The sequence below is a fragment of the Frigoribacterium sp. NBH87 genome (assembly GCF_014217665.1).
Taxonomy (GTDB): domain Bacteria; phylum Actinomycetota; class Actinomycetes; order Actinomycetales; family Microbacteriaceae; genus Frigoribacterium; species Frigoribacterium endophyticum.
Window position 1 is genome coordinate 2045178 of the sequence record NZ_CP043650.1, and the last position, 55755, is coordinate 2100932.

Consider the following 55755-nt stretch of genomic DNA (forward strand, 5'->3'; position numbering starts at 1 on the left):
CATCACGCGCCACTGGGCGGCGACGTCCTCGCCCGCGTGCTCGGCGGGCAGCTCGCCCCAGAACGCGAAGCCGCCGGCCTCGAGCAGCGCCTCGCGCCGGTACAGCGCGCAGCCGCCGACCCAGGCGACCCGGTAGGCGGCCCAGTCGCCCGGCTCGAGGTGGAGGGTCGCGGCCTCGTGGGCGAGGTTCGCGGCGTTGTGCAGCGACCAGCGCTCGAAGCCGGGGGCGCCGCGGCGGATCCGCTCGGGCTGCACGCCGCCCTCCCAGAGCTCGAAGGCGACCCGCTCGTGCGGGCGCACGTCGCCGAGGTACGAGAGCCCCTGCACGGCTGAGCCGACGAACCCGCAGCCGAGCCGCTCGAGGGCGTCGTGCATCCGCGCCAGCGTGCCGGGCTCGAGCCAGACGTCGTCGTCGAGGAAGAGCACGGCCGGCGCCGACGCCCGCTCGAGCAGCGACTGCCTGTGCTCGGCGAGCCCGCGCCGCGGGTGGTGCACGTGGGTCGAGACGGCGCGGCCCTGCGCCCGCAGCACGCGGACCATCGCCTGGGCGGCGGGGGCCGTCCAGTCGGGGTCGCCGGTCGACTGGTCGCTGATCACGACCGAGAACGGGGGGTCGTCCTGCGCCGCGAGCCCGGCGAGCGTCACCGCGAGCTCGGCCGGCCGGTCGGCCGTGGGCACGAGCACGTCGACGGCGGGGGGCGCGGGAGTCGCGGTGCCCTCGCCGAGGACGGCCGACGCCGCCCACGCCCCCGACCAGAGCCGGCTGCCGCTCACGGCGTCGCCCCGCGGATGCGGTCGACGATGCCCGTCGTCGAGTGGTCGGAGACGTAGTCGAGGATGCGGACCTCGCCGCCGCCCTCGACCACCGCCGCGGTCTCCTCGAGCATCTGCGGCGTGTAGTCGCCGCCCTTCGCGTAGAGGTCGGGCCGGAGGCGCCGGATCAGCGGCACCGCCGTGTCGGTGCCGAACGACGTCACGTAGTCGACGCAGCTCAGCGCCGAGAGCACCCCGGCGCGGTCGGCCAGGTCGTTGATCGGCCGCCCCGGGCCCTTCAGCCGTCGGGTCGAGGCGTCGTCGTTGAGGGCGACCACGAGCACGTCGCCGAGCTGCTTCGCCTGGGTGAGGTAGGTCGTGTGGCCGCGGTGCAGCACGTCGAAGCAGCCGTTCGTGAGCACGACGGTGCGCCCGGCCGCGCGCTCGTCGTCGAGGCGGCGGAGGAGCTCGTCGACCCCGAGCACCAGGTCGCCGGTGCGGTCGAGGTGCACGACGAGGTCGTCGGTCGAGCAGACCGAGGTGCCGAAGCGCTGCACCACGATGTCGGCGGCGGCCTGCGCGAGGTCGACGCTCGTGGTCAGCGGCAGGCCGGCCGCGCGGCCCACGGTGAGCGCCGCGACGAAGGAGTCGCCGGCGCCGGAGGCCTGCCGCTCGCTCGCCCGCCGAGCCCAGGTGCGGTGCCGGACCCGCGCCTCCGCCCGGCCTGCGGGGGCGTCGACGCCCGCGCCCCCGCCCGCGCTCGCGCCCGCGTCGCCCGGTTCGCGCACCAGCGTCATCGTGCCGTCGTGGTCGAGCGTGACGACGACGACCTGCGACCCGGTCGCCGCGAGCACCCGGTCGGCGGCGTCGGCGACCCGCTCGACGCGCACGTCGGTCGGCAGCGCGTCGCCGACCGCGAGGCCGACGAGCGCGGCGACCTCGCCGGCGTTCGGCGTGACGAGGTCCGGTCGGAGGCGCGCCCACGGAGCGAGGTCGTGCGCGTCGACCACCACCAGCGGCGGTCGGTCGGCGGCGGGCCGCGCGACGAGCGCGTCGAGCACCGGGCCGGTCAGCGCGCCCGTGCCGTAGTCGCAGACGAGCTCGGCGTCGGCCCCGGTCGCCTGGGCCGTCGCGGCCTCGGCGAGCTGCGCCAGGGCCGTGGGAGGGGCGGGCACGGCTCCGAGGTCGTCGAGCCGGATGAGCACCTGGTCGTCGACCATCACCCGGTTCTTCGCGACGGTGACGAGGCCGCGCACCCGCACCACGCTCGAGGTGTCGACCCCGTGCCCCGCGAGCAGCTCGGTGAGCCGTCGACCGGCCTCGTCGTCGCCGACCAGCCCGGCGAGGCGCACGCGGGCACCGAGCGCGGCGAGGTTGACGGCCGTGTTGGCCGCGCCGCCCGGCACGTAGCGGCGGGTCGCGACCTCGACGACGGGGGCGGGGGCCTCGCGCGTCATGCGCTCGGTCGTGCCCTGCCACCAGCCGTCCAGCACGAGGTCGCCGACGACGCTGACGACGGGCGCCGCCTCGCGGAGGGCCCGAGCGACCTCCGGGCTGAGGCCGCGCACCGCGGAGAGGTCGGGGCGTGCCACGTCAGTCGCCCTCCGCGGGCTGGGCGGGGTGGACGCGGGGCTGCTCGTCGGGCGAGCCGGTGCCCTCGTCGCCGGTGCCCTCGCTCTGCGTGCCCTCGCTCTGCGTGCCCTCGTCGGGGTCGCCGCCCTCGGCCGGGTCCTGGGGGTGGGGCGTGCGCCCGGTGGAGGCGGTGGTCGCCGCGTCGGAGTCGGCGTCGGCCGACGGGGAGGGGGCGGAGGCGCGGGGCGCGGCGGGCGGGGCGGCGGCGGTGTCGACGGGGTCGGTGGCGGGCGCGTCGGCGCCGCTCGGGACCTCCGCGCCGGCCTCGGCGTCGACCGGCGCGACCGCGGCGGGGCTCGCCTCGGGCGACGGACGGCTCGCCGAGGCAGCGGTGTCGGCGGAGCCTGCGGTGCGGGCGGTGCCGGCGGTCTCGTCCGCGCCTCCTGCGCTCGCCGTCGGGGTCGACGGGCGCTCGCCCGCGAGCACGGGCGTGCCGTAGTGCACGACCTTCGTGAGCGTCATCTCGTCGAGCAGCTCGGGGCCGTAGCCGAAGCCGGCGCCGCTCTCGCCGCGCGGCTGCGCCGACCCGCCGGGAGCCCCGCCGAAGACCGCGTTGATCTTCACCGTGCCGACCGGCAGCTCGGCCATGGCCCGGTTCGCGTGGCCGATCGAGCCCGTCAGCACCGTCGCCGCGAGCCCGTAGCGCCCGGCGCAGGCCAGGCGGAGGCCCTCGTCGAAGTCGTCGACGACCTGCACGGGGGCGACGGGGCCGAAGGTCTCCTCCTGCACGACGGTCATGTGCGGCGTGCAGCCGACGAGCACCGTCGCCGGGTACCAGGAGCCCGGCCCGCTCGGCACGGCCCCGCCGACGAGCGCCCGTGCCCCGCTCGCCAGCGCGTCGTCGACCTGGCGCTGGACCTCGTCACGGAGGCGCCCGTCGACGAGCGGGCCGAGCTCGCCCCGGTCGTTGCGTCGCGTGGCCTCGGCGACCAGCGCCTCGACGAAGGCGTCGGCGACGTCGCGGTGCACGTAGATGCGCTCGACGCTCGTGCAGATCTGCCCCGCGTTCGCGAAGGCGCCGATCGCGGCCTGCTCGGCGGCCCACGCGGGGTCGACGTCGGCGTCGACGATGAGGGCGTCGTCGCCGCCGTTCTCGAGCACGACGTGCGCGCCGGTCAGCGCGGCGACGCGGGCGATGCGGCGGCCGGTGGCGGTGGAGCCGACGTGCGCGACGACGTCGACGTCGGGCTGCTCGGTGAGCGCGGCCCCGACGGCGGCGCCGCCCGAGACGGTGACCAGCACGTCGGGCGGCAGCACGGCGGAGACGATCTCGCCGAGCAGCTGGCCGACGTGGGGCGAGCGCTCGCTCGGCTTGTGGACGACGGCGTTGCCCGTCACCAGGGCGGCGCCGATCAGGCCGCAGGCGACGGCGACCGGGTCGTTCCAGGGGGTGACGGCGGCGACCACGCCGCGCGGCTGGTCGATCGTGAAGTCGGCGGCCTCGCGGGCGCCGACGAAGCTGAGGCCCCGGTGCAGCGGACCGAGCTCGGCGTACTGGCGCAGCGTGTCGGCGCCCGCGAGCACCCCGCCGCGGGAGTCGTCGAACGGCTTGCCCGTCTCGCGCTGGTTGAGCGCGGCGAGCTCGTCGGCGCGCTCGCGCAGGGCGGCGGCGGCGTCGTGCAGCAGCTCGCCTCGGGCGGCGGCGGGGGTGCGCATCCACGCGCCCTGCGCGGCGCGGGCCCGACGGACCGCGTCGACCACGGCCTCGCGGTCGGCCTCGGCGACGTCGCCGACGAGCGTGCCGTCGCGCGGGTCGAGCACGGTGAGGGTGCCGGGGGCGTGGGCGGTGCCGGCGGCGTCACGGGGGTCCGCGGGCGCGGTCGCCGTCGGCTCCGGGGTGCGGGAGCCGGGGATGCTCGGGGCGAAGGTGGTCATGCGGGCCGTCCTCTCGTGTCGGTCGCCCCTGCCCTACCCCGGCCCGGGCGACCTCACACGTGCGCCCCGCGACCCCGCACCGAGGTGACTCGTCCCGGGCCCTCGGCGGGCGGGAGGGCCCAGATCGGGGCACCTCGTGGGCGCGCCTCCCGCGCGCGACGCTCCCCGCGCCTCCCGCGCCCCCCACACCGGTCAGTTGCCGATTTGGGGGCTTCCCGGAGCGCTACAGCCCCTCAAAGTGGCAACTGACCTGCCGGGTCGCGACGAGGTGACTCGTTGCGGGCCCGCGGGGCGCGGGAGGGCCCAGGGGGAGGCACCTCGATGCGCGGCGCTGCGGCGCTCGCGTCAGGCGGCGCGGCGCCCGGCGGGCTGGCAGCGGGGGCACCACCACGCGCGGCGGGGCCGCTCCGACGTGCTGCCCGGGTCGTCGCGCGCGAGCACCGTCGTGCCGCACCGCAGGCACGGCCGCCCGGCCCGCCCGACCACCCAGTGGCTCTCGCCCCGCCGTGTGCTGCCGGTCGTCACCTGGTAGCCCGCGGCCCCCGACGCCGAGGCCCGCAGCAGCCGCGCCGCCAGCGCCAGCAGCGGCGGCAGGTCGACGTCGCCCACGGGCGTCGCCGGGTGCACCCCGCGCAGGAACCCCACTTCGTTCACCCACAGGTTGCCGAGCCCGGCCACGGTCCGCTGGTCGAGCAGCGCGGCCCGGACCGGGCGGCCGGGGTCGGCGAGGAGTCGCGTGGCGGCCTCCGTAGCGCTCCAGTCGTCGCGCAGCGGGTCCGGACCGAGGTGCCCCACCACCGTGCGCTCGTCGCGCGTCGGCAGCAGCTCCACCACGGGCAGGTCGACGCCCCAGAGCGTGTGGCCGTCGCCGAGCTGGAGGCGCACCCGGACCTGGGGCTGGACGCGACGGGGCACGACACGGCCGGGCCGCGTCACCGTCCACGAGCCCTGCATGCGGAGGTGCGTGTGGAGCGTGGTCGCGTCGTCGAAGCGGGTCAGCAGGTGCTTGCCGTGGGTGACGTGCTCGACCACGCGCCGCCCGTCGAGTCGGGTGCCGGCCGCGGCGCCCGAGCGCAGCTCGCCGCGCTCGACGAGCGCGCCGTCGGCCACGGCTCGGAGCCGCGCCGCCAGCCGGTGGACGCTGTCGCCTTCGGGCACTCCTGGAACCTAGCCCGCGCCTCCGACACTCCCTCCGGGTGCATCGAGGTGACGCGTCCCGGGCCGTCGCGGCGCCCGAGGGCCCAGGAAGCGTCGCCTCGAGGCGAGCGGCGCGGCGCGCGGCGCGACGCGCGCCCGCGCCCGCGCCACATCACGCCGGGAAGCGCAGCGTCAGCCGGTGCGACCCGTCGTCGTGCGTCTCGCTCGTGACGGTGCCGCCGAGCAGCTCGGCGCGCTCGCCGAGACCGGTCAGCCCGTGGTGGGCGCTCGGCAGGTCGAGCAGCGGCAGCGTCGCCGCCCCCGCGTCGACGTGCAGCACGACCTGGCCCGCGTCGACGAGGCCGGTCACCGCGACCGCCGCGCCCGTGGAGTGCTTGCGGGCGTTCGTGAGCCCCTCCTGCACGGTGCGGTAGACGGCGCGCTGCTGCGACGGCGAGAGCGTGGCCGGCAGGTCGAGCCGGCAGGTCACCTCGATGCCGCTGTCGGCGACGAGCCGGTCGACGTCGGCGAGCGTCGGCTGCGGGGCGAGCTCGCGGCGGTGGCCGCCGGCGGCGCGCAGCACCTCGACCATCGAGCGCAGCTCGTCGAGGGTGGTGACGCTGAGGCCGCGGATGGTCCGCGCGACGTCGCGCGCCTGCTCGTCGGGCGACGCCATCTGCAGGGCCCCGGCCTGCACCGCGATCAGGCTCACCTGGTGCGACACGACGTCGTGCATCTCGCGGGCGAGCACCGCCCGCTCGCGCGCGAGCGCGACCTGGGCGGCCTGCCGACGCTCGAGCCCCTGCGCCTCGCGCAGCTCGACCAGCTGCGCCGCGAGCAGGCGCCGTGCGCGCAGGAACGCCCCGAGCAGCGCCGGCACCGCCGTGTAGAGCGCGGCGTAGACGACGGTCTCGGTGAGGAAGGTGAGGTAGTCCCAGGCGTCCATCGACACGAGGTACACGAGGGCGGCCGCGGCGACGCCGATCGTCGTCTCCCACCGCCGGGTGCGCTGCACGCCCAGGGTGAAGAGGGCGACCATCACGGGCAGGAAGGTGCCGCCCCACCAGAAGCCGGGCAGCGCCAGCACCAGGCTGACCCACGGCCAGCGTCGGCGCACGAGCAGGCCCGCGCAGGCGAGCACGCCGAGCGCGATCGTCCACGGGTCCGAGCCGTAGAGCACGAAGCCCGAGCCCGCCGCCGCGACCAGGCAGATCAGCACGTCGAGCGCCACCCGCTGCCAGCGACGCCGCAGGTGCAGGCCCGGCCCCGGCGGCTCCTCCGCGCCTCCTGCGCTCCGCCTCTCCGCGCCTCCCGGGCTCCGCTCGCCCGCGCCTCCCGGGGTCCGCTCCTCCGCTCCTCCCGCGCTCCGCTCCGCCGCGGGCGACGTCACGGCCGCGGCACCAGCCCCGCGCGGTCGGCGACGATGGCCGCCTCGACGCGCGAGCCGACGCCGAGGGCGGCGACGACCGAGCTGACCGTGTCCTTGACGGTGCCGAGGGTGAGCCCGCACTCCGTGCCGATCTCGGTGTTCGAGAGGCCGCGGGCCAGGGCGCGCAGCACGACGGTCTCGCGCTCGCTGAGCCGGGCGACGACCGCGACCTGCGCCTCGTCCTCGGCCGAGCGGAACAGGCGCTCGCGCCGCAGCCCCGGCGCCAGCACGACCCCGCCCGCGGCGAGGGTGAGCACGTGCCGGGCCAGCTGCTCGGGGTCGGTGTCCTTGAGCAGGAACCCCGAGGCGCCCCGGTGCAGCGCCTCCAGCACCTGGTCGTCGGTGTCGAAGGTCGTCAGCATCGCCACGACCGGGGGCGCGGCGTCGGCCATCAGCTCGGAGAGGATCGTCAGCCCGTCGGGCTCGGGCATGCGGATGTCGAGCAGCACGACGTCGGGGGCGAGCTCGCGCACGGTCTCGACGGCGACGGGGCTGGCGACGGCCGCGAGCACCGTGATGCCGGGCGAGGCGCCGAGCACGAGGGCGATGCCCGAGCGCACCAGCCCCTCGTCGTCGACGACCACGACGGAGACGGGGGTGTCGCTCATCGGTGCGGGCCTCTCGGTCGGGTGCGCGGGCGCCGGGGCCCGCGCTGCGAGGCTAGCGCCGCCGAGGCCGCCCCCGGGGAGTCGCGGGCCGACCTCCCGGGCAGCTCCCGGCCGGTCACGAGCCGCCGTGGCTCGCCGCGGGCGTCGCCGTCGCTGCCGGGGTCGTGCTCGGGTCGGCCGGTGACAGCGCGCTCGCCGAGAGGCCCCAGCGCGGGTACAGGTCGCCGATGCCCACCGCGAAGCCCCGGGTCGCGGTCGTCCAGTCGTGCCCCGTGCCCGGCGAGACCCAGCGGGTGACGTGCATGCCCGCGGCCTCGGCGGCGGACGAGTTCGCCGCCATGGCCGCCCCGAAGGTCGGGTCGCCGCCCCCCACGGCGAAGAACGCGGCCGTGTCGGCGTAGGGTGCGTGCGCCGCCATGATCGCCTGCGGCTGGGCGGCGTCGTACGCCGCGCGGTCGCCCGCGAAGCCGTCGGCGACCGTCTGCTCGACCGAGCCGAGCGACGGCCCGACCTCGCCCGAGACGTCCACGATCGAGCCGAACAGGTCGGGCCGCGCCGACCCGAACTGGATCGAGCAGGTGCCGCCCTGCGAGAAGCCGCCGATCGCCCACGCGCGGGGGCCGGTGGCGACGCGGTAGTGCGAGGTCACGTAGTCGACCACGTCGGTCGTGACGTAGGTCGCGCTGTTGCCGAGGGCCCCGTCGACGCACATCGGGTTGTGGTCGTCGGCGCTCAGCTGGTCGGGCACCACCGCGATCGGCGCGAGCCCGTGGTCGGCCGCGGCGTACGCCTCCAGGGTCGTGACGAGGCCGCCCGCGGTGACCACCGCCTCCGGCGAGGCGGGCTGGCCCGACATCATCACCACGACGGGCAGGGGCGGCGGGTCGGCGACGAGCGCCGCCGGGGGCAGCCAGACGACGGCGTCGCGGGCGGGGAAGCCGGAGACCGTGCCGGGGATGTGGACGGTGCCGTAGCGCCCGTGGGCCGGCATGTCGGCGGGCGGGGTCCACGACGCGTACAGCTGCGGGTCGAGGGCGCCGGAGCCCGCCGCACCGTCGGCGCCCACCGAGGAGGGCAGCGCCGCGATCGTGCTCTCGCCGAGGGCCTCGGCGAGGGTCGGGTACGCGCCCGCGTCGCGGTTGATCGCGAGGGCCCCCGCCGTGACGAACACGACGACGCCGAGGCCGGCCACGACCCGCTTCGCCGCCGAGGTGCGGACGAGGGCCACGACGGCCACCGCGACGGCCGCGAGCACGCCCGAGAACCAGGTGCGGTCGACCCAGGTCGGGGGCACCCCGGCGACGTCGAGGAGGTCGCCGAGCACCCACGAGGCGAGGGCGCCGAGCGCGGCGCCGACGACGGCCGCGAGCAGGACGCGCCGCCACCAGCGGCGGGGGGACGGGTCGGCCGCGGTGTCCGCTGCCCGACGCCCCCGTCGCGGCGGCCACGCCACGAGCACCGCCAGCACGAGCGCGACGCCGTAGACCACGGCGAGCAGCGGGGTCGACGTGAGGGGCAGGGTCAGGAGGTCCTCCTTCATCGGGCACCGCGCATCCGACGGTCCGCCGCCGTGCCGCGGGCGGCCCGCAGCGCGGCCACCACCTGTCGGGCCCGGAGGGTCGGCACGTAGGCCGTCGCCAGGGCACGGCCGACCGGCGCGAGGTCGGCCGTGCTCGGGCAGGCGAGCCAGAGGGTCTCGTGGGCGGGGTCGAACTTGGCCTTGAAGCGCCGCAGCGACGTGAAGCCGTACGAGGGCTCGAGCACCCGGCCGGTCGTGGCGAGCAGCCGTGCGACGAGCCGGTCGACCAGGGTCGTCGGCACCGTGCCGTCGGCGCTCGCCAGCGGGGTGCCCGAGAGGCTGAGCGTCTCGAGCCCCTCGGCGCGGAAGGTCTGCGCGGCGGTCGCGATGAGGAACTCCACGACGCCTGGCATCGGGTCGTGCCCGCGGCGCATCACGTCGAGGGTGCGCCCGACGAGCCGCCCGTCACGCCACGAGGGCAGCCAGCTCGTCACCCCGTGCACGGCCCCGTCGGCGTCGACCGCGACGAGCAGCCGCACCTCCGGGTCGTCGAGCTCGCGGAGGCCGCCGAGGGTGAACCCCATCTCGGGCAGCGCCTTCGCGGCCACCCAGTCGTCGCTGAGCGCGTCGACCTGGCGGCGCAGCTCCTCGTCGAGGCCGCGGTAGGTGCTCCACACCGCGCGGACGCCGTCCCGGGCGGCGCGGTTGGTGGCGGTGCGGAGGTCCTGCCGCTTCTTGCCCGACGTGGTGAACGTCGCCAGCTCGACCACCGACTCCTCGGCGACCGGGGTGACGCTCCAGCCGAGCTCGGCGAAGACGTCGAGGTGGCGACCGTGCACGCTGTAGAACGCCGGCACGAGGCCACGCGTCGAGCAGTGGCGGGCGAAGCCGCGGATGGTCTCGGCGGCGTCGTCGGGGGCGCTGATCGGGTCGGAGACCGTGAGGGCCACGCCGTGCGCGACCCGGTAGGCGACGGCGCCGCGGCCGTCGTCGGTGAACCAGTGGCCGTTGCCGGCCCAGGTCGCCATGAAGCCGAGCGAGCCCGCGTCGGAGCGGCGCAGCTGCGCGAGCACCCGGTCGCGGCCGGCGACGCGGAGGTCGGCGGCGGTGCGACGGTCGAAGGCGCGACGGCGGCGCAGCAGCACGATCGTCGCCGTGGCCGGGGCGACCCAGATCAGGAGGAGCAGCACCTGCCACTCGACCTCGCCCGAGCTGAGGCCCGACCAGGTGAACCAGTCGTCGGCGAGCGGGATCACGGTGAAGTACCAGGCCAGCAGGCCCGTCATCAGCACGAGGGCGCCGACGGCGACGACGAGCCCGAGGCGCCGGCCGCGCAGCAGGAGGCCGACGGCGAGGGCGAGCACGCCGACCGCGACGACCGTCACCTCGGGGCCCGCCAGCTCGGAGATCGGCGACAGCACGCCGACCGCGTCGCGGGCGACGGCGGCGATGGTCCAGCCGAGGGCGACGGTGCCGAGGGCGGTGGCGGCGACGGTGCGGGCGCGACGGCTCGGCTCATCGTGCCAGGGGGCGTGCGCCGAGAGCGGCACGAGGGCGCGGCCGAGCGGCAGGCCGGCGAGCAGGGCGAGGGCCCGGGCGAGGTCGATCCCGTGCCCGCCGAAGAGCAGCCCCGCGAGGGCGACGGCGAGCACCGCGGCGCGCAGGCCCTGGCGGCGGGCCGGGGCGAGCCCGCGGCTGACGGCGACGAGCACGACGATGAGCGTGACGGACGGGCCCCAGACCCGGTCGCCGTCGGCGATCTGCGAGAACTCCTCGCCGACGGCGGAGCCGACCAGGAGCACGAGGGAGGCGGCGGCCGCGGCCCCGAGGGAGCCCACGACCGCGACGGTGCCGGTCCGCACCGCGCCGACCCGCGCCTCCGCCCAGGCCACCGTCACGAGCGCGACGGCTGCGGCGAGGGCGGGGCCGACGACGTGGCGGAGGTCGCCGTCGGCGTGCGCGACGGTGATCCAGGCGACCGCGGCGAGGAGGGCGACGAGGGTGAGGGGACGGGCGCGGAGGACGGCGGCGGTGGTGCGGGCGGCCGCGGTGGTGCGTGCGGCGGCGGTGGCGGTGCGCGCGGACGTGGTGGCGGTGCGTCCGGCCGCGGTGGCTGTGGTGCCGCGCGTGCCCTGAGTGCCGGGGCTGCCGGGGCTGCCCGGTCGGGCGCTCGTGTTGGTGCTCTGGTTGGCGCTGGTGTCCGCCGGGTCGCCGTGGGGGCTGCCGGCGGGGGGCGGGGCGAGGGTCGTGTTCTCCACGGCCCCAGTCTCGGGCGGGGCCGTGCCCGGCGCGTCGGCCCCGGGGAGCGCCCCGCCCGCCGTCCGGCTGGTGCGGGTCCGCCGGACGGCTGGGCGAGGAGAGCCGGGCGGGTCGGGCCCGGCGCCCCCGGTCGGCTACGCCTCGCGGCCGGCCGGCATCTGGGTCCCGCGGGGGTCGGTCTCGGCGAGGCCCTCGAAGATCGACTCGATCTTCGCGAGCACGTCGGCCTCGAGCTTCACCCCCGACGCCTTCGCGTTCGACTCCACCTGCTCGGGGCGCGAGGCGCCGATGATGGCCGAGGCGACGTTCTCGTTCGAGAGCACCCAGGCGAGGGAGAGCTGCGCCTGCGTGAGCCCGAGCTCGTCCGCGACGGGCTTCAACTGGGCGACCGCGTCGAGCACGTCGTCGCGCATCCAGCGCTCGATCATCGACGCGCCGCCCTTCTGGTCGGTCGCGCGGCTGCCCTCGGGCAGGGCGGCGCCCTTCTGGTACTTGCCCGTGAGGACGCCCTGCGCGACGGGCGACCAGACGATCTGCGAGATGCCGAGCTCCTTCGAGGCCGGGACGACCTCCTCCTCGATGACCCGCCAGAGCAGCGAGTACTCGGGCTGGTTCGAGACGAGCTGGATCTTCAGCTCGCGGGCGAGGGCGTGCGCTTCGCGCAGCTGCTCGGCGTTCCACTCCGAGACGCCGATGTAGAGCACCTTGCCCTGGCGCACCAGGTCGGCGAACGTCTCCATCGTCTCCTCGAGGGGAGTCTCGACGTCGTAGCGGTGGGCCTGGTAGAGGTCGACGTAGTCGGTCTGCAGGCGCTTCAGCGAGCCGTTGATCGACTCGGTGATGTGCTTCCGGCTGAGGCCGGTGTCGTTGTGGCCCTTGGGGCCGGTCGGGCCGTAGACCTTGGTGAAGATCTCGACCGACTCGCGGCGCTCGCCCGCCAGCGCCTCGCCGAGGACGACCTCGGCCTGGGTGTTCGCGTAGACGTCGGCCGTGTCGAAGGTCGAGATGCCGACGTCGAGGGACTTGCGGACGCAGGCGGTCGCGGTGTCGTTCTCGACCTGCGAGCCGTGGGTGAGCCAGTTGCCGAAGGTGAGCTCCGAGACCTTGAGGCCTGAGTTGCCGAGGTACCTGAATTCCATGGGGTGTGCTCCTTGTCGGGCGCGCTCCGGTGCGCGCCGCCGTGCACGGTAGTCCGCGCTGGGCGCGCGGCGCGGGCGCGGCCTGCGCCGACACCCCGTTCTCGCCCCGGAACCCCGCCGCGGCGGGGTTCGCGTGCGACGACGGGGTGTCTCGCGTCGGGCGCGGCGCGGGGCGGCGCGGGGCGGGGGCCGCCGGGTGACGCACCACGTCTTCGCCGGGGAACCACGCCGCGGCGTGGTTCGGGTGCGAGGACGTGGTTCCTCGGTGCCGCGGGCGGGCGGGCGCGGCTGCCAGCGCGGTCAGGCCGGGCGGAACCGTGCGGCGAGCTCGTCGGCGACGCCGTCGACGTCGACGCCTCGGTGTGGTGCTCGCTCCACGAGCCGCACCAGGCGCCTAGGCCAGCACACGGCGACGCCCCGCACCGTGAAATCGCCGCCGACGAGGGGCCAGTCGGCCTCGACGAAGCAGAGGACGCCTCGCAGCGGCACACCCGGCAGGGCCTCGGCGACCCGGGCGAGCTGCCCCTGCACACCGTCGACGAGCCGCGTCTGATCACGGCCCCGCACGAGGAGCTTCTCGACCCGGGGTCGCAGGACGCCGCCCTCGACCTTCAGCTCGGGCCGGCCCGTGTACCTCTTGGCGTCGATCACCCACACGCCGGACCGCGCGACCACGAGGTGGTCGATGTTCGCCCGGGAGCGGGGGATGCGCCGGTCGTGGAGGACACGGACGTCAGGGCTCGCGAGGGAGTCCAGGCGAGGGCCCACCGCCTCCTCGCCGACGGCGCCCGTGGCCCACGCGGCGGTGCTCTGCCGCTCGGGCGTCAGCGCGACCGCCAGGCCGCCGAGGCGGCCCCACTGGTCACGGGTCCGCTGCTCGTCGGCTGCTCGTCGTCGTTCGTGCTCACGTCGGGCTGACGCCCCGGCACGGGCTGCCCCTGCATCGTCCACGGGACCATCTGGCCATGTCGTCGAGGGGAGCGGCCATCCCCACTTCGGGCCGGGTCCGCCTCTCGCTGAGCGGCACGGTCGGGTAAGGCCGCTCCACTCCGGAGTGGATCAGCGATCCGGGAGCACACCGTCCAGCCGTCGTGGGTCGGTTCGGCCACGCGGGCGGGGGCCGCCGGGTGACGCACCACGTCTTCGCCGGGGAACCACGCCGCGGCGTGGTTCGGGTGCGAGGACGTGGTTCCTCGGCACAGCGAGCGGGCGAGCGGGCGGGCGGGCGAGCGGGCGGGCGAGCGGGCGACGCGGCTCAGGCGTCCTCGTCGAGGATGCGGGTGAGCTCGGGGGCGAGCGCCGCCGCCCAGAGCTGGTGCACCCGCGACCACGAGTAGAGCTCGTCGCCCAGGCGCGCGTCGCCGACGTCGGGGTCGGGGAAGGGCACGAACACGCAGTCGCCGCGGTCGCGGACGAGCCTCACGCTCGCCTCGTTCAGGCGCTGCACCTGGTGCCGGATGCGCTCGCGGCCCCACCGCGGCGTCTGGCGGAAGCGGTCCATCGGCGGGATGCCGCCGACGATCACGGGGCTGAGCACGGTGCCGGTGCGACGGGCCCGGTCGAGCAGCACGTCGAGGCCCGCGGTCCAGTCGCGCACCGACGTCATCAGCAGCACGTCGCTGAAGCCCAGCGCCACCACCGTCGCGTCGACGTCGGCCGACTCCGCGGCGCACCGTGCGGCGGCCTCGCCGACCGTCAGCACCCCGCCGCCGCCGTCGACCCAGGCGAAGGGCCGCCCGCGGGCCGCCGACACCGTCGCGGCCAGGCGGCTCAAGGTCGTGAGGGCCTCGTCGACGACGCCGAACCGGGGGGAGGCGGTGCTCCCGACCCAGGCGACGCGGTCCGCCGAGACGTCGGTGACGACGTCTGTCGTGGGGTCGGGCGCAGCCGGGAAGGTCCCAGCCCGGATCGCCCGTCGGAACTGCTCGAGCTGCAGCCGGAGCACGGGCCGCGCCGCCGACCAGAAGAGCTCGGAGGCGCCGCGCCGAGGGGGCGGGGTGGTGGTCGACCGCGTCATCAGGGCCTCCGTGTCGTCGCGGGCGCTGCCCGGTCGGGTTCGGGCCCCCGCCGTCGGGCCCCCGTGGCCGGGGGCGCCTGCGCCTCGAACCTAGCGGCGACCGGCGGCCCGGCGGGGCTCCGCAGGCGCACTGCGCGCAGATCGGACAGGCCGAGCGACGCGAGCCGGGCGGCGGGCGACGAGCCCTCAGCCCCGAGCCCCGAGCCCCGAGGGACGGGGGCCGGCGACGAGCGACGAGCGACGCCCGACGCCCGTCACTCCGCCCGGGGCAGCCAGCCGCGCTCGAGGGCGAGCGTCACCGCGCGCGTCCGGTCGGCGACCCCCAGCTTCTCGAACACGTGGAGGAGGTGCGTCTTGACCGTCGCCTCCCCGATGAAGAGCCGGCGGCCGATCTCGGGGTTGGAGCAGCCGTCCGCGACGAGGTCGAGCACCTGTGTCTCGCGGGCGGTGAGGGGGCTCGTGGCGGCGTCGGCGCCCGGGGCGGGCGTCCGGGCCCGGGTGACGAGCAGCGCCGCCATCGACGGCGCGAGGGCGACCTGCCCGGCGACCACGGCACGGAGGCCCGCGAGCAGCTCCGCCTCGGGCGCCGCCTTGAGCAGGTAGCCGCTGGCGCCGGCCTCGATCGCGGAGAGGATGGAGTCGTCGGTCTCGTAGGTCGTCAGCACGACGACGCGGGCCCGCGGCCGGTCGAGCAGCACCTGGCGGGTGGCGGCGACCCCGTCGACGCCGGGCATGCGCAGGTCCATGACGACGAGGTCGGGGGCGAGCTCCGCCGAGAGCCGCACGGCCTCCGCGCCGTCGGCCGCCTGGCCCACGACTGCGAAGTCGTCGGCCCCCGCGAGCAGGGCGACGATGCCCTGTCGCACGATCGGGTGGTCGTCGACGACGAGCGTCCGCGTGGCGGGGCGGGGGTCGGGGGCGGTCTCTTGCGCTGCGCCCGCGCCTCCGCCCGGTGCCGCGCTCACGCCGCCACCGCCGCGAGCGGCAGCCGGGCCGTCAGGGTCGTGCCGCCCGCGCCGCTCTGCAGGTCGAGCGAGCCGCCGGCGAGGGCGAGGCGCTCGGCCAGCCCCTCCAGCCCGAACCCGTCGCGGGCGAGGGCCGGGTCGAAGCCCGTTCCGACGTCGACGACCGTCAGCACCGCGTCGTCGCCGTCGCGCCGCAGCACGACGCGAGCGGTCGCGGAGCCGCTGTGCCGACGCACGTTCGACAGCGCCTCCTGGGCACAGCGCACCACGACGACCTCGTGCTCGCGGGCCAGGGCCCCGGCGGCTCCGGCGGCGAGCTCGACCCGCACGTCGACGTCGATGCCCGTCTCGCGGGCGAAGCGCGCCCCGAGCCGCTGCAGCGTCGTGCCGAGGTCGGTCGCGGCGGGGCCGGGGGAGGCGGTGGCCGCGACCAGCGCACGGGTCTCGGTCAGCGCCTCCCGGGCTGCCTCCTCGACCACGTCGAGCCGTTCGCCGGCCGTCGTCAGGTCGCCGGCGACGAGCGCGCTGCGCGCCTGCTGCGCGAGCAGCACGACGCCCGTGAGGCTCTGCGCCACGGTGTCGTGCAGGTCGCGCGAGAGCCGTTCGCGCTCGGCGCTCGTGCCGACGTCGCGGGCGCGGGCCGCCAGCTCGCCCTGTGCGTCCTCGAGCTCGGCGAGCAGCCGGGCCCGCTCGGCGCCGGCGTGGGCGATGCTCGTGATCCAGAGGCCCAGCGCGATGCTGAAGGCGAGCGAGAGCACCTCGCTGGTGGCGGCGGTGCGGACGGTCTCGGCCGTCGGGCCGAGGGCGAGCACGAAGCCGGCCGTCACGGCGGCGACCAGGGCGACGTTGCCGGCGATCGCGCTCCGCACCGACGGCAGCAGCGCCCAGAGCACAGGCATGAGGAAGGCCTGCGCCGTGGCGAGCTGGGGGGAGGCGGCGGTCAGGGCCCCGGCGACGAGCACGACGAGCGCGGCGGCGACGAGGGCCCGCGGGCCCGGACGGTCGGGGCGCACCGGGTGCCCGGGGCGGCCGGGGCCCCCGGAGCCCCGCGGGCCGCGATCGGCCGCCCGCGCCGCGAGCACGGGGCGCACCGCGCCGATCCACACGCCGACGAAGGCGCCGAGGGCCGGGCCGGCCGTGCCCGGCACGCGCGAGACGTCCTCCGACACGAGGGCGAGCACGGCCAGGGCAACGAGCGTGAGCGCGGCCCCGGCGTCCCAGCCGCGGAGGGCACCGCCCCGCAGGGCGCCGCCCCGCACCGGCGAGCCCGCGGGCGACCCGGCCAGCGACCCGGCGGGCGCCCCTGCGGGCGCCCTCGTCGGGGCCGTGTCGCCGGTGTGGTCGTTCACGCGGCCCCCTCGGGTCGGTCGGGTCGGCGGGCCCGGCATGGTCGGCCGGGTCGGTCGTCAGTCATCCTGCCGGATCCAGCGGAAGGTCACGAGCGTGACCACGAGCCCGACCACCAGCCAGACGCCGAGCCACAGCACCACCGACGGCAGGTCCCAGCTGCCCGAGGGCTCTGCCGCCGCGAACTCCGGCGGCAGGAAGACGCTGCGGGCGCCCTGCGCCAGCCAGCGCAGCGGGAAGGCCGAGGCCACCGACTGCAGCCAGCCGGGCAGCTGCGAGAAGGGCAGGTAGACGCCCGAGACGAACTGCAGCACGACGGTGATGGGCACGATCACGGCGGTCGCGCTGCGACCGGAGCGGGGGAGGCGCGAGAGGGCGACGCCGAGCAGCGACGTCGTGGCCAGCCCGAGCAGCCAGATGCCGGCGAACCGGGCCCAGGTGCCCGGGTCGGTCGGCAGGTCGACGCCGAACGCCAGCGCGGCGACCGCGAGCAGCAGGGCCAGCTGGAGCGCACCGGTGACGAGCACCTGCCCGATCTTGCCGAGGAACCACGACGCGACCGGCAGCGGCGTGCTCGCCAGCCGCTTCATCGTGCCGTCGGCGCGTTCGCCCGCGATGTCGACGGCGAGCGACTGGACGCCGATCAGCAGCACGCCCGAGGCGATCATGCCGGGCAGGTAGTAGGTCGCGGCGTTCACGACCGAGCCGTCGGGCGCCTCGCCGAAGTCGGACAGCTCGCTGAACGCCGTCGAGAAGACGAGCAGCATGATCACCGGGAAGGCGAAGGTGAACAGGACGGTGTCGCCGGCCCGGAAGAAGGTGCGCACCTCGGTGCGGGCACGGTCGAGGCCCAGCGTCAGGACGGTCATCGCGCCTCCTCCGTGACGATCGGGGCGGTGCCGGCGGTGCCGGCAGTGCCGGCGGTGCCGGCGGTGCCGGCGCGGTCGGGGGCGGGTGCAGCCGTCGCGCCCGCCGCGTCGACCGGATCGGGCTCGGCGACGAGCCCGAGGTAGACGTCCTCCAGGGTCGGCCGCACGACCTCGAGCCCGGCTGGCTCGCCGCCGTCGGCCACCAGGCGCGCGACCAGCGCGGCGGGCTCCGCCGTCGTCACGTCGTGCGCGCGCCCGTCGGGGCCCGTCCAGCGCACGTGCGGCGTGCGTGCCTCCGGCCCGCCCAGCGTGTCGGGCGTGCCCTCGGCGACCACGCGGCCGGCCGCGACCACGACGACCCGGTCGCTGAGCTGCGCCGCCTCGTCGAGGTAGTGGGTGGTGAGCACGATGCTCGTGCCCGTGTCGGAGAGCGACCGGACCACGCCCCAGAAGGCCCTCCGCGCCTCCGGGTCGAAGCCCGTGGTCGGCTCGTCGAGGAACAGCACCTCGGGCCGGCCCACGATGCCGAGCGCGACGTCGACGCGTCGACGCTGACCGCCCGAGAGGCTCCGGAGGCGCTGGCCGGCCTGGGCGGTCAGGCCCACCGCCGCGATCACCTCGTCGGCGTCGCGGGGCGCGGGGTAGGCGAGGGCGGTGCTGCGGACGATCTCGCGCACCGTCGAGCTGCCGTCGCCGCCGCTGGACTGCAGCACGACGCCGACGCGGGCACGCCAGGAGCGGTCGGCCCGGGCGGGGTCGACCCCGAGCACGGCGACCTCGCCCCCGGTGCGGCGACGGTGCCCCTCGAGGATCTCGACGGTGGTCGACTTGCCGGCGCCGTTCGGGCCGAGCACGGCGACGGTCTCGCCGGCCCGCACGTCGAACGAGAGGCCGTGCAGCACGGGCCGGTCGCCGTACGACTTGGTGAGGCCGCGCACGCGCACGGCGGGTTCTGTGGTCATGCCCCCAGCCTCGCCGGGCGCCGACCCGGTCGGCACGACCGGTCGGAGGACGGTGCATCCACCGACCGGTGGACGCCCTGGGGAGGGACGGTTCCCGGCCGGATCCTGCTCGTGTCCGGGAGCTGACGCCGCCGATCACTCTCGGAAGCGAGAGCTGACGACCCCGATCTCTCAAATTTGAGAGCGATCCGCCGGGGGCGACCCAGGGCAGGCGGGAGTCGCGGGTCGAGAGGTCGGATCGCTCTCGCATTCCGTCCGGCGAGCCGCGCCGTCGGCCAGCCGCACCCGCGCCCGCACTCGCGCCCGCACCCGCACCCGCACCCGCACCCGCACCCCGCCCCTACGCCCGCGGCGCGACCCGAGCGTCGACGACGGCGAGCACCGCCGCCTCGTCCGCCGGGTCGAGCCCGGCGCGGCGGGGGCGGTCGCGCCCCCGGGCCAGCTCGTCGGCGAGCACCCGCTCGACGGTCTCGCGCAGCGGCCGCCGTGCCCCGCCCGCCGCGACGTACGCCGCCCCGCTCCGCCGCACGAAGCCGCCGGCGTCGAGCGGCAGCCAGAGCGGCAGCGACCGCGGCCCGGCCCACCACGAGACGCCGGCGGCGAGCAGGGTCGCGTCGTCGACGGTCACGAGCTCGGGCGCCGGCCCGGCGGCGACACCTCCGGATGCCGCAGCCTCCGCGGCGGCCGCGACCCGCGCCTCCCGCAGGAACTCCTCGAGCGGCACCGGCTCGCCCACCGCGTCGACGGTGCCGACGACCCCCTCCCGCCCCGCCCGCTCGACGAACGCGGCCAGGTCGCCGACGTCGACGGCCTGCACCCAGCGCCCCTCCGTGGTCGGCACGACGACGCGGCCGCCGCGGTGAATCCGCCCGGGCCACCAGCCGAACCGGTCGCTGGGGTCGCCGGGCCCGACGACGAGGCCGGGGCGCACGACGAGCAGGCGGTCGCCGAGCCGTCCCGCCGACTCCCGCTCGGCCGCGACCTTCGCGTCGGCGTAGCGAGAGGTGTCGACGGGGTCGACGAGCTCGGCGGACTCGTCGGCCCCCGGGGTCGCGGTGTCGGCGTAGACGGAGACGCTCGACACGAGGGTCCAGTGGGAGGCGCGGTCGGCCAGCGCACGGAGGGCCGGCCCCACGAGGGCCGGGTCGGACGACAGCTCGACCACGTCGTCCCACTCGCCGACGAGCTCGTCGTACGCGGCCGGGTCGCGGCGGTCGGCGCGGACGAGGCGGGCTCCCTCGGCGACGGCGCCGGACTCACCGCGGGCCAGGCACACGACCTCGCCGCCCCGCGCGACGGCGGCCGCCGCGATCTCGCGGCCCAGCCAGGCCGTCCCGCCGAGGATGAGGGTGCGCGTCATGCCCCGAGCCAACCAGGCCCGGGCCCCTCCCCGTCACCGACGTCGCGCGGGAGGCGCAATTGCCGACCAGATGCCCCGATCCGCCCGTCTGGTGACGGGGAATCCGGTGCTCAGGGCCTCCGCGGTCGGCATGTGCAGGTCGACAGGCAGCAGAGAGGCGGTTCCCGCGAGGAGGAGCCAGCTGGGGAAGGGGTCAGCCCGACGGGGGAGACCGCGGAGGGCAGCCCGCGCGGAGGCGCGGTGCGGCCTAGCGGCGCGCGCCGCTGCCCTGCGTCGTGCGGGCGCGGCTCGAGCCGGCCGTGAGCTCGGGCACCAGCAGCCGCGCACGGAGCACGGCCACGAGCTGCTCGGGCTGGAGGGCGGCGAGCTCGGCGCGGCTGGGGGTGCGGGCGCGGCCCGCGGCGTCGTCGACGGGGCGGGTCACGCGGCGTCGGCGAGCTGCGCGAGCACGGCGACCATGTCGATCGGCTCGGTGACGGGCATGTCGGTGAAGGAGACGGGGATGCTCATGGGGGTCCGTTCGGTGGTGCCCGGGCAAGGAGCGGGGCGGGGATCGGGGTGCGACGGTCGAGTGCTCGATGAGCGGGGGCTCGACGTGCCTCCGGGAGGCGTCGCCCGGAGTCGGGGACCGGTCCGCTGAGACTACGGCGCGCCGCCCCCTCGATCTCCCCCCTCGACCGCGGCCCGACGGCGGCGTCGCAAACCGGACGCCCGGGAGCGCCGCGGAGACCGAGACCGGACAGTCGCGGCGTCCCCTGACCGTGCGGTCACCGGCCCCGCCTACAGTGAGGGCTCCCCCGCGAACCCCGGAAAGCGTGATGTCCTGACATCCACCGACACCCTCCTCGACCATCCCGAGACCGACGCGCACGCCGTCTGGCTCCGGGCGATGGAGACGTTCAGCGGCACCGTGGCCGACCCGCGCGACCGGGTCCTCTCCCTCTTCAGCTTCATCGCCTCCGACCACACGGCCGCCCCGCCGTGCCCGTGCCTCCACGCCGGCGGCGACGTCGAGACCGCCGAGCGGCACGTCCTCGAGCTCTCCCGTCTCGTCGACCGCCTCTGCCGTGAGGGCGGCTACCCGCCGCCCCTCGGCCACGCGATCGTGCTGATGATCGAGGGAGCCCTCATGGAGGCCCCGGTCATGGGGCCGGACGGGCCGACGCGCGACGCCAGGACGGCCGCGGCGATGCTGCTCGCCGTCTACGAGACGGGCGTCGGCGCGACCGACTTCTGAGGCGACTCCCCGGGGTGCCGCCACGGCGAGGCCGGTGCCCGAGGGGTGCGGCCCAGTGCGCTATCCGGACAGCGCGCCAGCAGTGTCGGTGGCTCGTGGCACGATCCATCGCGGATGACAGACGACTACGACGAGCGACGCTTCCGCGTCGACGCCCACGGTGACGACCTCGACGAAGCCCGCGACACCCTCGCTCACGCGTACGAGGGGATCGAGTGGCGCGCCGAGCGTTCCGACGCGCCCTTCTCCTACCGGTACTCGTCGGCCGGCGACCAGTTCATGAGCCTGCGGGCGGTGCGCTTCGAGGGCCGCATCGAGGGCGAGATGCCGCCCGGCGACGACTACGTCATGCAGTGGATCACCCGCGGCCAGGGCACGCTCGACGTCGGGCCCGACGAGATCCGGCTCGAGGCCGGGCAGCCCCGGCTCTGGCCGTCGGTGCCGTTCCGCTTCGCGTTCTCCGACTACGACCAGCGGCTGGTGCAGATCAACCGCCAGACCGTGCACGACCTCGCGGCCGAGCGTGGCTTCACGCCCGCGCAGCTCCGCTTCGACCACGCCGTCGAGCCGCGGCAGCAGGCGATGGCGCTCTGGCGCAACAGCGTCACGCTGATCTCGCGCAGCGTGCTCGACGGCGAGGCGAGCCCGCTGCTGCAGGCCGAGATGGGCCGCCTCGGCGCGATCGCCCTGATGGAGCTCTACCCCCAGCAGGGCTCGCCCCTGCCCGACGAGCTGCTGCTGCCGCGCAACGCCCACGTGCGCGCCGCCATCGAGCACGTGCACGCCCACGTGCAGCTGCCGCTGACCTCGGTCGACCTCGCCGAGGTGGCGCACGTCAGCGTGCGGGCGCTGCAGCAGGCGTTCCAGAAGCACGTCGGCACGACGCCGAACGGCTACATCCGCGCGCTCCGGCTCGACCGCATCCGCGAGGAGCTCCTCGTCAGCGACCCGCACCGCACGTCGGTCGCCGAGGTCGCGAAGCACTGGGGGTTCGCGCACGCGGGCCGGTTCGCGGCGGCCTACGCCGAGAAGTTCGGCGAGTACCCCAGCGAGACGCTCGAGCGAGCGCACTAGCGCGGCTGCCGCTGCGCCGCTGCGCCGTGGCGCCGAGGTGCCTCCACCTGGGCCTTCGACGGCCCGCACGGCCCAGGACGAGTCGTCTCGACGCCCGGCGTCGCCCACGCCGCGTCGTCTCGACGCCTCGGCGGCGGTGCGCCCGGCGCCCCGCCCGTTTGAGCCCGGGCGCGCCCGGGCAGGAGGCAGCCACCAGAGAGAGGACCCTCGTGAGCCCCGACCGACGCCAGACGATCCCCGGACTCCCGCCCCTCGGCGAGCCCTTCCCCGACGTGCGCCGCATCGCCGTGCTGCGCGGCGGCGGGCTCGGCGACCTCGTGTTCGCGCTGCCGGCGATCGCCGCGCTGAGGGCGAGCTACCCGGGCGCCTCGGTGACCCTGCTCGGGTCGCCCGTGCACCGCGCGCTCCTGGCGGGGCGGCCCGACGTCGTCGACGAGGTCGACGTGCTGCCGGTCGTGCCGGGCGTGGGCGACGCGTCGGGCACCGAGGTCGACGACGCCGCCACCGAGCGCTTCGTCGAGCGGCACCGCGCCCGGTGCTACGACCTCGCCGTGCAGGTGCACGGCGGCGGGCGCAACTCGAACCCCTTCCTGCTGCGGCTCGGGGCACGGCACACGATCGGCACCCGCACCTCCGACGCGGTGCCCCTCGAGCGCACGATCCCGTACGTCTACTACCAGCACGAGGTGCTCCGGGCCCTCGAGGTCGTCGCGCTCGCCGGGGCGGCCCCTGCGGCAGGCGCGGTGCTGACCCCGACCCCGGCCGAGCTCGAGCGCGGTGCCGAGCTGCTCGGCCGCTCGGGCCCCGGCGGTGACGGTCGCCCGGTGGTCGCCCTCCATCCCGGGGCGAGCGACCCGAGGAGGCGCTGGTCGCCCGACCGCTTCGGTCACCTCGCGGCCCGGCTCGCGCACCACGGCGTGCGGGTCGTCGTCGTCGGCGAGGGCGAGGACGTCGCCCTGGCCGACCGGATCGTGGCCGTGGCCCGCGCGCGGGAGCCTCGCCGTGCCTCCCTGGTGGGCTCGCTCGCCGGTCAGCTGAGCCTCTCCGACCTCGTCGGGGTGCTCGCGTCGGTCGACGCCTTCGTGGGGAACGACAGCGGCCCGCGGCACGTGGCGGAGGCCGTCGGCACGGCGACGAGCTCGGTGTTCTGGTTCGGCAACGTGATCAACGCGGGGGCCCTCGGTCGCACCCGGCACCGCGTCGCCATGGCGTTCACCACGGCCTGCCCGGTCTGCGGCGTCGACATCACGCAGGTCGGGTGGACGGCGGAGCGCTGTGAGCACGACGCGAGCGTGGTCGACGCCGTCACGCTCGACGAGGTGTGGGGTAACACGCGGGAGGTGCTCGACGGGGTGCTCGCCGCCCGCGGCGAGCGGGTCGGGCGTGACCTCGACGGCGGCACGCAGGTCGACTCCAGCTACGGCCTGCACGTCTGACCCGGCCACGGCACCCGTCCTCGCACCGACACCCCCTCCTCGCACGCGAACCCCGCCGCGGCAGGGTTCCCGTGCGAGAAGGGGGTTCTCGGGAGCAGAGCGCCGAGGGTCAGCGAGCGTCGATGGAGAACTGCACCGGCTCGGGCAGGTCGCCCATGCTGAGCGTGTAGGTCGTCACGACGCCCGCCGGAGCGGCCAGGTCGAGCGTGATCGACGTGCCCCGCAGCCAGCTGCCCGTCACGAAACGACCGCGCGCGTCGGTGATCATGAAGCTCGCGAACGACGAGCCGTGGACGGTCACCGAGGCCCGGCCGTCGACGATGTCGCCCACGACGACGTCGCCGGGAGCGGGCGTCCCCGGCTCGACGGGATCGACGGGGTCGACGGGGTCGACGGGGTCGACCGGATCGATCGGGTCGACGGGGTCGACGGGGTCGATCGGCGTGACCGGGCTGGTCCCGGTGCGGTCCAGGACGACATCGTGGCTCTCGACGACCGTCGTGCCCTGACGGACCTTCAGCGTGTACGACGTCGAGGTGCCGTCCGCCGCCTCGAGGGAGGCGCGCGACGTGCCGTCGGTGCCGAAGCTGCCGCTGAACGCGAAGCGGCCGTCGGCGTCGTAGATGCCGAAGGTGTGACCGGCGGGGCCGGTGAGGGCCAGCTGGGCCCAGCCGCCCTGGAAGGCGGACACCGACCACGAGGCGAGGCCGTCGCCGGGCGCCCCGGGCTGCTCGGGGCCGACGGGCTGCTCCGGGTCGACCGGGAGCTCCGGGTCGGCGGGAGTGCCGGGGTCGACGTCGGACCGCGGGTCGACGCTCCACTGCGAGAGGTACGGCACGCCCCCGACGACGGAGCGCACCTCGAAGTGGTTCTCGCGGTCGTTGGCGATGCGGATCGACACGGTGCCGCGGCCCGTGCCGTCGAGCAGGACGCGGGTCTCGACCCCTCGCTCGTTCGTGAACACGACGAAGGCGTCCGGTGCGCCCTGAACGGCGACGTCGACGGCGCCGTCGCTGATCGACACGACGGTGACCGCGGGGCGCTCGGCCGTCCCGCTGGTGTCGATCGAGCTGGCGGCGGCCGCGGTGGCGGTGCCGGCGGTCGGCGCGGGCGCGGCGAACGCCGGGCCGGCGACGAGGGAGGCGAGGACGACGCCGGTGGCGCCGATCGTCGCGAGGCAGGCTTTCTTGGGGGGCATGGTGCTCCTTGGATCAGGCGTGCCGGAGTGGCATGCTGACCGGAATGCTACACATCGCATTCCGCCCCCGCTGAGCGGACGCCCTGTCGCGCACCAGTCCGCGCCGCGCACAGGGGAACGCCCTCCTCCGCCACGGGTGGGGCAGGGGAGGGCGTTCCGGCCGCGAGGGTCCAGGTCTCGCAGCGACGCGTCGACGGACCGTCGTTCGCTCCCTGCGCGGCGCGCTCCGCGCCTCCGCCCGGCAGGCGGGCTGATGGACTTCGTCGAGGCCGTCCGTCGCCGCCGCACCACCAACGGCCACTTCACGAGCGAGCCGGTCAGCGCGGCCGACCAGCGCCTCCTCATGGAGCTCGCCGGTCGCGCCCCCAGCCAGCTGAACAGCCAGCCGTGGCGGTTCGTCCTGGTGGAGTCGCGGGAGACCATCGAGGAGGTCGCGCGGATCAGCGGCGAGAGCATGACCGAGTCGATGTCGGACGGCACCTTCTTCGAGCGCTACAAGCCGTTCTTCCGGTTCAGCCGCGCCGAGATGGAGCGTCGCCGCGACGGCATGCTCTTCGACGAGCTGCCCGCGCCGCTGCGCCCGTTCACGGGGCAGGTGTTCACGAAGCGCGGCCAGGTGCTGATGAACGCGCTGCGGGTGCCGCAGACGCTCGGCGCCGAGAACCGCGCCCTCGTCGCCGGCTCGCCGCTGCTGCTCGGCGCGATGCTCGACCGGTCGACGTACCGGCCCGACTCGCTGACGTCGTTCTACTCGACCTTCAGCCTCGGGGCCGCGATGGAGAACCTCTGGCTGGCGACCGGCACGCTGGGGCTCGGCATCCAGTTCGTGTCGTTCCCGATGGAGCGGCCCGAACGCTGGGCGCAGGTCGAGCGGCTGCTGGCGGTGCCCGACGACCTCGAGCTGATGGCGGTGTACCGGATCGGCCACGTGCCTCCCGAGCGGGTGCGCCCGGCGATCGACTGGGTCAGCGACGAGCGGCGGCGGATCTCGCAGTACGTCTTCTGCGAGGACTGCCGCACGCCGCAGACGGGGTGGGACGAGCCGCCCGGGGCGTGACCGCCGCGGTCACGAACCACGTCCTCGCCCCCGAACCACGCCGCGGCGGGGTTCCGCTGCGAGGACGTGGTTCGTCACGGTGCGGCGGGCGGCGGACGGCGGGCAGTGGCGGCGGGAGGCTGCCGCGAGCGCACGAGAGCGGCGCCGCCCTCGTGGGGGCGACGCCGCTCTGGCGTGGTGGGGCGAGGGCCGTCGACTAGTTGTCGGTCGACTCCGAGTCCTTGTCGTCGTCGACGAGCCCGGCCTTCTTGCCGTCGGGGAGCTCCTCGGTGTACTTCGCCTGCTCGTCGGTGATCTCGGTGGATCCGTCGGGGGCGGTGGACGGGGTGGTGTCGTCGGTTGCGCTCATGCCCCCGACGATACGCCCGCGGCCGCGCGAGCGACCTGATCCGCGCCTCCCAGCTCGACGACCACGTCGCACCACTCCGCGACGACGGGGTCGTGGGTCGCGACGACCACGACGGTGCCCTCCCGGCGCAGCTCGTCGAGGGCGTCGAGCACCAGCTCGCGCCCCGTGGCGTCGAGCGCCGAGGTCGGTTCGTCGGCCACCACGAGCGCGGGGCGGTGGACGAGGAGGCGCGCGGCGGCCACCCGCTGCTGCTCACCGCCGCTGAGGTGGCCGGTGACGTCGTCGCCCCGTCCGTCGAGCTGCAGTCGACGCAGCGCGGCTCGCCCCCGCGCCCGTCTCGTCTCGCGGCTGACCCCGTGCGGGCGTACGACGTCGACGTTCTCGCGGACGGTCCACTCCGGCACCAGGCTGCCGTGCTGCAGCAGGACGCCGCACGTCTCACGGAGGTGTCGGCGCAGGGCGCGGCTCCTCGCCGTGCCGACGGCGGAGCCCGCGACCGTCACGGTCCCCGTGGTCGGGGCCCGGAGACCCGCGATGCACGCCAGGAGGGACGACTTCCCGCTGCCGTTCGGCCCCGTCACCGCCACCGCGGCACCCGGCTCGGCCGTCAGGTCGAGGCCGCGCCACAGGTCCCGGCGCCCCGTCCGCAGACCGAGGCCCGCCACGACGAGGGGGGCGGTCGGCCCTCGGGACGGTGCGGGAGGCCCGGGAGGCGCGGTGGCGGTCGTCGGCACCGGCGTCGGCCGGCCTCGGTGCGGGTGGGTCACGGGGTCTCCTCGGAGGGCAGGGCGGCGGCGGTGGGGGACGGGCGCGCAGGGCGGCGACGTCGGGCGGCGAGGAGCGCCGCGCCCGCGAGGGCGACGTGCAGCCCGACGGCCGCGCCGGTGACGACGAGGGCGTCGGCAGGGCCGTCGGCCCGCGCGACCGTGAGACCGAGCGCGCAGGCGACGGTGGTGAGGCCGGTGCCGACGACGACGTGGGGGAGGTCGACCGACCAGTCCGAGCGTCCGACGGTCGCGAGGAGCAGCCGACGCCGACGGGTGCGCGTGACGTGCGCCGTCGTCGCCACGACGAGCCCGGCCGCGAGGGCGAGCCCGCCGAGCCCGGCCGCGAGGACGACCAGGCGCTGCTCGGCGAGCACCTCGCGGGCGGCGCGGGCGTAGCCGTCACCGACGGTCTCCCACCCGTGGACGAGTGGCAGCACGCCGACGTCGTCGAGGGCCGCCTCCACCGAGGTGCGGTCGTCGAAGACCACCCGGCCGTTGAAGGCGGCGGTCGCCAGCACGTCGTCGGGCAGGTGCACCAGGGGCACCTCGACGATCACGGTCGGCGGCCCGTCGACGGGGGAGAGGCGCAGGGTCGCTGGGTCGGGCACGACGACGCCGGGCGGCAGGGTCTCGAGGCGAGCGCCGAGCGGAGGCAGCACGTCGCCGGTCGTGGTCCAGACCATCCGGAGGTAGGCGACGACGTCGGCGGCGAGGGCCCGTGCCGCCTCGGGGTCGCCTGCGGTCTGCACGACGACGACGTCGTCCCCGTCGCCGTGAGGCTCGCCGGTGCCGGTGCCGGTGCCGCCCCGGGCGGTGACGAGCGCGCCGGGAACGGTGTCGGGGTCGTTCATCGTCGCCCTGCCGGCGGCGATCTCGTCACGGGCCACCCGGGCGAGCGCCCGGTCGAACTCGCGGTCGTCCGCTCCGGCGAGGCCGACGCTCAGCACGGACCCATCGTGCAGGTCGAGCTGCGCCGCGGAGGAGGTCGCGACACGGTCGGCGGCGTCGGCGGCGCGCTGGCCGAGGGTGACCTCGCCCGCCACGACCGCGACGAGGGCGACGTGCAGCGCGATCGGCACGACGAGCGCACGCCGGCGGCTCCCTGCTCCGGTGCTGGCTGAGAGCAGCCTCGACGGCCGGGGTCCGTGCGCCGCCGTCGCTCGACAGAGGAGCAGCCACGCTGTCGTTCCGCCCCAGATCAGAGCGATCACGGGCAGGACGAACTCGGGTCTCCGGAGCCCGCCGATGCTCCACCAGAGAGCCAGCACGAGCAGCACCGAGCCGAGGGCCGCTCCTGCCAGGGGCGATGCTGCCTCCCGGAGCTCGGCGACGAGGGCGCGTCGTCTGGTCCACCCGACGAGCGCGCAGACCAGGCGGCGTCGGCGGCCGCGCTCGGCCTCGACGCCGGCAGCACCGAGGGCGACGAGCATCACCGTCACGAGCAGCCCGGCGACGGAGGGCACCGTGACCAGCGCCCGGAGCTCGTCGAGAGGCCCCACCGTCGCGTCCGCCGCGGCGAAGCCGGCGCTGTCGAGAGCGGCGAGGAGGGGGCTCGGGTCGTCCGCGTCGGTCACGTAGAAGCCGCGGGGGTCGAGGTCGAGCCAGGAGTCGTGGTCGGCGAGGGTCCACCGCACCCAGGGGCCCAGGGGCTGCCCGGCTCCGCCGGTCAGGGGATGGACGAGCGAGTCGCCGACACCAGCGCCGGGCGAGTCGTCCGGGGTCATGCGGGCGACCTGGTCGCCCGTCGACGTCACCGCCCGGAGGAGTTCCTGCCGTGTCGCGTCGTGCCCGAGGTCCGGCGGCGTCTCCAGGACGACGACCCCGGTGCCCCGGCCGCCGCTCCCGCCGCTCCCCCAGGTGTCCTGGCCCTCGGCGGCGGCCAGGGCGACGCCCGCGGCGAGCGCGTAGGCCGCCACGACGGCGATCACCGTCGTGGCGGCCGTGCGCCGACGGGTCAGAGGACCGCCCACCACGCCGTGTTGTTGCTCTTGCTCTTCGCCCGCACCGCGTTGGCGAGGTAGGACGGCGCGGCGTTGCCCGAGCGCAGGCACTGCGTCTGCCCGTTCGCGCAGGCCGTGGCCCGGTGCGTCCTCGAGTAGTGCTGGTACTTGGCGTACACGGTGGAGGACGTCACGCCCCACTCGAAGTACCCGCCGCCCACGTACGTCGACCCGAGTGTGGAGAACTCGCCGGCCGGCATCATGCCGGACTCCGCCTCCGTGCCGGTGGTCGCGGCCGTGGTGGCCGACTCCGAGGTCGACGTCGATGTCGACGTCGAGGTCGCGGTCGGGGTCGACGCCGGGGCGGGAGCGGCGACCGCAGGTGCGAGCCCCGCGCCGAGCACGAGCGCTCCCGTGGTCGCGAGGGTGGCCAGGCTCCGCCCGACGGTCGTCCCGATGCTGCTGACACTGGTCATGATCACCCGTTCCTGTCTGCTCGACCGACCCTCGATCGTGCATACATACCCTGACATTGAAACCAGGAACGTCACAAGGTCGGCGGCTGTCTGATGCAGGGACACGGGGAATGCGAGAGAGATCCGTCGTCGAGGAGCCGGGTGGCGCGGCTCCGGCCTCGTCATCCGGCGGATCACGCTCAAATTCGAGAAGAGAGCGCGAGAGCAGGGTCACGGCGGCGGACGCAGGGAGGCGCGGTGCCGGTCAGACCGACACCGCGCCTCCCGCAGTCCCGCAGCCGCGACCGCAGCCGCGACCGCAGCCGCCCCCGCGGCTACGCCGCGCTCGCGACCTCCGCCGCGACGGGGCGGGCGACGAGCTCGCCGTCGCCTCCGACGCTGACCAGCACGCGCCCGCCGGCCGCGACCGCGCCGGAGACCATCAGGTCGGCGAGCCGGTCGTCGACCTCGCGCTGGATCGTGCGGCGCAGCGGCCGGGCGCCGAACTCGGGCTCGTAGCCGTGGTCGACGATCCAGTCGGTGGCCGCGTCGTCGACCTCGACCGCGATGCCCTGGGCCTCGAGGCGACGCGAGGTCGCCCCGAGCAGCAGGCGCACGATGTCGCGCAGCTGCGCCCGGTCGAGCTTGCGGAAGAGCACGATCTCGTCGATGCGGTTGAGGAACTCGGGCCGCATCGCCTCCCGCAGCTTGCCCATGACGCGGTCGCGCAGCGCCTTCTCCGACCCGAAGCCGTTCCCGGCCGCGGGGTCGGAGCCGACGGGCCCGGCCGGCGTGAAGCCGAGGGCGCCGCCGCGCGAGGCGAGGAACTCCGAGCCGAGGTTCGACGTCATCACGACGACCGTGTTGCGGAAGTCGACCGTGCGGCCCTGGCCGTCGGTCAGCCGGCCGTCGTCGAGCACCTGCAGCAGCAGGTTGAACACGTCGGGGTGCGCCTTCTCGATCTCGTCGAGCAGGATCACCGAGTACGGGTTCCGCCGCACGCGCTCGGTCAGCTGGCCGGCCTCGTCGTAGCCGACGTAGCCGGGAGGGGAGCCGACCAGGCGGCTCACCGTGTGGCGCTCGCCGTACTCGCTCATGTCGAGCCGGATCATCGCGCCCTCGTCGCCGAAGAGCGACTCGGCCAGGGCCTTCGCCAGCTCGGTCTTGCCGACGCCGGTCGGCCCGAGGAAGAGGAACGACCCGGTCGGGCGGGCGGGATCGCCGAGGCCCGTCCGGCTGCGCCGCACCGACTTGGCGATCGCGGTGACCGCGTCGTCCTGGCCGACCACCCGGGCGTGCAGCTCCTGCTCGAGCAGGGCGAGCCGCGAGCGGTCGCCGTCGGTGAGGCGCGCGACCGGGATGCCCGTGGCGCGGGCGACCATCTCGGCGACGTCCGCCGCGGTGATCTCCGTGCCGACCGCCTCCGTCCCGACCGCCGCCGTGCCGACCGCCGTGCTGTCGGCGTGACCGCTCCCGACCGCCGCGGCCAGCGACTCCTGCACGGCCTCGATCTCGTCGCGCAGGTGCGACGCCTCCTCGTAGCGCTCCGCGGCGACCGCGGCGTGCTTCGACGACTCGAGCTCGGCGAGCCGGGCCTGGAGCGCCGCGGTGTCGACCCGGCCGCCGAGGCGCAGGCGACGACGGGCGCCGGCCTGGTCGATCAGGTCGATCGCCTTGTCGGGCAGGAACCTGTCGCTGACGTAGCGCGCCGACAGCTCGACGGCCGCGCTCAGGGCCTCGGGCGCGTAGGCGACGCCGTGGTGCTCCTCGTAGCGCGGGGCGAGCCCGGTGAGGATGAGCACGGCGTCGTCGACGCTCGGCTCGGGCACCGTGACGGGCTGGAAGCGGCGCTCGAGGGCGGCGTCCTTCTCGATCGTGCGGTACTCCTTCAGCGTCGTCGCACCGATGAGGTGCAGCTCGCCGCGGGCGAGGCGGGGCTTGAGGATGTTCCCGGCGTCCATGGTGCCGTCGCCGTTGCCGCCGGCCCCGACGACCGTGTGGATCTCGTCGAGGAAGACGATCAGCTCGCCCTGGTGGGCGGCGATCTCGTCGACGACCGTCGTGAGGCGCTCCTCGAAGTCGCCGCGGTAGCGGGTGCCGCTGACCATGCCGGCCAGGTCGAGCGTGACGACGCGCTTGCCCTGCAGCAGCTCGGGCACGTCGCCGTCGACGATGCGCTGGGCGAGGCCCTCGACGATGGCGGTCTTGCCGACGCCGGGCTCGCCGATCAGCACCGGGTTGTTCTTCGTGCGGCGCAGCAGGATCTCGACGGTCTGCTCGACCTCGTCGGCCCGGCCGATCACCGGGTCGATCTCGCCGCGACGGGCGCGGGCCGTGAGGTCGCTGCCGTACTGGTCGAGGGTGGGCGTGCCGGAGTCGCGGGCCGGGTCGCCGGCACCGGTCGCGTCGGTGCCCGTGCCGGCTCCGCTCCCGGCCGCGCCTGCGGCGCCTCCCGCGGTCGACCCGCCCGTCGGCGACCCGTCGCGGACGAACGCCTGGAGCGCCTGCGGGGTGATGCCCGCGGCGGCGAGCAGCTGCCCGCTGACCGACTGCTGGTCGACGACCAGCGAGAAGAAGACGTGCTCGGGGTCGACGTAGGTCGAGCCGAACGCGCGGGCGGCCTGCGCGGCCTGGAGCAGGACGCGCTGGGCGGCCGGGGTGAGGGCGACGGTGCTCGGGGTGTCGGACGAGGGGCCGGGGAGGCGGCTGTCGACGGCTCGGAGCAGGGCGTCGCGGTCGACGCCCGCGTGGCGGACGACGTCGGCGGCGGGCGACTCGTCGAGGAGCACCCGCAGGACGTGCAGGGAGTCGACCTCGGCGTGGCCACGGCTGGTGGCGAACTCGCCGGCCCGGGTGACGAGCCCGTGGGCGGCGCTGCTGAGCAGGCGCGAGATGTCGACGGGGCGTCCGGTCTGACCCGACCGGGCGCCGTTCATGAGGCGGGCGAGGAACTCGTCGAACGAGCCGCCGTCGCCGGAGCCGAACTGTGCAGGCATGGGACCTCCTGGGGAAACTTGAGTGGCTGCGACTCAAGTAAACGCAGGGAGCCCCGGGTCATTCCCGGTCGGCGGAAGAAGTTGAGCGGAGGCGACTCAACCCGCCACGTCAGATCGCCGGGCGGCTCCCCTCGCCGCCCCCGCGCCTCCGGCCCCTCCGCCCTCTCGACCGCTCCGTGTCGCAAATGCCGACCATCAGCGCCGCAATACCGGGTTTTCCCCCTGTTGCGATCCGACCGAGCCTGCGATGGTCGGCATTTGCGACAGGGAGCGGGTCAGGAGCCGGTGCGGGCGCCGGCGAGGTGCTCGTCCGTGGCGCCGTCGGGCCCGGCGGCGGCCTCGGCGCCGCTGGAGTGCGCGCTCGCCTTGCCCTGGTCGTCGCCCTCGGCGCCCTCGGCGTCGGCGCCCGGCGCGTTCGCGAACTCGGCGCCGTAGCTCTCGCTGTCGAGGTCGGGGATGTCGAGCATCTCCTGCGGCCAGGCCGGTCGGGAGGGCTGGAGGCGCAGCGTCGCCTCCTCGAGGTCGCGGATGACGTCCTCGTCGACGGGCTCGTCCTGGCTGTTCTCGACCGGGGTGGAGAACACCTGGCTCGCCGGGCCGATGAGCAGGTGCGCGTAGGCCTTGCTGCCGCCCTCGGTCACGACGGGCACCGACACGATGTCGGAGGTGTCGGCCTCGGCGAGCGCCCTCGCGTAGCGGAGCACGGCCTTGCAGGTGCGGTCACCGACCAGCATGTAGCTGCCGGAGTAGTGGAGTCGTCTCATGGGATCGACCGAACCACGAGGGGCCCGGCCGTGCTCGCCCTTGCTCGCGGGGCGTCCGTGCACTACGCGCACCGCGCCTCCGGCGGGCTCCCCACCGCCCCGGAGCGGGAGCGAGGGCCTGCCGGAGGCGCGGGTCGGCCGGGCGGTCAGCCCGCGTCGGGCAGCCGCACCTCCACCGTGCCGTCGACGACGCGGGTGTCGAACCGCGGCTGCGGCGACGTCGCCGGACCGTGCACGACCTCGCCGGTGCGCATCGAGAAGACGCTGTCGTGCCAGGGGCACGAGACGCAGGCCTCGCCGGGCTTCCCCGCGTCGGTGACGAGCTCGCCCTCGGAGAGCGGGCCGGAGAGGTGGCTGCAGACGCTCGAGAGCACCTCCACCTCGTCGCCGCGACGCAGCGCGACGAGCGGCTGCCCGTCGAGGTCGAGGCCGGTCAGCTCGCCCTCGGGCAGGGCGTCGAGGCGGGTGACCTCGTGCCAGCCGGGCGAGACGAGGTGCGGCACGTCCTCCGCGTGGTTCGCGCCGACGGCCTGGCGGTAGGCGAGGTGCCCGCCGATGAAGCCGCCGAGGCCCACCGCTCCGAGGCCCGCGAACGAGAGCACCTTGGCGCTCGTCTGCTTGCCGCGCAGCCGCTGCAGGTAAGAGGCGCCGTAGAGCGCGGTGCCGACGAGGTTGGCGGCGGAGTGCACGAGCCCGGTGCGCTTCTGCTGCTCGTGCGTGGCCGACCAGTCGGCGAAGCCGGCCAGGGCCGACGGGGCGACCGCGAGCACGCCGGCGCCGACGAGGGTGCGGGCGGGGCGCTCCTGGCCGGGCATCAGGTCGAGGAGGGCCGCGCTGATCCACGCGCCGGTCGGCACGAGCACCATCACGGGGTGCAGCGGGTGGCCGGCGGGCACGCCGTGCAGCAGGTCGCGCAGCGCCCGGGGCTTCAGCACGGCGTCGACGACGCCGGCCACCTTCTCGACGAGCGGGTCGAGCCTCTTCTCGCGCTCGACCGCCTCGAGTGCCTTGACGATCCTGAGTTCGCGCATGGTGCCTCCTCCGCCCTCGCGGGCTGTCGTGCGCCGCGGCTGCTGTGCCGCGGGCGGTCGTGCGGTCGGTGGTGCGGTCGGTCGTGCCGTTCCGTGTCGTGCCGTGCCGTGCTCCGAGTCGACACCGACGGGGCGCCGGGTGCCCGGCCCGGGCCGGAACTGTTCGCGTCGCGGACGACGCGCGGTCGGTGCGGTCCGGGCGCCTCAGGCCCGGTCGGCGCCGGTGCCGCTGCTGGTGCCGGTGCCGGTGCCCGCGCCGCTGCCGACCTTGGGGCCGCGGCGGCTGCCGAGCTTCGCGAGCAGGTAGAGCACGACGCCCGCGGCGAGCATGATCGCGCCGAACAGCCACACCTGGGCGCTCTGCTGCGTGAGCAGCAGGACGCAGGAGGCGACGCCCAGCACGGGCACGGCCGTCCAGACCCGGAAGTGCTCGTGCTCGACGCGGTCCTTCCGCAGCACGAGCACCGCGACGTTCGTGCTGATGAACACGAAGAGCAGCAGCAGCACGACCGTCTCGGCGAGCGTGCCGATGTCGCCGACGAGGGTGAGGCCCATCGCGACGGCCGTGGTGACGAGGATGGCGGCCCACGGCGTGCGGCGCTTCTCGAGCACGGCACCGAGCGGGCGGGGCAACAGCCCCTGCTCGGCCATGCCGTAGGTGACGCGGCTCGACATGATCATGGTGAGCAGGGCGCCGTTGGCGACCGCGATCAGCGCGATGAGGCTGAACAGCCACGAGGGCACGGCGACGCCGCTGGCCGCGACGACGTCGAGCAGGGGGCCGGTCGAGCCGCTGAGCTCGTCGGCGGGCAGCGCGATCGCGCTGGCGAGGCCCACGAGCACGTAGACGACGCCGGCGGTGGCGAGGGCGCCGAACAGGGCGCGGGGGTAGACGCGGCGGGGCTCGCGCACCTCCTCGGCGATGTTGGCGCTCGTCTCGAAGCCGACGAACGAGTAGTAGGCGATGATCGCGGCGCCGAGCGTCGCGATCGCCGGGTCAGCGTCGGCCGGGAACTCGCCGACGCGGCCGACGTCGCCGCCCCCGCTGCCGAGCATCACGGCGACGACGACGATCACGATGACGAGGCCGCTCACCTCGATCACGGTCATCACGACGTTGCCCTTGAGCGACTCGCTGATGCCGCGGGCGTTGAGGCAGGCGACGAGGGCGAGGAAGGCGATGGCGGTCGGCACGGTCGGCAGGTCGACGAAGGTCGACAGGTAGTCGCCGGCGAACGCGAGCGAGAGGCCGGCGGCGCTGACGACGCCGGCGGCGAGCATGCTGAAGCCGACCAGGAACGAGACCACCGGCTGACGGAACGCCCTCTCGGCGAAGATCGCCGCGCCTCCGGCCTTCGGGTACTTGGTGACGAGCTCGGCGTACGAGCCCGCGGTCAGCAGCGCGAGCAGCAGGGCGAGCAGCAGCGGGGCCCAGAGCGCGCCGCCGACCTCGGCCGAGAGCGTGCCCATGAGGGCGTAGATGCCGGCGCCGAGCACGTCGCCGAGGATGAAGAGGTACAGCAGCGGGCCGGTGATCGCCTGCTTGAGCTTCGAGCCGCCGGCGGCGCCGTCGGCGCCCGGGGTGCCGGAGTCGCGGGTCGAGCCGGAGTCGCGGGTCGAGCCCTCGGGACGGGCCGGCTCCGAGGAGGCGGCGGCGGGTCGGGCGGGCGTGGTCATGTGTCCTCCTGGCAGCGGGCGCCGTCGGGACCGGCCGTCCTGTCGGCCGCGCCCCGGCGTCCACCGAGGCAACCACCGGCCCTGCACGCGGGGCCTCATCGCGTCAGGGGCTTGCGCCGCGCGGCCGCCGTGTGCTGAGCCTGCGCGGGGTGCACGGGTCTGTCGCCGCCCGTCTCGCGTCGGACCGGGTGGTGTGGGCAGTGCGGCGGGTCCGTGTCCCCGTGGGCGGGTCAGCGCCGGCCCGCCCACGAGGACACGGACCCGCCCGCTCGCGAGGGGCTCGGCCCGGCCGCGGCACGGCGGCCCGGGCGCCGCGCCGCTCAGGCGGGCGGCAGCAGCGCCCCCGCGGCGCCCGCCCTGACGGCCGCCGAGACGCGGTCGAGCAGGGGGGAGGCCAGCGTCCAGCGCTGCCACCAGAGCTCGACGTCGACCACGTCGCCCGGCGACAGCTCGACGAGCCGCCCGGCGGCGAGGTCGTCGGCGCTCTGCTGGTCGGGCAGCAGCGCCCAGCCGAGGCCGAGCCCGACGGCCCGCACGAAGTCCGACGACGAGGGCACGTAGTGCCGTGGCGGGCGCGGGTCGTAACCGAGCGCCCGGCGGAGGAACCCCCGCTGCAGGTCGTCGTTGCGGTCGAACGAGAGCATCGGCGTCGCGTCGACCCGGCCGATCGACGGCACCCCGCCGAGCCAGCGGTCGACGTACCCGGGGCTCGCCACCGCGCGGTACCGCATCGTGCCGAGCGCCTCCGACGTGCAGCCCTGGATCGGCTCCCTCGTCGACGTCACCGCCGCGAGCACGTCGCCCTGGCGCAGCAGGGTCGTCGTCCGCTCCTCGTCCTCGCGCCGGATGTCGAACACCACGGGCGCCTCCGGCGGCAGCGACGCCAGCGCGTCGAGGAACCAGGTGGCGAGCGAGTCGGCGTTGACGGCCAGGGCCAGCGACGGGGGCGGCGCACCCGCGTCGGAGGCGCCTCCTCGTGCTCCGTGCCCCAGCTCGGCCGCCGTGTCGGCGGCGAGCAGCTGCACCTGGCGGGCGTAGCGCAGCACGACGTCGCCGGCCGCGGTCGGCACGACCGGCGTCGTGCGCTGCAGCAGCACCTGGCCCGCCGTGCGCTCGAGCGCCTTGATGCGCTGCGAGACGGCCGACTGCGTCATGTGCAGCCGCTGGGCCGCGGCCTCGAAGGTGCCCTCGTCGACGATGGCGCGCAGGGTCTCGAGGTGGTCGAGCGCGAACGGCGTCACGCGCGCGGCCCCGAGATCGTCATCAGCACAGCTTATGCGGCATGATGATCTGTAGCTGGAGAGATGCACGGCGCGGACGTAGCGTCGCCGGGTGACCACTTCCACGCTGCTGCTGACCTCCCTCACGGGCATGGGCACCGGGCTCGCCCTCATCGTCGCGATCGGCGCCCAGAACGCGTACGTCCTCAAGCTCGGCCTGCAGGGCGTGAACCGAGTGATCGTGCCGGTCATCGTGATCTGCGCCCTCAGCGACGCCGTGCTCATCACCGCGGGCGTCGCCGGGGTCGGTGCGGTGGTCGCCGCTGCTCCGCAGGCGCTCGTCGTCGTGCGGGTCGTGGGGGCGGCGTTCCTCCTCGTCTACGCCGGGTTCGCCGCCCGTCGGGCGCTCCGGCCGGTCGGAGGGCTGACGGTCGACGGGCCCGACGAGGCCTCCGCGTCCGGCACGCCCGCCGCACCCGTGGTCGGCCCCGGCTCCGGGCCCCTCGAGCCCGTCGGCGCCACCGGCCCGGTCGAGGGACCCCTCAGCGGCTCGGTCACCAGCCCCGCCACCGGCTCGGTCGCGACGGTCGCCGCCCCGGCGCCGGCCCGCTCGTCGACCTCTGGCCGTGCGCCCGGCTCCGCCCCGGTCCGCCGCCGCACGGCCGTCCTCACCGTCCTCGCCCTCACCTGGCTCAACCCGCACACCTACCTCGACACGATCGTCTTCCTCGGCTCGGTGGCCAACCAGCAGGAGGGCGACCTGCGCTGGTGGTTCGCCGGGGGAGCGATCGCGGGCAGCCTCGCGTGGTTCGCGGCGCTGGGCCTCGGCTCGCGCCTCCTGCGCCCCTTCTTCGCGCGGCCGTCGTCGTGGCGGATCCTGGACGGGCTCATCGCCGTCGTCATGACCGCGCTCGGCCTGGAGCTGCTGCTCGGCGCCTGACGCTGCAGGTCGGGGTGCGCGGCCAGGGGCGCTGAGCCCGGGAGGCGCAGGCCCGGTCGGTAGGCTCACGGCGGGGGGCACATGGACTGGCTGGGCGTCGCGGTGCTGCTCGTCGTCGCCGTCGGCGCCGCGTGCCAGGTCGCCTCGGGGCTCGGCTTCGCGCTCGTCTGCTCGCCGTTGCTCGTGCTGGTGCTCGGTCACGGCCCCGGCGTGCGTGTGGTGCTGGTCATGTCGATCGTGCTCAACCTCGTGGTGCTCGCGCGCTCGTGGCGGCACGTCCGCCTCGGCGACGCGCTGCGGCTGCTCGTGCCCGCCGCCCTGTTCGTCGTGCCGACCGCCCTGCTGGCGCAGTCGGTGCGCACGCCGCTGCTCTCGCTGCTCGCGGGGTCGGTCGTGGTCGTCGCGACCGCGCTCGTCATCGCGCGCCGCGAGCTGCGCTGGCTCGACGGCACCCGCGGGGCGGTCGCGGCCGGGGCCGCCAGCGGCGTCTTCAACGCGATCGCCGCGGCGTCGGGCCCGCCGGTGGCGATCTTCGCCGCGCAGCGTCGGTGGGAACCGCGCGTGATGAGCGCCACCCTCCAGGCCTTCTCGCTGCCGCTCAACCTCGTGACGCTCGCCGTGCTGGTGCTCGTCGGCGACGGCGCTGGCGGTGGCGGTGGCGGTAGCGCCGCCTCCGCCACCGCCGTCGCCGCCGGCGCGGTCGCCCCAGCCGGCCTGCCCCTGGCCCCGCTCGCCTGGGCCGTCGCCGGCCTCCTGGCCGGAGCCGCCGCGGGAGTCGCGCTGGGGCACCGGGTCCCCGCCCCCGTCGTGCGGGCGGTCGCCCTGGGCGTCGCGCTGCTCGGCGGCGCGACGCTGGTGACCACCGGGCTCACCGGGCTCCTCTGAGGGGCCGCGCCCGCGCCTCCTCGACGCCGCTACGGGCGGAACACCGCCCGCACGCAGCCGTCCTCCTTCTCCTTGAACATCTCGTAGCCCCGCGGCGCCTCGTCGAGCGGCATCACGTGGGTCGCGAGGTGCTCGGTGGTCAGCTCGCCGGCGGCCATGCGCTCGAGCAGCATCGGCGTGTACCGCTGCCCGTGCATCTGGGCCCCGCGCATGGTCAGCCCCTTGTTCATCAGCGCCCCGAGCGGGAACTTGTCGACCACCCCGCCGAAGACGCCGAGCACGAACACGCTGCCGCCCTTGCGGGCCGCCGTCACGGCCTCGCGCACGGCCGTGGGCCGGTCGGTCTGCAGCCGCAGCTGCTGCTTGACCATGTCGTAGCCGAAGTCGGGCCTGTCGCGGTGGGCCTCCATGCCGACGGCCTCGATGCAGACGTCGGGGCCCCGGCCGCCGGTGAGCTCGCGCAGCTCGGGCAGCACCTCGACCTGCGTGTAGTCCATCGTCTCGGCGCCGATCACGTCACGCACCTGTGCGAGGCGCTCGGGCAGGCGGTCGATGACGACGACGCGTTCCGCCCCGAGCAGCAGGGAGGCGCGGGCCGCCATCTGCCCGACGCCGCCGGCACCCCAGACGGCCACGGTCGACCCCGGCCCGACGCCGCCGAGGTCGGCACCCGTCCAGCCGGTCGGGGCCGCGTCGGAGGCGAACAGCGCGCGCTCGTCGCTGACCGACTCGGGCACGGTGAAGGCCCCGACGTCGGCGTACGGCACCCGGATGTACTCCGCGTGGCTGCCCGCCCAGCCGCCGACCGCGTGCGAGTAGCCGAAGCAGCCGCCGGGCGACTGGCCCCAGAGGCTCTCGGCGATGCCCGCGTTCGGGTTGCCGTTGTCGCAGAGCGAGTACTGCTCCTGCCGGCAGTACCAGCAGCGGCCGCAGGCGATGAACGAGTTGACGACGACCCGGTCGCCGACGGCGTGCCGGCGGACGGCCGAGCCGACCTCGACGACCTCGCCGACGAACTCGTGGCCGAGCACGTCGCCGGAGCGCATGGTCGGCACGTAGCCGCCGAGCAGGTGCAGGTCGCTGCCGCACGAGGTGGTGAGAGACACCTTGACGATCGCGTCGTGGGCGTTGAGCAGCCTCGGCTCGTCGACCTGCTCGACACGGAGGTCGTTCACCCCGTTCCAGACGAGCGCCCTCACAGCGCACCCGCCCCGAACGCGCGACGCTCGGCGCCGTCGACGAGGGCACCCGCGACCGTGTGCTTCCGGCGCCCCTCGGGCCGCGGCAGCTGCTGCAGCACCTCGCCCGTCTCGACGCGCGTCTTGAGCTCGCGGAGGGCCCGGCGCAGCGTGTCGGCGCGGTCGCCGCCGAGCTGCTCGCGGACGACGGCCTCGGCCCGGCCGCCGGGCAGCACCCGCGCGTGCAGCTCGGTGCCGCGGTCGCCGGGGGCCGGCAGGAGGCGCGTCTCGACGACCTCCGCGAGCCGGTCGAACGGCGGCCCGACGACGCCGCCCGGGGCGATGTCGTCCGGCGTCGCCAGGACGGTCACGGACTTCCAGCCGTCGGCGACGGGCTGCTTCTCCGCGTGGCGCCGGGCCAGGGCCGCGGCGGCCGCCGCCGCGGAGGCGGCGACGCCCGCGCCGGCTCCGAGCAGGGCGAGGGTGCTCTTGTTCATGGTGGTCTCCTTCGGGGGCGGGCGGGTGCGGACGAGCCGACCCGCGACTCCTTCGTCATCAGGGTGGGGGATGCACGAGGACCCCGCCCCGGGCGGGCGTCCCGGGCGGGGAAGCTCGTCCGGGACGGGGTCCTGGTGAGGGAGGGCCGGGTCAGCCCTTGTGGAGGGCGCCCTTCGTCTTCTCGAGCAGCGGCGACTTGCCGGTCGTGCCGTGGAAGCGCTCGTCGGGCGTCGTCGGCGCGGGCATCGGCGTCGTCGTGGGGCCGTCGTGGTAGCTGAACTCGCCCTTGCCGTCGGGCGTGGGTCCGCTGGCCCACGAGCCCTCCTTCGCGTGCGCGCCGTCGGAGAAGTTGAGGTACTGGTAGTTCACCGTCTGGTCCTCCTTCGACTGCGGGAAGGTGCTCGGCACCGGGAACTGCTCGATGCCGTCGTCCTGCAGCTCCTGGATCGCGGCGAGCCACTGGTTCTGGTGCATGGTGTCGCGGGCGATGAGGAAGCTCAGGAGGTCCTGCACGCCCTTGTCGTCGGTCATGTGGTAGAGCCGGGCGGCCTGGAGGCGGCCCTGCATCTCGCCGTTCGCGTTGGCGGTGAAGTCGGCGAGCAGGTTGCCGCTCGACGTGATGAACGCGCCCTGCCAGGGGTTGCCCATGCTGTCGACGGGGCGGGCGCCGGCGCCGGCGACGATGGCCTGCTGCACGTCGGTGCCGCCGATCACGGCCGCCATGACGGGGTCGTTCTGCACGGCCTCGTCGGTGAGGCCCACGGGGGCCTTCTCGAGCAGCTGCGAGATCATGATGGCGAGCATCTCGACGTGGCCGAACTCCTCGGCGGCGATGCCGAAGAGCATGTCGCGGTACTTGCCGGGGATGTGGGTGTTCCAGGCCTGGAAGCCGTACTGCATGGCGATCGTGATCTCGCCGTACTGGCCGCCGAGCACCTCCTGCAGCTTGCGGGCGTAGACGGCGTCGGGGGCGTCGGGGGTCGCGCTGTGCTGCAGCTCTTGCTTGTGGAAGAACATGGGGGTCCTCTCGTCGAGTGGATGGACCTCCACACCACGCCGGGAGGCGCGGGTCGACACCCAGGGGAGCGCTCGCCGGGGCACGCATCGCCAAACGGGCTTGACGGGAGGCGCGGGGTGCGGGACCCTGCGCGGGCTCGGCTCGGCTCGGCTCGGCTCGGCTCGGCGGGGTTAGGCGCCCTCGGCCCCGGTCGCCCCGCTCGCGACGGACGTCGTCGGGGTCGCCTCGCCGGCGGCGCCGACGGGCGGCTCGGGGAGGAGCTGGAGGCCCTGGCCGCTGTTGGCCGACTCGGTGAGCACGGCGATCCACCGCGGGTTGATGGTCGGCGGTCGGCTGCCCGCGAACGAGAAGCGCAGGCTCACGGTCGGGTGGATCCACACGCTGCTGCGGCCGTCGCCGGCCGAGGCGGGCTCCTTCCACGAGAAGACGAAGCTCTCCTGGCGGCGGATCTTGGTGATGATCACGATCTGGAGGTGGGCCAGCACGCGGTCGTCCAGCTGCACCTCCGCGGTGCCGCCGTCGTAGGTCAGGTAGCCCACGGTGCCTCCCGTCTCCTCGGCACGAGGGGCGCAGGCCCCTTCCGTCCCATGGTGCCAGGAGGCCGAGCGCTGCGCACCGTGGTGACCGGAAGGCGCACTGGCGCCCCGGACGGCCGCCCCGGCCGCCGTCAGGTGCCCGTCGCGCTCGTCCTCCTGACGGTGCGGGGCTCAGCGGGCCGTGTCGTCGGCGTCCTCGATGCACGACAGCGCCTGCTCGGCGGCGTCGGAGTCGTCGTCGGCGTCGGTCGCACGGGTGAACGACGAGTTCTCGGCGGCGTCGTCGTTGGCCGACTCGAAGGTCGCGTCGAAGTCGTCCGACTCGACGTCGCCCGTCGTGGTCCAGAGGCCGATGGTGTCGCTCAGCACGTTGTTCTCGCCGAGGGGCGCCGCGACGTACCAGGTGTCGCCTTCCTGGACGGCGTAGCCGAGCAGCACGTCGTCGGTGGCCCCGTCGGCGAGGGTCGAGAGGGCGGTCGCGCCGATGCGGGTGCACGCGGCGTCGTTGGCCTGGCCCGGGTCGGTGCGGGTGGCGGACGAGCCGGGCACGTCGCCGGCGGGGTCCGTGTTCTGCGCGCCTCCGGTGCAGCCCGCGAGCGGCAGCATCAGCAGGGCGGCGAGGGGCAGCAGGGTCTTCTTCGTGATCATGAGGCCGACGCTAGGAGGACGGCCCCCGCTCCGCCCGTATTCACAGGCCCCCTTGCCCTTGGGCCCGTCGCGTCCCCCGGTGGGCGGGTCCCGCGCGGCCCGGTCGGCGTCCCCCGCAGCGCCCGGCCGTCGTCCCCGGCGTGGCCTGAGGGTCTCTCCGCTCCTCCGTCCCTGCCGAATTCGCGAGTGATCCGTGCCGCGGGCCCGCGGCTCCCGCCTGACACGGCCGCGGCGGGCCGGATCCCTCTCGGATTCCCCGGGGAGTCGCGGTCCGGTCGCGAGGACCGGCCTGCCCCCCGGGCCGGGCGGGCCGGGCTGGGCCGGGCGGGCTGGGCCGCCCGGGCGGCCGCAGGTCGGTCGCCCGCATCGCTGATCCACTCCGGAGTGGATCGGCGACTCTCGACCATGGCGAGGGGCGGAGGCTGCTCCACTCCGGAGTGGATCAGCGGATGTGGACCCTACTTCTCGGGGCGGATCCCGGCCCGGAGCTGGGCCGTGCGGTGGAGAGCAGCCCGCGCCCGCGACCGCATCGAACCGCGCCGCGCCGCGCCGACCAGGGCGCACGGCTCAGCCCAGCTCGACCCCGTGCTCGACGAACGTCAGCGCCGCGCAGCGCAGGTCGGGGCACGGCACGTGCTCGCGCGGCCGCCCCATCAGCGTGACCTCGTAGAGGCCCCCGGTGCGCTCGACGAAGCCGAGCAGTGCGGCGACGTCGTCGGAGGGCAGACGCCGGTCGAGCACCCGCCACTGGCCGTCGTCGATCCGGTGCAGGTGCACGTCGGAGACGTCGGTCAGCGGCACGCGCACCAGCTGCTGCGCGGTCGACGTCTGACCGGCGGGGGGCATCAGGCCACCCCGCTCGCGGCGGACTCGGCGACAAAGAAGTCGCCGTAGCGGACCTCGTGGCGGCGGGTGGAGCGCTGGCCCGGCGTGGTGCGGCGTCGGGGCCGCGGCGGGTAGGTGGTGATCTTGACCGGTCGGGCGTCAGGATCGCTGACGTAGTGGCTCATGAGGTGCTCCTCTGGTCGCCCGGGTCCGCCCAGTCGGCCCCGGTGGTCCCCTCGACGCTAAGCGGGTGGACGAATCGGTGCAGGCCCTTGACAACCGGCCCCCGACCGGGGGGCACCGGGTGGAACGGGGGACGCGACGTCGTGAGCGTGCCGTCGGGCCGGCCGTCGGGCGGCCGCACAGACCGAGGAGTCGCGGGTCGCTATAGTGGGGGAGTCCGCCTCACCGCGGCGCGCGAGTGTAGTTCAATGGTAGAACTCCAGCTTCCCAAGCTGGTAGCGCGGGTTCGATTCCCGTCACTCGCTCTCCTCGCTCGTCCCGCGCCGTGCTCGCCTCACTCGGCCGCGCCGTCACCGCCGCGCCGCGCCCGTCCCCGCACCCAGCCGCTGCACCAGCGCGACCGCGGCCGCGCGGCCCGCCCGGTTGGCACCGACGGTCGACTGCGACGGCCCGTAGCCGATCAGGTGCACGCGCTCGTCGGCCCGGGCCCGCGTGCCGACGAGCGGCACCCCGCCGAGGGGCCCGCGCAGCCGCAGCGGGTCGAGGTGGTCGAGGTCGGCCCGGAACCCCGTGGCCCAGATGACCGCGTCGACGCTCGTGCTCGACCCGTCGGCCTCGACCACGTGGTGCGGGCCCAGCGCCGTGAACATCGGGCGACGGGTGAGGACTCCCCGGCGCCGCGCCTCCACGGCGTAGCTGGTCCAGCCGAGCCCGGTGTACGACACGATGCTCGCGGGCGGGCGGCCCTCCGCCGCGTCGGCCGCGACACGGCGCTCGACGTCGACGCCGTCGAGGCTCTGCGTGAAGTCGTGGTCGAGGAAGACGGGCTCGCGTCGCGTGTACCAGAGCGTCGTCGCGACCCGGCTGACCTCCTCGAGCAGCTGCACCGCCGAGATGCCGCCGCCGACGATCGCGACCCGCCGGCCTGCGAAGTCCGAGGCCCGTCGGTAGTCGCGGCTGTGCCGCTGCAGGCCGGCGAACAGCTCACGGCCGGGCACGTCGGGCACGACGGGCGTGTTCCACGTGCCGGTGGCGTTGACGACCGCGCGCGTCAGCCAGGTGCCCGCCGTCGTCTCGACGAGCAGGTCGCCGCCCGGGTCGTCGTCGACCGCCCGCACCGCCGTCACGCGCACGGGCCGCGCGATCGGCAGCCGCTCGCGCTCCTCGTACGCGGCGAAGTACCGCGGCACCGCGTCGCGGCTCGGCTCATCGGGGTCGACGGGCGGCAGCGGCATGCCCGGCAGGTCGAAGATGCCGTTGACGGTGCCCATGTGCAGCGACTCCCAGCGGTGCTGCCACGCGCCTCCCGGTCGGTCGTCCGCGTCGAGCACGACGAGCGTGCGGGCCGCGTCTCCGTCGGCGTCGGGGTCGTCGAGCGCGGAGCCGAACCCGCGGCGCGCCAGGTGGTGCGCGGCCGACAGCCCGGCCTGGCCGGCGCCGACCACGACGACGGTCGCGCGTCGGGGTGCCGGCGACGGCCTGCGGGTCGGGACCGGGGCCGGCGTCGCGTCGCTCATCCGCGCCTCCTCGTGCCTCGGTGCGGGCATGCCCGTCGACACGTCGACGGTAGCGGAGCCGCGGTACTCGCCACGTCGAGGGGCAGATCGACGCTCTCAGGCCGTCGAAACGGCAACTGACGAGCCCCGCCTCGTCGAGGTGACCCGATCTGGGGCCTGCGCACCGCGGAGGGCCCGGGAGGGGTCACCTCGACGTCCGAGGACTCGAGCGTCAGCGCGGGACGCGCTCCGCCTGCGACGCGATCACGGTGCTCAGCTCGTCGAGGAACGCGCTGATCACCTCGGCCTGCTCCGGGGGCACCTGCATGAGGAACTCCTGCACCGGCGGCACCGTCGTGGTGGTCTCGCAGGCGTCGCGCCCCTCCGGCGTGGTGTGCACGGTCTTGCGGCGACGGTCGCTCGGGTCGGCCTCGCAGAGCACGAGACCGGCGTCCTGCAGCCGGTGCAGCAGGTTCGAGACGGCGGGCGTGGTGAAGCCCAGGGTCGCGGCGAGGGCGCCCGGCGTCATCGGCTGCTCGGTGGCCTCCGCGGCGAGGATGAGCGCGAGGGCGTCCCGCTCCGTCCGCGGCAGGGGCGACGACCCGGCCGTCCGGTCGAGGCGCTGCTCGGTGATCCGGTAGCTCTCGAGGGAGGCGTGCAGGCGGGCTGCCTGGATTCGCTGGGGCATCGCGGGGTCCTCTGGGTGATCAGGCCGTCGGGGTGACGGTGTTCGGTGCGGTGCCCGTCGGGCGTCGCCCTCGCGCTGCCGGCCCTGGTGGAGGCGGTGGTCGAGCGGGGTCATGCGGTGGTCGTCATGCTGTCGTGCGGTCGTCCTGTGCTGCTGTCGTGCGGGTGGTGCCGTGTGCCTCGGGGGAGGCGTCAGTCGAGGTCGTCGTCGTCGATCGACGTGTCGAAGTACGAGACGTGCTCGAGCTCGGGAGCGAGGGCGCGGGCGGAGAAGGGCATCAGGCCGCCTCCATCCTCGCGTGCTCGGGGCGGGCCGAGGGGGCCTCGACGGGGCTGGCGGAGAACGCCTGCACCTCGGCGCCCGAGAGCGACTGGGGGCCGACCAGGCGACCCGAGACGGCGGCGACGAGCGCCTCGTGGGTGAGCGACCGGAGGTCCATCAGGCGGCCTCCGCCCGGAAGAGGTCGGCGAGGTCGAGCGGCTCGGTCGCGGGGAGCGCGAGGTCCGACCAGGTGGCGGCGGCGCCGGCGGCGTTCACGCGGCGACCCCGAGGGCGACGAGCATGCCGGCGACGACGGTGCCGCACGCGGCGACCGCCGAGGTCGCGATGACGAAGAGGGTGGCCTGGCGTTCGGTGGCTCGGATCTCCGTGAACGGAGACTGGCTCGTGATGCTCATGTCGTTCTCGTTCCTGACGGCCCTGCGCCGTCGTCGTTGCGGGTGGCCCGCCGTGAAGTCGGGCCGTACCGCCGTGAACCGGTACGAGGGAGATCGTGACACGATTTAGCTAGGCGAGCTAGTTAGTCCTCCTAGACACTTCGCTTTCCGGACAAGCGCGTCGCGGAGCGCGCCGGGCGGCCAGCTCGGGCGCCCCCGGCGGGCGCGGCCCGGAGCCACCGCCTGACGGCGCCGGCCCCCGAGGAGGACACTGCGGGAGGCGGCAGCCCCGTCCCTGACCCGACGAACGGACCGAGCACCATGGCCATCTCCAACCTGCCCTACGACGACGGCGTCATCGTGCGTGCGGTCGCGGACGTGCCCGCACGCGACCAGTCGGTCTCCGACGTCCGGGTCGACTTCCTCAGCGACGACATCGGGGCGGGCGGCAGCGCCACGGTCACGGCGACCATCACCTGGTCGATCTCGGCGGCCGACGCCGTGTCGATCCTCGACCAGGCGCGCCTGCCGCAGGGCGCCTCCGGCCCCGCCGCCGAGAACGGCGCCCACGACCCGCACGCCGACCACGACCAGCACGCCGACCACGACCAGCACGCCGACCACGCCCCGCACGACCACGCCGTCGACGACGCGGCCGTGCCCGGCGCCTGAGCGGGGGCACGACCGTGGGCCACCTGATCTACGACCGCGGCACCGCCGAGGTGCAGATGGACGACCGTGTGCTGGCGCACCTCCAGATCGTCATGGTCGCCAAGCTGCGCCGCCACGAGAGCTTCGCCTTCTCGTGGAAGGAGCCCGCGGCGTCCGGTGACGGGCGCAGCACCATCTGGGTCTTCCCGACCGTGAGCCTGCGCTTCCGCTTCGCCGGCAGCCGCCCTCCGGCGATCAACCCCGCCTGGCTGAGGGCGCTCGCCGCCTCCGCCGACAGCGGCCCCGGCCTGCACGTGCTGCCCGAGCCGGTCTCGGCCACCGGGGCCTCGGCGCCGGAGGTCAGAGGCTGAGCTCGCGACGCACCACGCCCTCGGCGACCTCGCGGAGGCGCACCCGGTGTCGCCGGGCGTGGTCACGGATCAGCGCGAAGGCCTGGTCCACCCCCGTCTCGTGCTGGTAGGCGAGGAACCCCTTCGCCTGCTCGATCGTGACGCGGGCGTCGAGCGCCCGCTGCAGCTGGTCGGCGAGCTCGTCGCGGGCGTCGGAGTCGCGCTGCTGGAGCACGCTGATCGTCGCCACGTGGGTCATCGCCTGCAGCAGCACCAGCTCGACGTCGCTCAGGCGCCCCGCCTCGCGCAGGAAGACGTTCATGCCGCCGATGGTCCGGTCGCGCACCGTCAGCGGGATGGCGACGGCGGCGCGCAGGCCCGACGCCTCGGCCGTCTCGACGAACTCCGGCCAGCGGTCGACGACCCCGTGCACGTCCGGCACCTCGAGCAGGTGGCCGTCCGCGTAGGCGGCGACGCAGGGGCCCGACGCCGTGCCGATCTGCGCCTCCTCGACGTCGACGGAGCGCTCCGAGGTCGACGCGACGACGTGGAGGGAGCCGCCGGCGTCCGCCAGCACGACCGCCGCCTCGGAGGCGCGGGTGTGCGTGACGGTCGCCTGCACGAGCACGTCCATCGTGTCGATGACGTCGTGCCCTCCCCGGAGCGAGTCCGCCAGGTCGACGAACACGCGGGCCAGGTCGATCTCCTTCTGATCAGCGCTCATGCACCGACCCTACGAACGAAGACCGCGGCTCGCTCGCCGATGTCCGGTCACCGAACCGGGAGCTCCTGCAGCTTCGCCACCAGCGCGGTCTTCGTCAGGCGCGAGTACCCCGTGAGCCCCGCCGCGCGGGCGAGGCCGCGCAGGTGCACGAGGGTCTGGGCGTGCAGGTCCTCGCGGGCCTCGCTGCCGTCCTCGCGCGTCACGGTCGTCTCGTCGCTCGGGGGGAGCGGCAGGGCGTAGTCGACGGGAGCGGAGCCGGCGGCGGCGGCGGCTGCCGGAGTCGCGGTGCCGGCGGGCGCACCGGTCGCGTCGGCCGCCGGGCCGGACGTCGGCGTCGACGAGGCGCCCTGTGCCGTGGCCGCCGTGCTGCGCGACGCCTTCGCGGCGGCCTTCTCGGCGCGGCGGGCGGCCTTCGCGGCGGCCTTCTCGGCCGCGGCGACCTCCTCGCGGGCGGCGTCGGCCTTCGCGGCCTTCTTCTCGGCGCGGGCACGGGCCTTCCGGGCGGCGGCGCGGCGCTCTTCGAGCTCGGCGCGCTGGGCGTCCGCCTTCTCGGCGCGACGGGTCGCGGCCTTGATCTCGCCCTTGACGACGACGAGCTGCTGCGCGAGGTCGTCGAGGCCCGGCCGCGTGACGGTGGTCAGCGCCGCCGACCGGGCGCGCGCCTCGGCGACGGCGGCCTTCGCGGCGCGCAGGGCCTCGCGAGCGCGGGTCTCGGCCTCGGCGGCCTTCGAGCCGCCCTTCGCGGAGCCCTTCGCGGAGCCCTTCTTCGTGGCCCCCTTGGCGGAGCCCTTCCCCGCGTCGGAGTTCTTCGGGGTCTTGTCGTCCTTGGGCACGGCGGTCCTTCCTCGGGTGGACGGCGCCGCGGGCACGGGCGCCGGGAGATCGCTGCGGCGAGTCTGGCACCGCGACCTGCGACCGGCCTCAGGTCGCACCTACCGCATCCGTCCCCCTCCCCGCGATGTGGACAAGTCGGGCGCGAGATCGAGAGTTATCCACAGGGCTAGCCCTCGCCGAAAGTGCTGGTCACAGAGCTATGAGTGAATTACACCGGTGTGATTTCCACACCTTTGTCCCCAGTTGTCCCCAGTTCTCCACGGGGCGGGCGGCGTGTCGGCACAGGTTCTCCACACGTCATCCACACCCTGTCGACAACTCATGACTCGGGTGCCGACGCCGGGCGGGGGGTGGGCGACCCACGCCAGATGTCGCGTCCTGGGTCGTCGTGGACCCTGAGGGCCCCGATCGAGTCACCTCCGTCGAGGGGCGGCCTCGCCTCAGTCGTAGACGCGGCCCAGCACCCACCGGCCCGCGGCGTCGCGCAGCACCTCGAACATGTGGGTCGTGCCGACCCCGTCGGTGGCCTGGAACCGCCACCCGACGAACTGCCGTGGTGGGTGCGTGATGAGCGCGTGCACGAAGGTCGGCTCGTCGAAGAGCTTCGTCGGCATGTCGGAGACGCGGTACCGCACCCCGTCGTGCACGAGCCGGTCGGGCACCTCGTCGACGAACCAGAGCGCGACGTCGGATCGGGTCGTGGAGATGTTCATCAGGGCCGCCTCTCTCGAACACGTGTTCGAACAGGGGTCGAGTGTAGGCAGCCCCTCCGACGGTCCGCAAGCGCTCCGGCGCGTCGCCCGCGGACACCGGCGCGTCGCGCCGAGGCACTCGGGAGCACGCTGCGGCGGGCCCTCCCTCGCCTAGCCCAGCGGCAGCCCGAGCGCCGTCGCGACCCCGGCGTTCGTGACGCGCCCGCCCACGACGTTGAGCCCGAGCGCGAGGGCCGGGTCCGCCTCGGTCGCCGCACGCCAGCCGTGGTCGGCGAGCGCCGTCACGTAGGGCAGCGTCGCCGCCGTGAGCGCCCGCGTCGACGTCTCCGGCACGGCGCCGGGCATGTTGGCGACGCAGTAGTACACGGCGTCGTGCACCGCGAAGGTGGGGTCGTCGTGCGTGGTCGGGCGCGACCCCTCGAAGCAGCCGCCCTGGTCGATCGCGATGTCGACGAGCACCGCACCGGCCTTCATGCCGGCGACCATCTCGTCGGTCACGAGCTTCGGCGCCGCGGCTCCGGGCACGAGCACCGACCCGATCACGAGGTCGGCGTCGCGCACCTGCGCCGCGATCTCCCACGGCGACGAGTGCCGCGTGGCGACGCGCCCGTCGAAGCGCGCCTCGAGGCTCCGGAGGCGCGGCAGCGACAGGTCGACCACCGTCACGTCGGCGCCCAGGCCGACGGCGGCGGCCGCCGCGTGCTCGCCGGCGACGCCCCCGCCGATCACGACGACCTTCGCGCGCGGGGTGCCCGGGACGCCGCCGAGCAGGGTCCCGCGACCGCCGGAGGCGCGCATCAGGTGGTACGCCCCCACCGTGATCGACAGCCGCCCGGCCACCTCGCTCATCGGCTGCAGCAGCGGCAGCGAGCGGTCGGCCAGCTGCACCGTCTCGTAGGCGATCGCGGTCGTGCCCGAGGCGACCAGCGCCTCCGTCAGGGCCCGGTCGGCCGCGAGGTGCAGGTACGTGAAGAGCACCTGGTCGGCACGGAGGCGGGCGTGCTCCTCGGCGACGGGCTCCTTGACCTTGACGAGCAGGTCGGCGGCGTCCCACACGGCCGCGGGGCCGTCGACGACCGTCGCGCCAGCCGCGGCGAAGTCGGCGTCGGAGAGACGCGAGCCGAGGCCCGCCCCCGACTGCACGAGCACCTCGTGGCCCCGGCGCACCAGGGCGTCGACCCCGGCGGGCGTGATCGCCACGCGGGCCTCGTTGTTCTTGATCTCGGTGGGCACGCCGACGCGCATGGGGGCTCCGTCCGTCTCGCGGTCGTGTCGACGTCTCTGTCGGGTGACCGGGTGCCTCCATCGTGGCCCGTCGGCGACGCGGGGGCTACCAGGCGTACTCGTCGAAGTCGATGGCGGCGTCGATGCGCGCCCAGTCCGTGGCTTCCTCCGGCTCGTGGGCCGCGTCAACGGGCTCGGTCGGCACCGACTGGAGGCGCACGACGCTCGACGCCGTGACGAGCACCGAGACCAGGCCGTGCGCGACCGTCGAGAAGTCGACGAAGTCCGCTCCCTGTCGGGCGACGGCCGAGATGCGGGCCTTGAGGGCGCCCACGTCGACCGAGGGGTCGAGGTGGTAGAGCTGGCCGTCGATGCTCAGGCTGGTGACGTTCACGGTGACCCCGTCCGGTAGAGCGGCCGAGGCCGCGTGTCCGCCGCTCCCGGGGTCCGGGGGAACGGTCTCTCGTGCTCCGATGGTCGCACGTCACGGGGCCCCGGCGACAGGGTCGGCGGTACGGTTGACTCCGAGACCGGAGTGTGCAGGGAGGGCTGGGACGCCGTCGCCGCCCGCCGACCGGTGCTCGAGCCTGACGTCGCGGGCTCGCCCGTGCGCGTCTGGCCCGCGTTCTCGCGGGCGCTCGCCGACGAGCCGATCGGTGCCCTCTTCGCCTTCCCCCTGCTGCTCGGCCCGCTCGCGCTCGGCGCCATGGACCTCTGGTGCGACGACGCGCACGACCTGAGCGACGAGCACGCCCTCCGCGCCTCCGCCCTGGCCCGCGAGGTCAGCCGCCACCTGCTGCGCGCCGCCGTCCGCGAGATCGCCGACGAGCAGCACGACGACGCCGTGACCGACCGCTTCTCGCGCCGGCACGTCCACCAGGCCACCGGCATGGTGCTCGCCCAGGTCGGCGTCTCGCCCGAGGACGCCGAGCTGCTGCTGCAGGGCCACGCCTTCGCCACCGGGACGTCGATGCGCGAGGTCGCCGACGACGTCCTGGCCGGTCGCCTCAGCTTCGCCACACGCCCCACGGGCATCGAGGAGTCATCATGACGGAATCCACACGGGAGGCCGCTCTCGTCGACGCCTTCACCACCCTGGCCGACTCGCTCGTCGCGGGCTTCGACGTCATCGAGCTGCTGCAGTCGCTCGTCGAGACCTGCCACGACCTGCTCGACGTCTCGGAGGGGGGCATCCTGCTCGCCGACGACTCGGGCGAGCTCGAGGTCGTCGCCTCGACGAGCGAGGCGACCTCGCTCGTCGAGACCATGCAGCTCGACGCGGAGGAGGGGCCCTGCTGGGAGTGCTTCCGCACCGGCAAGGTCGTCTCGGTCACCTCGCTCGACGAGGGCGACGCCCGCTGGCCGCGCTTCGCCCGCGTCGCGCGGGAGCAGGGCTTCCGCTCGGTGCACGCCGTGCCCCTGCGCCTCCGCGAGACCGTGATCGGCACGCTCAACCTGCTGCGGCACGAGCCCGGCGAGCTCAACGAGCGCGACGTGCGCGTGGCGCAGGCGCTCGCCGACGTCGCGACCATCGGCATCGTGCAGGAGAGGACGCTGCGCGAGAGCACCGCCGTCCAGGCCCAGCTGCAGTCGGCGCTGACCACCCGCGTCGTCATCGAGCAGGCGAAGGGCGTGCTCGCCCACACGCACGACGTCAGCACCGACCAGGCCTTCGAGCTGATGCGGTCGCACGCGCGGCGCACCCGCACGCGCCTCGCCGACGTCGCCCGCGGGCTCGTGGAGCGGCGGCTGACGCTCTAGCCGTCGGCTCCTCCCTCCGGCCGACGACAGCGTCGGCGGCGCGCCCTACGCTGGCCGTCGTGGCTCCCTTCGACGACGACTTCGACATCCGTTCCTTCCCCGCCGCGCTCGAGCCGACCCCGGTCGCCGATGCGGGCGACGACGCTGACGGTGCCGCCGGCGACGCCGCGGGCGACGGCGCCGCGCCCGCCGACCCGCGCGCCGACGCCGACTCGACGGCCTGGACGCGGGCGGTCACCCTCGGCTTCCACAACGCTGAGCCCGACGCCGGCACGATCGGCCGCGAGACGCAGCGTGGCGTCGTCGACGGCCGGCTCTACACGGGCGTCTACGCGAAGGAGGCGCGGGAGGGCTCCCTCGCCGCGTCCGGAGTGCCCGTGGGCACCTTCGTCAGCCTCACCCGCTCGATCAACGTCGGCGGCGGGCGCCTCCTCGACGCGCACCTCGTCTCGGGCGTGACCGTGCAGCCGACCTACCGCCGTCGGGGCATCCTCCGCAGGTTGATGACCGACGACCTCGCCGCCGCGAAGGGCGCGGGCCTCGCGGTGGCCGCGCTGACCGCCAGCGAGGGCGTGATCTACCGCCGGTTCGGGTTCGGGCCGGCCACCCGCGAACGCAAGGTCGAGGTCGACCGGCGCCGCGCCTCCGGCCTGCTCTCCGAGCCCGCGGGCAGCGTCGACCTGGTCGCCCGCGACGAGGCGTTCGAGGCGACGGCCCGCGAGGTCTTCGCCCGGTTCCACCGCCGCAGCCCGGGGTCGATCGACCGGCACGAGGGCGTCTGGTCGCACCGGCTGCACGGCGGCCGGCCGGGCGGCGTCTCCGACCCCGCGATCCGCGCCGCGGTGCACCGTGACCCCGCGGGCGCGGTCGACGGCTACGTCACCTACAAGCTCGACGAGGGCGCGACGACCGTGCTGATCGTCACCGACCTCGTGGCGGCGAGCGACGACGCGTACCTCGGCCTCTGGCAGCTGCTGCTCGAGGTCGACCTCGTCGACACCGTCCGCTACGAGCAGGCTCCCCAGGCCGACCCGCTGCTGCACGCGCTGGTCGACCCCCGCGCGATGCGCATCACCCACGACGAGGACCACGTCTGGCTGCGCGTGCTCGACCCCGTGGCGGCGCTGCAGGCGCGGCCGTGGTCGGCCGACGGGGTCGTCACGCTCGCGGTCGCCGACGCCCTGGGGCACGCGGCCGGCACCTTCCGGGTCACGAGCGAGGGCGGCTCGGCGACCGTCAAGCGCGCGGGCGTCCGCCGGGCCGACCTCGACCTCGACGTCGCCACGCTGGGCTCGCTCTGGCTCGGCGGCGTCGACCCCGTGACGCTCGCCGGGGCCGGTCTCGTCCGCGAGCGCCGCGCGGGCGCGGTGCAGTCGCTCCGGGCGATGCTCGCGCCCGACCGGCCGCTGCACGGCATCACCTCGTTCTGACGGCGGGCCCGGCCGCTCGGGCGGCCGGGAGCGCACACGCCGCCGTGCCCTCTGTGGGGGACAACGCTGGGTGCAGGCCGTGCACGCCCCGTACGGTCGGAGCATGCACTTGTCGCGCGCCGTCCCGCCAGGGTCGACGACCTCCTTCGTCCGTGCTCACCTGCCGGCCTCCGTCGCCGAGGCCCTGGGCCTCGCCGCGAGCCTGACCGGCCCCGGAGCGCGGGGAGGCGCGGTGCCCGCCCCCGGCACCGGCCACACCGCGGACCTCTGGCGCGCGCTGGCCACGCTCGCCGCCCACGACCTCTCCGCGGCGCGGGCCGTCGAGCCGCACCTCGACGCGGTGGCCGTCCTCGAGCAGGCGCGGGAGGCCGGGCAGGTGGCGCCGGCCGTCGCGGGCGCTGCGGGCGCTGCGGGCGCTGCTGGCTCGGGTGGCCGGGCCTCCGCGGCCGGGCCGGTCTGGGGCGTCTTCGCCGCCGAGGGCCCGGGGGTGCGGCTCGACGCCACGCGGGCCCCGACCATCGCTGTCGACCCCGACGACCCCGCCGCCCCCGCTGCCGACGGCGCCGCGACCGCCGCCCCCGAGCGCTGGACGCTCACCGGCGTCAAGCCGTGGTGTTCCCTCGCCGGCCAGCTCGACGCGGCCCTCGTCACCGCCTGGGCGGGCGACGAGCGCCGTCTCTTCGCGGTCGACCTGCACCAGCCCGGCGTCGAGGTCGTCCCGGGCACGTGGCACGCCCGCGGCCTGGTCGACATCCCCTCGGGCCCCGTCCGTTTCGACGACGTCGCGGCGAGCCCGGTCGGCGAGCCCGGCTGGTACCTGCGCCGCCCGGGCTTCGAGTGGGGCGGCATCGGCGTCGCCGCCTGCTGGTACGGCGGAGCGGTCGGCGTCGCCCGCACCCTCCACGCCGCGACGGTCGGCCGCGAGCCCGACCCCTGGCGGCTCCGCGCCCTCGGGGTGGTCGACGAGCGCCTCGGCGACGCGCGGCGTGCGCTCACCGAGGCCGCCGACCTCGTCGACGCGGGCGAGGCCACCGGTCGCGAGGGGCGCCTCCTCGCCAAGCGGGTGCGGGGAACGGTGGCCCGCGCCGCCGACGACGTGCTCACCGCCGTCGGCCGGGCCCTCGGGCCCGCGCCCCTGGCGCTCGACGCGGCGCACGCCGCCCGCGTCGCCGACCTCGAGCTGTACCTGCGCCAGCACCACGCGGAGAAGGACGAGGCGTCGCTCGGCGGCGCCGTCCGCGAGCGGGCGCTCGAGCGTTCGGCCGAGTCCGTCGAGTGCGCCGCCGACGGGGTCGACGCCGCCGGGGAGGGGGTGGACCCGTGGTGAGCTTCGACGCCCGCGAGCCCGGCACCTCCGTCGCGACGTGGGAGGCCGACCCGCGCCTGGCGGCGCTGCCGGCTGCACCGCGCCTCCCCGGCTCCCTGCTCGTGCTCGCGGCCCACGC

Annotated in this window: 56 protein-coding genes and 1 tRNA gene (2 of these 57 running past the window's edge); 14 read left to right on the forward strand and 43 right to left on the reverse strand. The window is 75.7% G+C overall.

What is annotated here, in order from left to right:
• The 17 genes from F1C15_RS09555 to F1C15_RS09635 form a co-directional block, all read right to left on the reverse strand.
• Positions 1-774, reverse strand: partial view of a glycosyltransferase family 2 protein gene (locus tag F1C15_RS09555; protein ID WP_185230836.1) — the 5' portion only. Its footprint begins 222 nt before the window's first position; the window shows 774 of its 996 coding nt (coding positions 1-774); it begins with the start codon at positions 772-774; the stop codon falls past the left edge of the window.
• Entirely contained in the window at positions 771-2345 is a 1575-nt protein-coding gene (gene rfaE2 / locus F1C15_RS09560; RefSeq protein ID WP_185230838.1) for a D-glycero-beta-D-manno-heptose 1-phosphate adenylyltransferase, read from the reverse strand. The genes F1C15_RS09555 and rfaE2 overlap by 4 nt, the downstream gene beginning before the upstream one ends.
• A gap of 1 nt (position 2346) precedes the next feature.
• Entirely contained in the window at positions 2347-4260 is a 1914-nt protein-coding gene (locus tag F1C15_RS09565; RefSeq protein WP_370543587.1) for an aldehyde dehydrogenase family protein, read from the reverse strand.
• Between the two features lie 345 nt (positions 4261-4605).
• Complete coding sequence (locus tag F1C15_RS09570; RefSeq protein WP_185230840.1) at positions 4606-5418, reverse strand: DNA-formamidopyrimidine glycosylase family protein; 813 nt, start codon at positions 5416-5418, stop codon at positions 4606-4608.
• A 151-nt stretch (positions 5419-5569) separates the two neighbouring features.
• Positions 5570-6787, reverse strand: coding sequence for a sensor histidine kinase (locus tag F1C15_RS09575; RefSeq protein ID WP_255465144.1), 1218 nt, complete (start codon positions 6785-6787; stop codon positions 5570-5572).
• Positions 6784-7434, reverse strand: a complete 651-nt coding sequence (locus F1C15_RS09580; protein ID WP_185230842.1) for a response regulator transcription factor — start codon at positions 7432-7434, stop codon at positions 6784-6786. Before F1C15_RS09580 ends, F1C15_RS09575 begins: the two co-directional genes overlap by 4 nt.
• 115 nt (positions 7435-7549) lie before the next feature.
• On the reverse strand, positions 7550-8974 hold the full coding sequence (locus F1C15_RS09585) for an esterase family protein (protein ID WP_185230844.1): 1425 nt from the start codon (positions 8972-8974) through the stop codon (positions 7550-7552).
• Positions 8971-11211, reverse strand: a complete 2241-nt coding sequence (locus F1C15_RS09590) for a bifunctional lysylphosphatidylglycerol flippase/synthetase MprF (RefSeq protein WP_185230846.1) — start codon at positions 11209-11211, stop codon at positions 8971-8973. The genes F1C15_RS09585 and F1C15_RS09590 overlap by 4 nt, the downstream gene beginning before the upstream one ends.
• 135 nt (positions 11212-11346) lie before the next feature.
• Positions 11347-12351 carry an aldo/keto reductase family protein gene (locus F1C15_RS09595; RefSeq protein ID WP_185230848.1) on the reverse strand — a complete coding sequence of 335 codons (1005 nt, stop codon included), beginning with the start codon at positions 12349-12351 and terminating at the stop codon, positions 11347-11349.
• Between the two features lie 300 nt (positions 12352-12651).
• Positions 12652-13302: a nuclease-related domain-containing protein gene (locus F1C15_RS09600; RefSeq protein WP_185230850.1), complete on the reverse strand. Its 651-nt coding sequence runs from the start codon at positions 13300-13302 to the stop codon at positions 12652-12654.
• A gap of 304 nt (positions 13303-13606) precedes the next feature.
• On the reverse strand, positions 13607-14368 hold the full coding sequence (locus tag F1C15_RS09605) for a hypothetical protein (RefSeq protein WP_056058435.1): 762 nt from the start codon (positions 14366-14368) through the stop codon (positions 13607-13609).
• A 254-nt stretch (positions 14369-14622) separates the two neighbouring features.
• The gene (locus F1C15_RS09610; protein WP_185230852.1) at positions 14623-15333 is read right to left on the reverse strand and encodes a response regulator transcription factor; all 711 of its coding nucleotides are present in this window, start codon (positions 15331-15333) and stop codon (positions 14623-14625) included.
• Positions 15330-16682, reverse strand: coding sequence for a sensor histidine kinase (locus tag F1C15_RS09615; protein ID WP_185230854.1), 1353 nt, complete (start codon positions 16680-16682; stop codon positions 15330-15332). The genes F1C15_RS09610 and F1C15_RS09615 overlap by 4 nt, the downstream gene beginning before the upstream one ends.
• 57 nt (positions 16683-16739) lie before the next feature.
• The gene (locus F1C15_RS09620; protein ID WP_185230856.1) at positions 16740-17549 is read right to left on the reverse strand and encodes an ABC transporter permease; all 810 of its coding nucleotides are present in this window, start codon (positions 17547-17549) and stop codon (positions 16740-16742) included.
• A complete protein-coding gene (locus F1C15_RS09625; RefSeq protein WP_185230857.1) occupies positions 17546-18511 on the reverse strand; it encodes an ABC transporter ATP-binding protein in 966 nt (321 codons plus the stop codon). The genes F1C15_RS09620 and F1C15_RS09625 overlap by 4 nt, the downstream gene beginning before the upstream one ends.
• 340 nt (positions 18512-18851) lie before the next feature.
• Entirely contained in the window at positions 18852-19871 is a 1020-nt protein-coding gene (locus F1C15_RS09630) for an NAD-dependent epimerase/dehydratase family protein (RefSeq protein ID WP_185230859.1), read from the reverse strand.
• Between the two features lie 247 nt (positions 19872-20118).
• Complete coding sequence (locus F1C15_RS09635; RefSeq protein WP_156370169.1) at positions 20119-20295, reverse strand: hypothetical protein; 177 nt, start codon at positions 20293-20295, stop codon at positions 20119-20121.
• A 465-nt stretch (positions 20296-20760) separates the two neighbouring features.
• Between F1C15_RS09635 and F1C15_RS09640 the strand changes: the two genes are divergently transcribed.
• The 3 genes from F1C15_RS09640 (at position 20761) to F1C15_RS09650 (ending at position 23618) form a co-directional block, all read left to right on the forward strand.
• A complete protein-coding gene (locus F1C15_RS09640) occupies positions 20761-21108 on the forward strand; it encodes a hypothetical protein (RefSeq protein WP_056058451.1) in 348 nt (115 codons plus the stop codon).
• Positions 21109-21222: 114 nt separating this feature from the next.
• A complete protein-coding gene (locus tag F1C15_RS09645; protein WP_056058453.1) occupies positions 21223-22182 on the forward strand; it encodes an AraC family transcriptional regulator in 960 nt (319 codons plus the stop codon).
• Between the two features lie 209 nt (positions 22183-22391).
• Positions 22392-23618 (forward strand): glycosyltransferase family 9 protein, encoded by a 1227-nt coding sequence (locus tag F1C15_RS09650; RefSeq protein WP_255465148.1) that lies wholly within the window; start codon positions 22392-22394, stop codon positions 23616-23618.
• Positions 23619-23727: 109 nt separating this feature from the next.
• Here F1C15_RS09650 and F1C15_RS09655 read toward each other — a convergent pair whose 3' ends face one another.
• The gene (locus F1C15_RS09655) at positions 23728-24816 is read right to left on the reverse strand and encodes a hypothetical protein (RefSeq protein ID WP_185234443.1); all 1089 of its coding nucleotides are present in this window, start codon (positions 24814-24816) and stop codon (positions 23728-23730) included.
• Positions 24817-25069: 253 nt separating this feature from the next.
• On the opposite strand from F1C15_RS09655, the gene F1C15_RS09660 reads away from it, so the two are divergent.
• The gene (locus F1C15_RS09660) at positions 25070-25873 is read left to right on the forward strand and encodes a nitroreductase family protein (RefSeq protein WP_185230861.1); all 804 of its coding nucleotides are present in this window, start codon (positions 25070-25072) and stop codon (positions 25871-25873) included.
• Between the two features lie 196 nt (positions 25874-26069).
• Here the strand turns inward: F1C15_RS09660 and F1C15_RS09665 are convergent, their stop codons facing one another.
• The 9 genes from F1C15_RS09665 to F1C15_RS09705 all read right to left on the reverse strand — a co-directional run bounded on the left by F1C15_RS09665 (position 26070) and on the right by F1C15_RS09705 (position 37093).
• On the reverse strand, positions 26070-26222 hold the full coding sequence (locus F1C15_RS09665) for a hypothetical protein (RefSeq protein WP_156370173.1): 153 nt from the start codon (positions 26220-26222) through the stop codon (positions 26070-26072).
• Positions 26219-26989: an ABC transporter ATP-binding protein gene (locus tag F1C15_RS09670; protein WP_185230863.1), complete on the reverse strand. Its 771-nt coding sequence runs from the start codon at positions 26987-26989 to the stop codon at positions 26219-26221. Before F1C15_RS09670 ends, F1C15_RS09665 begins: the two co-directional genes overlap by 4 nt.
• Positions 26986-28962: a hypothetical protein gene (locus F1C15_RS09675; protein WP_185230865.1), complete on the reverse strand. Its 1977-nt coding sequence runs from the start codon at positions 28960-28962 to the stop codon at positions 26986-26988. The genes F1C15_RS09670 and F1C15_RS09675 overlap by 4 nt, the downstream gene beginning before the upstream one ends.
• Positions 28944-29405, reverse strand: coding sequence for a lactococcin 972 family bacteriocin (locus tag F1C15_RS09680; protein WP_185230867.1), 462 nt, complete (start codon positions 29403-29405; stop codon positions 28944-28946). Before F1C15_RS09680 ends, F1C15_RS09675 begins: the two co-directional genes overlap by 19 nt.
• 314 nt (positions 29406-29719) lie before the next feature.
• Positions 29720-32380: an ATP-dependent Clp protease ATP-binding subunit gene (locus tag F1C15_RS09685; protein ID WP_185230869.1), complete on the reverse strand. Its 2661-nt coding sequence runs from the start codon at positions 32378-32380 to the stop codon at positions 29720-29722.
• A gap of 275 nt (positions 32381-32655) precedes the next feature.
• Positions 32656-33144: a hypothetical protein gene (locus F1C15_RS09690; protein WP_185230871.1), complete on the reverse strand. Its 489-nt coding sequence runs from the start codon at positions 33142-33144 to the stop codon at positions 32656-32658.
• Positions 33145-33290: 146 nt separating this feature from the next.
• On the reverse strand, positions 33291-34175 hold the full coding sequence (locus F1C15_RS09695; RefSeq protein WP_056058472.1) for a Rieske (2Fe-2S) protein: 885 nt from the start codon (positions 34173-34175) through the stop codon (positions 33291-33293).
• 204 nt (positions 34176-34379) lie between these two features.
• Positions 34380-35852, reverse strand: a complete 1473-nt coding sequence (locus F1C15_RS09700) for an APC family permease (protein WP_185230873.1) — start codon at positions 35850-35852, stop codon at positions 34380-34382.
• A gap of 320 nt (positions 35853-36172) precedes the next feature.
• On the reverse strand, positions 36173-37093 hold the full coding sequence (locus tag F1C15_RS09705) for a LysR family transcriptional regulator ArgP (RefSeq protein ID WP_056058475.1): 921 nt from the start codon (positions 37091-37093) through the stop codon (positions 36173-36175).
• 91 nt (positions 37094-37184) lie between these two features.
• Between F1C15_RS09705 and F1C15_RS09710 the strand changes: the two genes are divergently transcribed.
• Together F1C15_RS09710 and F1C15_RS09715 are read left to right on the forward strand one after the other, a co-directional pair.
• Positions 37185-38012, forward strand: coding sequence for a LysE/ArgO family amino acid transporter (locus F1C15_RS09710; RefSeq protein ID WP_255465150.1), 828 nt, complete (start codon positions 37185-37187; stop codon positions 38010-38012).
• Positions 38013-38093: 81 nt separating this feature from the next.
• Positions 38094-38897, forward strand: a complete 804-nt coding sequence (locus tag F1C15_RS09715) for a TSUP family transporter (protein ID WP_185230875.1) — start codon at positions 38094-38096, stop codon at positions 38895-38897.
• Between the two features lie 29 nt (positions 38898-38926).
• On the opposite strand, the gene F1C15_RS09720 is transcribed toward F1C15_RS09715, so the two are convergent.
• The 7 genes from F1C15_RS09720 to F1C15_RS09750 form a co-directional block, all read right to left on the reverse strand.
• The gene (locus F1C15_RS09720; protein ID WP_255465151.1) at positions 38927-40072 is read right to left on the reverse strand and encodes a zinc-dependent alcohol dehydrogenase; all 1146 of its coding nucleotides are present in this window, start codon (positions 40070-40072) and stop codon (positions 38927-38929) included.
• A gap of 20 nt (positions 40073-40092) precedes the next feature.
• Positions 40093-40572 (reverse strand): hypothetical protein, encoded by a 480-nt coding sequence (locus tag F1C15_RS09725; protein ID WP_185230879.1) that lies wholly within the window; start codon positions 40570-40572, stop codon positions 40093-40095.
• A gap of 151 nt (positions 40573-40723) precedes the next feature.
• Positions 40724-41590, reverse strand: coding sequence for a manganese catalase family protein (locus tag F1C15_RS09730; protein WP_185230881.1), 867 nt, complete (start codon positions 41588-41590; stop codon positions 40724-40726).
• Between the two features lie 171 nt (positions 41591-41761).
• Complete coding sequence (locus F1C15_RS09735) at positions 41762-42130, reverse strand: ATP-dependent DNA ligase (RefSeq protein WP_185230883.1); 369 nt, start codon at positions 42128-42130, stop codon at positions 41762-41764.
• Between the two features lie 168 nt (positions 42131-42298).
• Positions 42299-42775, reverse strand: a complete 477-nt coding sequence (locus tag F1C15_RS09740) for a hypothetical protein (protein WP_167261163.1) — start codon at positions 42773-42775, stop codon at positions 42299-42301.
• A gap of 567 nt (positions 42776-43342) precedes the next feature.
• Complete coding sequence (locus tag F1C15_RS09745; RefSeq protein WP_185230885.1) at positions 43343-43621, reverse strand: hypothetical protein; 279 nt, start codon at positions 43619-43621, stop codon at positions 43343-43345.
• Positions 43621-43785, reverse strand: a complete 165-nt coding sequence (locus tag F1C15_RS09750) for a hypothetical protein (RefSeq protein WP_185230887.1) — start codon at positions 43783-43785, stop codon at positions 43621-43623. The genes F1C15_RS09745 and F1C15_RS09750 overlap by 1 nt, the downstream gene beginning before the upstream one ends.
• A gap of 232 nt (positions 43786-44017) precedes the next feature.
• Here F1C15_RS09750 and F1C15_RS09755 point away from each other — a divergent pair.
• Positions 44018-44088 (forward strand) — tRNA-Gly (locus F1C15_RS09755).
• Positions 44089-44133: 45 nt separating this feature from the next.
• On the opposite strand, the gene F1C15_RS09760 is transcribed toward F1C15_RS09755, so the two are convergent.
• The 4 genes from F1C15_RS09760 to F1C15_RS09775 form a co-directional block, all read right to left on the reverse strand.
• Entirely contained in the window at positions 44134-45300 is a 1167-nt protein-coding gene (locus F1C15_RS09760) for an NAD(P)-binding domain-containing protein (RefSeq protein WP_185230889.1), read from the reverse strand.
• 211 nt (positions 45301-45511) lie between these two features.
• Positions 45512-45967, reverse strand: coding sequence for a MarR family winged helix-turn-helix transcriptional regulator (locus F1C15_RS09765; RefSeq protein ID WP_056058516.1), 456 nt, complete (start codon positions 45965-45967; stop codon positions 45512-45514).
• 277 nt (positions 45968-46244) lie between these two features.
• Positions 46245-46406 carry a hypothetical protein gene (locus F1C15_RS09770; RefSeq protein ID WP_156370187.1) on the reverse strand — a complete coding sequence of 54 codons (162 nt, stop codon included), beginning with the start codon at positions 46404-46406 and terminating at the stop codon, positions 46245-46247.
• 94 nt (positions 46407-46500) lie between these two features.
• On the reverse strand, positions 46501-46644 hold the full coding sequence (locus F1C15_RS09775) for a hypothetical protein (RefSeq protein WP_156370189.1): 144 nt from the start codon (positions 46642-46644) through the stop codon (positions 46501-46503).
• Positions 46645-46944: 300 nt separating this feature from the next.
• Between F1C15_RS09775 and F1C15_RS09780 the strand changes: the two genes are divergently transcribed.
• Both F1C15_RS09780 and F1C15_RS09785 read left to right on the forward strand, forming a co-directional pair.
• Complete coding sequence (locus F1C15_RS09780) at positions 46945-47295, forward strand: hypothetical protein (protein ID WP_185230891.1); 351 nt, start codon at positions 46945-46947, stop codon at positions 47293-47295.
• 14 nt (positions 47296-47309) lie between these two features.
• On the forward strand, positions 47310-47645 hold the full coding sequence (locus F1C15_RS09785) for an ATP-dependent DNA ligase (RefSeq protein WP_185230893.1): 336 nt from the start codon (positions 47310-47312) through the stop codon (positions 47643-47645).
• Here F1C15_RS09785 and F1C15_RS09790 read toward each other — a convergent pair.
• From F1C15_RS09790 to F1C15_RS09810, 5 genes are all read right to left on the reverse strand, one after another.
• A complete protein-coding gene (locus tag F1C15_RS09790) occupies positions 47635-48348 on the reverse strand; it encodes a GAF and ANTAR domain-containing protein (RefSeq protein WP_185230895.1) in 714 nt (237 codons plus the stop codon). The two genes, F1C15_RS09785 and F1C15_RS09790, sit on opposite strands and share 11 nt — an antisense overlap.
• Positions 48349-48395: 47 nt before the next feature.
• Positions 48396-49181 (reverse strand): hypothetical protein, encoded by a 786-nt coding sequence (locus tag F1C15_RS09795; protein WP_056058528.1) that lies wholly within the window; start codon positions 49179-49181, stop codon positions 48396-48398.
• 441 nt (positions 49182-49622) lie between these two features.
• On the reverse strand, positions 49623-49895 hold the full coding sequence (locus tag F1C15_RS09800; RefSeq protein ID WP_056058532.1) for a hypothetical protein: 273 nt from the start codon (positions 49893-49895) through the stop codon (positions 49623-49625).
• Between the two features lie 150 nt (positions 49896-50045).
• Positions 50046-51140 (reverse strand): alanine dehydrogenase, encoded by a 1095-nt coding sequence (ald, locus tag F1C15_RS09805; RefSeq protein WP_185230897.1) that lies wholly within the window; start codon positions 51138-51140, stop codon positions 50046-50048.
• A gap of 85 nt (positions 51141-51225) precedes the next feature.
• On the reverse strand, positions 51226-51513 hold the full coding sequence (locus tag F1C15_RS09810; protein WP_167261177.1) for a hypothetical protein: 288 nt from the start codon (positions 51511-51513) through the stop codon (positions 51226-51228).
• A 141-nt stretch (positions 51514-51654) separates the two neighbouring features.
• On the opposite strand from F1C15_RS09810, the gene F1C15_RS09815 reads away from it, so the two are divergent.
• The 5 genes from F1C15_RS09815 to F1C15_RS09835 form a co-directional block, all read left to right on the forward strand.
• A complete protein-coding gene (locus F1C15_RS09815) occupies positions 51655-52170 on the forward strand; it encodes an ANTAR domain-containing protein (RefSeq protein WP_185230899.1) in 516 nt (171 codons plus the stop codon).
• The gene (locus tag F1C15_RS09820) at positions 52167-52880 is read left to right on the forward strand and encodes a GAF and ANTAR domain-containing protein (protein ID WP_185230901.1); all 714 of its coding nucleotides are present in this window, start codon (positions 52167-52169) and stop codon (positions 52878-52880) included. The genes F1C15_RS09815 and F1C15_RS09820 overlap by 4 nt, the downstream gene beginning before the upstream one ends.
• A 59-nt stretch (positions 52881-52939) precedes the next feature.
• Positions 52940-54310 (forward strand): GNAT family N-acetyltransferase, encoded by a 1371-nt coding sequence (locus tag F1C15_RS09825; RefSeq protein ID WP_056058547.1) that lies wholly within the window; start codon positions 52940-52942, stop codon positions 54308-54310.
• A gap of 103 nt (positions 54311-54413) precedes the next feature.
• Positions 54414-55637, forward strand: coding sequence for an acyl-CoA dehydrogenase (locus F1C15_RS09830; protein WP_185230903.1), 1224 nt, complete (start codon positions 54414-54416; stop codon positions 55635-55637).
• A protein-coding gene (locus F1C15_RS09835; RefSeq protein ID WP_185230905.1) for a bifunctional PIG-L family deacetylase/class I SAM-dependent methyltransferase crosses the window boundary here: on the forward strand, positions 55631-55755 show its 5' portion. It continues 1279 nt past the right edge of the window; only the first 125 of its 1404 coding nucleotides appear in the window; its start codon is at positions 55631-55633; its stop codon lies off the right edge, out of view. The genes F1C15_RS09830 and F1C15_RS09835 overlap by 7 nt, the downstream gene beginning before the upstream one ends.

What these genes read in the sequence shown, in the direction of transcription:
- F1C15_RS09565 (WP_370543587.1), bottom strand. Translation starts at nt 4,260, where the DNA reads ATGACCACCTTCGCCCCGAGCATCCCCGGCTCCCGCACCCCGGAGCCG.
- F1C15_RS09580 (WP_185230842.1), bottom strand. Translation starts at nt 7,434, where the DNA reads ATGAGCGACACCCCCGTCTCCGTCGTGGTCGTCGACGACGAGGGGCTG.
- F1C15_RS09585 (WP_185230844.1), bottom strand. Translation starts at nt 8,974, where the DNA reads ATGAAGGAGGACCTCCTGACCCTGCCCCTCACGTCGACCCCGCTGCTC.
- F1C15_RS09595 (WP_185230848.1), bottom strand. Translation starts at nt 12,351, where the DNA reads ATGGAATTCAGGTACCTCGGCAACTCAGGCCTCAAGGTCTCGGAGCTC.
- F1C15_RS09605 (WP_056058435.1), bottom strand. Translation starts at nt 14,368, where the DNA reads ATGACGCGGTCGACCACCACCCCGCCCCCTCGGCGCGGCGCCTCCGAG.
- F1C15_RS09620 (WP_185230856.1), bottom strand. Translation starts at nt 17,549, where the DNA reads ATGACCGTCCTGACGCTGGGCCTCGACCGTGCCCGCACCGAGGTGCGC.
- F1C15_RS09625 (WP_185230857.1), bottom strand. Translation starts at nt 18,511, where the DNA reads ATGACCACAGAACCCGCCGTGCGCGTGCGCGGCCTCACCAAGTCGTAC.
- F1C15_RS09630 (WP_185230859.1), bottom strand. Translation starts at nt 19,871, where the DNA reads ATGACGCGCACCCTCATCCTCGGCGGGACGGCCTGGCTGGGCCGCGAG.
- F1C15_RS09640 (WP_056058451.1), top strand. Translation starts at nt 20,761, where the DNA reads ATGGAGACGTTCAGCGGCACCGTGGCCGACCCGCGCGACCGGGTCCTC.
- F1C15_RS09645 (WP_056058453.1), top strand. Translation starts at nt 21,223, where the DNA reads ATGACAGACGACTACGACGAGCGACGCTTCCGCGTCGACGCCCACGGT.
- F1C15_RS09655 (WP_185234443.1), bottom strand. Translation starts at nt 24,816, where the DNA reads ATGCCCCCCAAGAAAGCCTGCCTCGCGACGATCGGCGCCACCGGCGTC.
- F1C15_RS09660 (WP_185230861.1), top strand. Translation starts at nt 25,070, where the DNA reads ATGGACTTCGTCGAGGCCGTCCGTCGCCGCCGCACCACCAACGGCCAC.
- F1C15_RS09665 (WP_156370173.1), bottom strand. Translation starts at nt 26,222, where the DNA reads ATGAGCGCAACCGACGACACCACCCCGTCCACCGCCCCCGACGGATCC.
- F1C15_RS09680 (WP_185230867.1), bottom strand. Translation starts at nt 29,405, where the DNA reads ATGACCAGTGTCAGCAGCATCGGGACGACCGTCGGGCGGAGCCTGGCC.
- F1C15_RS09685 (WP_185230869.1), bottom strand. Translation starts at nt 32,380, where the DNA reads ATGCCTGCACAGTTCGGCTCCGGCGACGGCGGCTCGTTCGACGAGTTC.
- F1C15_RS09690 (WP_185230871.1), bottom strand. Translation starts at nt 33,144, where the DNA reads ATGAGACGACTCCACTACTCCGGCAGCTACATGCTGGTCGGTGACCGC.
- F1C15_RS09695 (WP_056058472.1), bottom strand. Translation starts at nt 34,175, where the DNA reads ATGCGCGAACTCAGGATCGTCAAGGCACTCGAGGCGGTCGAGCGCGAG.
- F1C15_RS09700 (WP_185230873.1), bottom strand. Translation starts at nt 35,852, where the DNA reads ATGACCACGCCCGCCCGACCCGCCGCCGCCTCCTCGGAGCCGGCCCGT.
- F1C15_RS09715 (WP_185230875.1), top strand. Translation starts at nt 38,094, where the DNA reads ATGGACTGGCTGGGCGTCGCGGTGCTGCTCGTCGTCGCCGTCGGCGCC.
- F1C15_RS09725 (WP_185230879.1), bottom strand. Translation starts at nt 40,572, where the DNA reads ATGAACAAGAGCACCCTCGCCCTGCTCGGAGCCGGCGCGGGCGTCGCC.
- F1C15_RS09730 (WP_185230881.1), bottom strand. Translation starts at nt 41,590, where the DNA reads ATGTTCTTCCACAAGCAAGAGCTGCAGCACAGCGCGACCCCCGACGCC.
- F1C15_RS09740 (WP_167261163.1), bottom strand. Translation starts at nt 42,775, where the DNA reads ATGATCACGAAGAAGACCCTGCTGCCCCTCGCCGCCCTGCTGATGCTG.
- F1C15_RS09745 (WP_185230885.1), bottom strand. Translation starts at nt 43,621, where the DNA reads ATGCCCCCCGCCGGTCAGACGTCGACCGCGCAGCAGCTGGTGCGCGTG.
- F1C15_RS09750 (WP_185230887.1), bottom strand. Translation starts at nt 43,785, where the DNA reads ATGAGCCACTACGTCAGCGATCCTGACGCCCGACCGGTCAAGATCACC.
- F1C15_RS09760 (WP_185230889.1), bottom strand. Translation starts at nt 45,300, where the DNA reads ATGAGCGACGCGACGCCGGCCCCGGTCCCGACCCGCAGGCCGTCGCCG.
- F1C15_RS09765 (WP_056058516.1), bottom strand. Translation starts at nt 45,967, where the DNA reads ATGCCCCAGCGAATCCAGGCAGCCCGCCTGCACGCCTCCCTCGAGAGC.
- F1C15_RS09770 (WP_156370187.1), bottom strand. Translation starts at nt 46,406, where the DNA reads ATGGACCTCCGGTCGCTCACCCACGAGGCGCTCGTCGCCGCCGTCTCG.
- F1C15_RS09775 (WP_156370189.1), bottom strand. Translation starts at nt 46,644, where the DNA reads ATGAGCATCACGAGCCAGTCTCCGTTCACGGAGATCCGAGCCACCGAA.
- F1C15_RS09780 (WP_185230891.1), top strand. Translation starts at nt 46,945, where the DNA reads ATGGCCATCTCCAACCTGCCCTACGACGACGGCGTCATCGTGCGTGCG.
- F1C15_RS09790 (WP_185230895.1), bottom strand. Translation starts at nt 48,348, where the DNA reads ATGAGCGCTGATCAGAAGGAGATCGACCTGGCCCGCGTGTTCGTCGAC.
- F1C15_RS09800 (WP_056058532.1), bottom strand. Translation starts at nt 49,895, where the DNA reads ATGAACATCTCCACGACCCGATCCGACGTCGCGCTCTGGTTCGTCGAC.
- ald (WP_185230897.1), bottom strand. Translation starts at nt 51,140, where the DNA reads ATGCGCGTCGGCGTGCCCACCGAGATCAAGAACAACGAGGCCCGCGTG.
- F1C15_RS09820 (WP_185230901.1), top strand. Translation starts at nt 52,167, where the DNA reads ATGACGGAATCCACACGGGAGGCCGCTCTCGTCGACGCCTTCACCACC.
- F1C15_RS09830 (WP_185230903.1), top strand. Translation starts at nt 54,414, where the DNA reads ATGCACTTGTCGCGCGCCGTCCCGCCAGGGTCGACGACCTCCTTCGTC.